The sequence below is a fragment of the Staphylococcus sp. 11007852 genome, from assembly GCF_011394325.1.
GTDB classification, from domain to species: Bacteria; Bacillota; Bacilli; order Staphylococcales; family Staphylococcaceae; genus Staphylococcus; species Staphylococcus agnetis.
The window spans coordinates 1-57,671 of sequence record NZ_JAANBJ010000032.1 but is presented as its reverse complement, the minus strand read 5'-3'; the positions used below and the strand labels follow the sequence as shown (position 1 = coordinate 57,671).

Genomic DNA, 57,671 nt, shown 5'->3' with positions numbered 1-57,671 from the left:
GATATATGAAATGGGATGTAATTTTTGTGGATTATACATCATCCTCACCCCTTTCTAAAACAGTCATACAGTGTATTGCGATATCATTCGCTTGAGTCTCTAATAAATAAGGTAAAGCGATTTCATGTCCTGCAGTCGTTATTTTTAATTTTTTTAATTTATAATATGTAGCTAATGGATTGGTCACATTTTCTATATATTGAATCCGTTCAATTTTAATTGCTTGGTAGTGTTGAAACCAAACATTTTTACGAATTTCAACGACCTTAGTGTGAATGCGGTATGTATAAAAATGATAGGAAACAATCGGATAAACAGTACGCATGATGATATTTAATACGAGACATATCACGAGTACATACGTCCATACGATATGCCAAGCAAATAGGTGAGCGCAATACAACAGAACGGATAAAACACAAATCTCAACTAGCAATTGAAGGACATTGCTTGTGATACTATAAGAAAGTGTAGCTTTGGATGGTTTTAACATCGATCCTTTCAACATACATATCTCCTTTACCAAATATTATTATGATTATAGCATACGTTAATATTTAAATTGTATCGAATATATCATAGAATTTAATATCAATCTCACATCGTCATTATCATCGCGATATCATTAAACTTAAACAAAAACGGCTGAGACATAAATCATTAAACCTATGATTGTCCCTAACGCCTCGCTTTTCTAGACGCCTTACTTCCACTAGGGAGCAAAAATCTCTTAGATTTTGCTCTCAAAATGGATTTTCGGTTGCGGCTAAATGCCTCAGAAGTCTCGGCTAAGGGATCAATCACAATTCATCATAGTGTCCATCACTAAGACTAAATTAATTTATATAGATAAATAATAGCCAGCAAAGTTCATGTACAAAATGAATTTTGCTGGCTTATTTTAATTAACAGGTCTGCTTTGTCTCAGCCCTTCTTTATGTTAAATCATGCTCTTTTATCCATTGAGGTGGTTCTAGCAAAGAAACAATCTCACACACTATTTTTGATGATCTGCGAATGTGCGTCCCTTTTTCACTTTAGATTCACGTTTTTCTTTGTGATTGTTACCTTTTTTATTGAAACCTGATTTGTTGCCACGTCTTGACTTCGCATGACGTTTGCCACTACCGCCTTTACGATTACCTTTTGGTTGACGGTTTTTACGTGCAAGAGGCTTTTCAAAGGTAAGTTGTACTTCAACTTCATCATTTGACTCCACTAGTTCTTGTAATAGTGCTGTCACTAAATCAGAGTGATCGTACACTTCAAGTAATTGCTGTGCGATACTTTCAACACGTGGTTCTTTCGTTGCAGCCATCCAATTCTCAACTTTTGATTTAATTTCTTCTTCACGTGCACGTAACACTTCTTTACGGTGTGGCGGACGTAATGCACGCATTTGACGACGGTTCGCTTGTTCGATTTGACGAATGTAATCCATTTCGATTGGATTTACAAATGTTACCGCCATACCTTGTTTTCCTGCACGTCCTGTACGACCAATACGGTGTGTGTAACTTTCAGTATCTTGAGGAATATCAAAGTTATAGACATGGCTCACACCAGAAATATCTAGTCCACGTGCTGCAACATCTGTTGCCACAAGGATATCGATTTGATCATTTTTAAATTTTTTCAAAACTTCTAATCGTTTTGCTTGCGTAATATCCCCATGTAAACCTTCTGCTTTATATCCCTTCGATAAAAGCGCACTTGTTAATTCATCAACGCGACGCTTTGTACGGCCAAAAACGATAGCAAGTTCTGGTTGATGCACATCTAAGAAGTTTGTGAAAGTGTCAAATTTTTCTAGTTCTTTCACAATTGTATAAAACTCATCAATTTGAGGATCAGATAATTCATTGTTCATGGTTTTAATGATTTGCGGTGATTTCATGAACTTCTGAACAAGTTCTTGAATTGCTCTAGGCATTGTTGCTGAGAACAACATTGTTTGACGATTCTCGGCTGGTAATTTATCCATTATGTAGCGCATATCATCAATAAAGCCCATGTTCATCATTTCGTCTGCTTCATCTAAAATTAACGTTTCTACATCTTGTGTTTTAAGCGTACGACGATTTAAATGATCAATCACACGTCCAGGTGTACCTACGACAATTTGAGGCCCACGCTTTAATGATTTAATTTGTCGATCGATTGGCATGCCACCAAATACCGTTACAACTTGTACATTTTGCCCACGGCTAAATTCACGTAATTGTTCTGCTACTTGCATTGCAAGTTCACGTGTCGGTGCTAAAATCAGAGCGCGCACACCTTCTTGGCCCACTACTTTCTCTATTAATGGGATACCAAATGCACCTGTTTTACCTGTTCCTGTTTGTGCTTGGCCCAAAATATCTAAATTTTTAAGAGCAGATGGAATGCTATCCTTTTGTATCGGTGTAGGTTCCGTAAATCCCATCGACTCTAATGTTTCAGCTGTACGTTCTGAAACACCTAAGCTTGTAAAATTTTGCAAAGTCATTCTCCTTTTTTGGAATGTTTATTCTCATAATTTATCTCAATAATGATTTTTCCAACTTCTCCATATTAACACCTGTAAACCAAATGCGCAATAAACCAATCTTAACTCATATCGCTTAGATGCGTATTTATTTCACTTTAAAAATACTAACTGCAAGCCTCATCATTTCTTCATTACTGTCGTTGATGTTTTCTATCAATTGCCTTTTTGCACACGATTATAGACATATTCAAAGTACGATATAAAAAACATGACATCTATAGTCATTTAAGACGTTATGATGTCATGTTTTGTTTAATTTTTATTTTGCATCAATAGTGATTAAACCATCGACGACTTCTTCCAATTTCATACCACGCGATCCTTTAACCAATACTTTATCCTGTGAATTTAATATCGATTTAACGTATTTAATCATTTGCGATTTATCACTAAAATGTATGGCTTCTTGTACGTGACGCTTCCCTTTTTCGTGAATATCGCGCGCCGCTTCTCCATACGTATAGAGCATGTCGATATTTTTGTCTTCTAAGTAATGTCCAACACTCATGTGGAGTGCTTTTGATTGTTCACCTAGTTCAAGTACATCGCCAAAAATTAAAACTTTACGTCCGTTCATTTGACTTAACGTATCAATTGCAGCTTTCATACTTGTAGGACTTGCATTATAAGCATCGTTAATAACGGTAGAACCATTAGGCGCTTCAAATTTTTGCATGCGCATACCTGTGAGTTTTAAATCATTCAATTGAGTTTGAATTGTTTGATGATCTACGCCGAGTAATGACGCAATCGTGATTGCGATGGCTGCATTACGCATATTATGCGCTCCAATAATTGGTAATTGATAGTCGACCTCATTATTGATTGAAAACGAAATGCCATGCTCGTCATGAGATAAAATTTTACAACGCATTTGATTATCCCGATTTAACCCGACACTCATGCATTGTGCCTCATTTAAAGTCTCAATATGTGGCTTTAGTAAAGGCTCATCGCCATCATAAATTAATTTACCATGAGGTTTCATTCCAGAAACGATTTCAAATTTAGCTTTGGCAATACCTTCTCTAGAGCCTAAATCTTGCATATGAGATTCACCGATGTTTGTGATAACAGCAAAATCAGGTTGAGCGATATGAGACAATAACTCTATTTCATGAAAGCCTGACATACCCATTTCTAAAATAGACACTTCTGTATCGTTATCTAACTCTAAAATGGTTAAAGGTAAGCCAATTTCATTATTATAATTACCTATCGTTTTTTTTACACGATAATTTGCTTTCAATGTATGCTCAATCATATCTTTCGTTGTTGTTTTACCATTTGACCCTGTTACAGCAATAACTGTAGGGTTTACGGCTAGGATATAGGCTTTTGCCAATTGCTGTAGTGCGTCTAAAGCATCTTTAACAAAAATAACGGGCCCATTTTGAGGCACCTCAATCTCACTGTCTGATTGGAAGAATGTTGCACCTGCCCCTTTATTCAATGCTTGTTCACAATATTGGTGACCATCTACATTTTCGCCCTTAAATGGTATGAAAAGTTGGCCTGGTTGGACGTTACGCGAATCAATAGTCACACCTTTAATCGTATGCGTTAAATATTGTTCATCGATTTCACAATCAATCCACGTTTTGAGTTGTTGTAAGCTTATGTCAATCATCGTGTCACCTTCTAATCAATTTTGTGCTTATTTTTTTGTTTATCTTGGTGACGTTCTTTCGCTAATGTAATCAGTTTTGTAATTAATTCTGGATAAGAAACGCCCATATTTTCCCATAATTTCGGATACATACTATACGCAGTGAATCCAGGCATTGCATTGGTTTCATTAATATAAATTTGATCATCCTCTGTAACGAAGAAGTCTGCGCGGAGGATACCTGAACAATCTGTTGCTTTAAACGCTTCAACTGCCATATTACGTAATGTCATTTGTACATCCTCATCTAAATCAGCAGGAATAGACAGTTGTACTTTACCATCTTTATATTTCGACTTGTAATCATAGAACGCGACATCTTTTATGACTTCTCCTGGCCATGTCGTTTCGGGGTAATCATTACCAAGTACAGCAACTTCAATTTCTCTTGCATTAACGCCTTGTTCAATAACAAGTTTACGGTCAAAAAGAAATGCTTCTTCAATCCCTTGGATTAACTCTGCTTCATTTGAACATTTACTAATCCCTACACTTGATCCTAAATTCGCAGGTTTTACAAATACTGGAAATTCTAATTTATCCTGTACCAGTTTCAAAATGTTATGTTGGTATTTTTCATATTCGCTACGTAAAAAACTCACATATGGCAGCTGTGGTAAACCACGTTGTGCAAATAATTGTTTCATTACAAGTTTATCCATTGAACTTGAAGCTGCAAGCACCCCATTACCAACATATGGCAAGTCGAGCACTTCAAATAATCCCTGAATCGTACCATCTTCTCCATTCGGGCCATGTAATAACGGAAAAACAACATCATAGCGTCCACCTAGACTACTACGTGTTAACATTGAAGAAATTTCACCCTCAAGTGAAGCATCTAAATGTAGTCCGTTAATGTCAGTAATTTCATTAGTAATATTCTCTTTCTTTCTCCAAATACCTTCATTTGTAATGTAAATAATGTCAATTTGATACTGCTCTTTATCAATTGCATTTAAAACATTTTGTGCTGTTAAAATAGACACATCATGTTCGGCACTTTTTCCGCCGTATATAATACATAAAGCTTCTTTTGACATAAGTCCGCCTCCAAATCGTATTCTAAACTCAATATTACCATGAGAAAGATCAGAAATGCATGTATTTTCAAATGAATCATAACTCTTGTTAGCAAATTAATGCGAAGTTCTGTACAATCGTTATATAATTATTACATGATATTCTTTTCGTAAAGGAGATAACTATGGCTTCCTCACGTCAACAAACTCAAAAATCTTTACGACATCGCTTAGATTGGAAACTTATCACACTCATTTTAGTGCTGTGTTTGATTAGTGTTATGACTATTCAATCTGCTATGGGTGGCGGACAATATAGTATGGATTTTGGCATCAGACAAATTTTTTATTACATATTAGGGGGTATACTTGCATTTTTGATAATGATTGTCTCCCCTAAAAAAATCCGAAAATATACCTTCATTATCTATTCTATATTTATCTTTTTATTGATAGGATTAATTCTTTTACCTGAAACATCGATAACACCTATTATCAACGGTGCCAAAAGTTGGTATCGCTTTGGCCCTATCAGTATTCAACCATCTGAGTTCATGAAAATTGTATTGATTCTTGCAATTTCCAAAGTCGTCGCTCAACATAATCGTTTTACGTTTAACAGGTCCCTTGAAACAGACATGATTCTTATACTGAAAATTATGGGTGTCACGTTTATTCCACTACTTTTAATATTGCTACAAAACGATCTAGGTACAACACTTGTAGTCATGGCGATAATCGCTGGTATCGTAGTAGTGAGTGGTATTTCTTGGAAAATACTTGCGCCCTTATTCGGCGTCGTCATTGTATTTGGTGGAAGCCTTATTCTTTCTATATTATATAAACCGAGTTTAATCGAAAATATTGCTGGTATTAAAACCTATCAGTTAGGACGCATTAACTCTTGGCTAGATCCATACACATATAGTTCTGGAGATGGTTTTCACCTCACAGAATCTATGAAAGCAATTGGATCCGGACAATTAATAGGTAAAGGATTCAACCAAGGTGAAGTATATATTCCAGAGAACCATACAGATTTTATATTCTCTGTTATTGGTGAGGAGTTTGGTTTCATAGGTGCTGTCGTATTACTTGTGATTTATTTATTGTTATTAATGCATCTTTTAAAAAGCGCATCTCAAACTACAGACTTATTTAATAAATCATTCATCGTGGGGTATGTGAGTTTATTACTTTTTCATATCGTTCAAAATATCGGAATGACGATACAACTCTTGCCGATTACAGGTATTCCATTACCATTCATCAGTTATGGAGGAAGTGCTTTATGGAGTTTAATGGCGGGTGTAGGTGTACTTCTCAGCATGCGTTATCACGCACCGAAAAAATACAATGCGCCTACTGACAAAACACCTTTATAATCGCCTTTAACATTTTAATCAGAACATAAAAACAGACTAGGATAGTACATCCTAGTCTGTTTTTTTAACGCTTTTAAACAAAATTGTGATATGATCCTCGCTATATCCGTGATCTACACCAAGATAATCACAATGATTTAATGTCGTGCTTTGACTACTTTAGTTTCTCAGTTGCAGGTTTTGCATTGGGAAGTGATCGCATAATATCCAATCGTGATTTTGTTTTTTTAACTTTAACCCCAATTGATGATAACATATGGACCACATTTTGAATTCTTTCATTCTGTTTTGCCATATTATCACCCCGCATATGTCTAACTTCTCTTACATCATACCCTACTTTATTACATATGACTACAATAAATTGAAATTTTTTAATTTATTTTTGAATACGTTTTAGACGTAATGCGTTTAATACGACTGAGACAGAACTAAAAGCCATCGCAGTTCCTGCAACCCAAGGCGCTAGAAATCCTGCGGCTGCAATAGGAATGCCAATGATATTATAACAAAAAGCAAAAAATAAATTTTGTTTAATATTCTTAATAGTTAATTCACTTAATTTTAATACTTCAGGTATTTGTGAAATGTGGTTGTATACTAACGCAACATCTGATGATTCAATCGCGATGTCTGTTCCTGATCCCATCGCAATACCAATATCACTTTGAATTAATGATGGGGCATCATTAATTCCATCTCCAACCATCATCACTTTATGATTGTCTTCTTGCAATGTTTCGATGATTTTTGCTTTTTCGTTAGGTTTTACATTTGCAAAAGTACGTTGAATACCTAATTCTCTTGCAATGGCCTCAACTGTCATTTGACTATCGCCGCTTAGCATAACCACTTCATAATGTTGACGTAATTGGCGTATCGTCTCTTTTACTTTTGGTTTAGGTTCATCTCTTAAAGCAATCATCATTGCCAATTTTTGTTTAATTTGTACACCTATGACCGTTGCACCTTTACTTTCTAACTGATGTTGTTGTTGCTTCATGTCCTCTGTCAATGTTATTTCTGATGCAATAAAAGATAGTGATCCTATACGAATTGAACTGCCATCTATCATTCCAGAAATACCATTTCCAATATGCGTTTCATAATTTTTTATTGCTACATTTTTGGCATCTTTAAAGTGCGAAACAAGTGCATGAGACAGAGGATGTTCAGATTGAGATTCTAAACTTTTAATATAATCATCGATATGTGGCACACGTTCAAATTCAATAGTGTCTACAACTTCAGGAGCGCCCTTTGTAAGGGTTCCGGTTTTATCGAAAACAATTGTATCAATTTGACGTGTTTGTTCTAAACTTTCTGCTGATTTAAATAAAATACCTGATTCAGCAGCACGCCCAGATCCAACCATAATGGATGTAGGTGTCGCTAAACCTAATGCACAAGGACAAGCAATGACAATCACCGCGATAAAAATTTCAAGTGATCGCGTAAAATCAAATGAAGTTAAAATGAAAAACCATAACAGAAACGCAAATAGCGCGATGCCCACTACTGTTGGAACAAAAATGTTAGATATTTTATCTGCTAAACGTTGGATTTGAGGTTTTTTCGTTTGTGCCTCTTCAACAACTTTAATAATTTGATTGAGTACTAAATCATCTCCAACATGTGTCACTCTCGCTTTGATAAAGTTGGCCTGATTTAATGTACTTCCAATAATAGAATCACCTATCGTTTTATCTACAGGTATGCTTTCACCAGTAATCATAGATTCATTAATTGACGTGGAGCCTTCAATGATTTCTGCATCTAGCGGTATATAGGTACCACTTTTAATATGAATAATATCTCCGACTTGTATTTGGTCAATAGATAAATTGACAACTTCCCCATGTTTTTCAACCAATGCATCTTTCACTTGCAATGCAGCTAGTTTTTTTATGGCATCACTTGCATGTCCTTTGGCTCTCTTTTCAAAATATTTTCCAAGGAGAATGAGTGTAATGAGGACCGCACTCGTCTCAAAGTAAAGCGGTACATGCCCTGGATGACCTTGGTGTAAAATCATCATGTAAAAACTATAAAAATAAGCTGCTGATGTACCCATTGCCACCAAAACATCCATATTTGCGCTTTTATTTTTTAAAGCTCGCCATGCACCGAAATAAAATTGACCACCTAATATAAATTGAATGGGCGTAGCCAATGCAAGTTGAAATAAAGGATGCATCAACAATTCTGGCACAGGTATAAAGTCTAGGAATGTAAAATGTGCAAACATTGTGTATAACAGAGGTAAAGCTAACAACGCTGACAACAGAAATTTATTTCGTTGTTTTTTTAATTCTTGATGTTCCCGTTTTGAAATGTGATTATCTTTTTCAATTTCATGTGCTTCAAATCCTATATTTGAAATTTTTTCAAAGATTGCTGCTCTATCAATTTGTTTAGGGTTATATTTAACTGTCGCTTTCTCCATAACAAGGTTAACTGTTGCTTCTTCAATAGCCGCTTCTCGATTCAGTACACGTTCTATGCGTGTCGCACACGCAGCACAATGCATCCCTGAAATTTGATATGTTTCTTCTTTCATTATGACAACCTCCTATACCTATATAGGGTATATGAATCCTTAAAATGATAGAGGGCAGACCAATCATTTGCCTACCCCCCTTCTAAATAGGAACTGAATTCATTTCAGTACATTCAACATAAATTTTATTTCACTTCATAACCTGCATCATAAATACGTTGTTTCACATCATGAAGCGCACCATCATCAGTAAGTTCCACTTCCACTTGATTCTCGTCTGGTGATGCAATGACAGACAATACTTCTTTGTTACCTTTAACTGCATCCTCAACAGCCGCCTTACAATGATTACATGTCATACCTTCAACATTAATAGTGTGTTTACCCATGTTCTCTCTCTCCTTTTTTCGTTCGTAATACTTTAAAACCTGAGTCATAAATCTCTTTTTCTAACGTATTCAAATTAATAGGCGTTTCATATCGAAGTGTGATGCACTTTAAATCACTATCGATACTTACTTCTTTAACCCCAATCATTTCATTCAAACGTTGTACAAGATGTGTTTGATATTGCTCATTTCTTAAATCTTCTACATACACACGATCGACTTGCATAGTATCCTCCAACTAGTCTTTCATTAATTTTTGAAATGTGACAAGCAACTCTTCCATTGCTTCTGCTTCATGGCCATCCTCAATTTTCTTTGTAATACAGCCTTTCATGTGATAGTCAAGCAACCTCGTCGCAACGCTATTCAAAGCTGAACGTGTCGCTCTAATTTGAGTCAAGACATCATCACAATAAACATCTTCATCAATCATGCGATTAATTGCACGAACTTGTCCTTCAATACGATTCAATCGTGAAGTTAAGTTCTTTTTAATCTCATCAGAATGATGTGCGTGTTCATTCATAGGCAGCACCTCCATGCTTACTTTCAGAACCATTATATACCCCTGTGCAGTATATGTCAAATGCGTAAATTTTCCGTGATTTCATGAATAAATGATATAATTATTTAAAATCATACATCCAAAGGAGGGTTAAAAATGGAGGATTTAAACAATGCATACGTCATAGATGGCAGTATGGTATTTACCTATATATTTATCGCTTTATTCCTATTAAATATTTCTTTTGTTTTCACAATTATTTTTATGGAACGTCGAAGCGCAGGCTCAATATGGGCTTGGATTTTAGTCTTATCTTTATTTCCTATTTTAGGGTTCATACTCTATTTACTATTTGGACGTCAAATTCAGCGTAAATCCATTTTTAAAGTGTCAGAAAAAGACCAAAAAGGATTAACTCAGCTTGTCAATCAACAACTCAAAGCTTTAAAAAATGATCATTTTGATCCTGAAAACCCACATGTAAAAAAATACAAATCAATGATACGTGGATTGCTTTATAACAATGCTGCCTTTTACACGAATCAAAATAAAATTGATGTGCTGCTCGATGGAGAACAAAAATTCAACCAACTTAAAGAAGATATACGCAATGCAAAATCGTATATACATATACAATATTACATCTTTCGTAAAGATGCTTTAGGTAAGAGCATTATTGATTTACTTGAAGAGAAGTTGGAAGAAGGTTTAGAAGTCAAAATGCTATATGATGATATTGGCTCGAAAGGCTTATCTTTAAGAGATTTGAAGTCATTTAAGAAAAAAGGTGGTCTAGTTGAAGCTTTCTTCCCTTCTAAATTACCAGTTATTAATTTTCGTATGAACAATCGAAATCATCGAAAAATCGTTGTTATAGATGGCAAAATAGGTTATGTTGGTGGATTTAATGTTGGGAATGAGTATTTGGGTTTATCAAAAAAATTTGGTAATTGGAGAGATACCCATTTAAGAATTGAAGGTGAAGCTGTACACGCCTTACAATTGCGTTTTATTTTAGATTGGAATTCTCAATCATCGCGTCATGATATTGAACATCATGAAAAATACTTTCCAAAAGTACACCTCCAAAATAATGACAACATAGGTGTTCAAATTGCATCTAGTGGACCGGATGAATTTTGGGAGCAGATTAAATATGGATACTTAAAAATGATAAATATGGCAAAAAAAGATATATACATTCAAACACCCTATTTCGTCCCTGACCAATCGTTTATAGATGCGTTACAAATCGCCGCTTTAGGTGGCGTGAACGTACATTTAATGATACCGAACAAACCCGATCATCCGTTTGTATATTGGGCGACTTATAAGAATGCTGCTTCATTATTAGAGGTCGGTGCGAAAGTTTATCTGTATGAAGATGGTTTCTTACATGCAAAAACATTAACCATCGATGATGAAATCACAAGTGTGGGTACGACCAATATGGATAATCGCAGTTTCGTCTTAAATTTTGAAGTGAATGCATTTGTATATAACGAAAGTGTCGCAACACAATTACGGGAGAGTTTTGAGCAAGATTTAAAAAAATGTTCTGTACTTACCCCAGAGCGGTATGCACAACGTAGTCTTGTTATAAAATTTAAAGAGTCAATCAGTCAATTACTTTCACCAATTTTATAAGGAGGATTACCTATGACGGCAAAGCAATGTGAACAAGCCTATCATTATATGGTTCACATACACGGTCAAGATACGACTGGTCATGATATTGCGCATGTACGACGTGTCGTTTCACTTGCAAAATGTATAGCTCATGATTATGACAATATCAATCATTTTGTTATTGAAATGGCAGCACTACTTCATGACACAGTTGATGATAAATTACCACATTCTGAAGCGTGTTCGACACTTTCGTCATTTTTAAAACAAATAGGTGTTTCACCTGAAGAACAACAACATATTATGTATATTATCAATCACATGAGTTTTCGCAAATCCAGAGAAGGTCATTCCTTAAAAACGTTAGAAGCTCAGATTGTTCAAGATGCCGATCGTCTAGATGCCATTGGTGCTATTGGGATAGCCCGTACGTTTCAATTTGCTGGGCATTTCAATGAACCGATGTGGACCGATGAAATCCCGCATTCAGATTTATCACGCATTGATTTAACTACCATTCAACCTTCTGCAATCAAACATTTCTATGAAAAATTATTGAAACTTAAAGATTTAATGAATACGCCTAAAGGTAAAGAAATAGCACTTGAACGACATAAATTTTTAGAATTGTTTTTAAAACAATTCTTTGATGAATGGGTCTAAAAAAATAACCATCTCACCGTAAAAGGTAAGATGGTTATTTTTTGTAATTATTTTTTCTTCTTTTTAGATACGACTTGCGTATTTTTACCTGTTTTCTTATTCGCTTTTTTTTCTTCTTCGAATTTGCGAATCATCGGTGCAACTTCTTCTAGCGCTTTTTTACCGTAAATCTTGTTTGCAACGTATGTTTGTACCACTAGGAATGCCGCAGAAACAGACCAATATAAGCCCAATGCTGCTGCAGAACTAAATGAGATCCAAACAATCATTATTGGTGAGATAATCATCATCATGATTGCCATTTGACGTTGCTCTGGTGGCATATGCATACTTGAAACATAGGCTTGAATGAAGTATAACACACCGGCAATAATCGTAATCCAAATATCAGGTTTATCCAATTGGAACCATAAGAAGTCAGAGAATTTAGTAATACCGCCACCTGAAGGATATTTTAAAACAAAGAATAAAGCCATGACAATCGGCATTTGCAAAATAAGTGGAAGACATCCTAACATACTTGCAACTGGGTTCATGTCATATTTTTTATATACTTTCGATACTTCTTGTTGAGCAGCAATTCTATCTTCTGCTGTGCGTGCACGTTTCATTTTTTCTTGCGCAGCAGTCATCTCTGGTTTTGCTATTTTCATTTTTTCACGCATCATGTGCATGTTTTTATAGTTTGATAACATGAATGGGAGTAATACGATACGTACTACAAGAACGATAATAACGATGGCTAAACCATAGTTATTATTTAAATGATCACCTAGCCAATGGATAAGTTGATCCATTGGGGAAACAAACGTGTTGTAAAAGAAGCCAGTACGATTTTCAGGCTTGCTATAATCACATCCAGCTAATAACAGAACGACCCCTAATAGTGTCGCCAATAGCGCTTTGTTCTTCATTTTTCCACCTCTAAAGATATATTCACATAAATGATATTTTATCACACATCTGAGTTGTGTGGAAACATAAACAAAAATAAAAATGATTTTAGTTGAAATACTGTAAATATCGTGACACAGTATTTTCAATATTTGCGCTATGTGTGATGGACGAAATCGTAGCAATGCCATCTGCACCATTCTTTTTCAATGATGCAACGTTTTCTTCGGTTATGCCACCAATGGCGACGATTGGTATCGATTCATCATAATTACGCATACGACGAATCATTTCTACGCCTCCAGGTTGTTTGGCATCTCTCTTGGTTGACGTTTGATATACGGGGCCGACACCTATATAATCAACGTGCGTTAAATCAGATTGATCATACTCTTGAAAATTACTGATACTTAATCCAATAATTTTATTATGACTTCTACTAATAAAGGATTCAATTTTGGCATCATCTTGGCCTACATGAATACCATCAGCACCAATTTTTAAAGCTAGTTCTACATCATCGTTAACTATAAACGGTACATGATACGCATTACAAAGTTTCATTAAAGCAATTGCTTCTTGTTCCTTATCCTCCCCTTTTAAAGATGAAGGTCCTTTTTCTCGAAATTGAAACATTGTAATCCCCGCTTCAAGCGCTACCTTTAGTATCTCTTGTAAAGTCCCTTTTTTTACATCTTGCGTACCAGCTATAAAATAAACACGTAATTGTTCCCTTTCAAACTTCATGTTTCTTTCACTTCTCTCTTTTTAATTTCCTGGTGATAGGATGCATCATCTACTTGATTTAAAGCATTAATAAATGACACTAAGAATGTTCCTGGTAAATCTGCCCCTAAACTTAGCTCTGCATGTTCAGCCGCTATGTTATATATTGAGACTGCTTCAATTAAAGCTTCAATATTAGGATGTTTTTGTCGTAATAAAAATGATGCAACTACGGCACCTAATAAACACCCTGCGCCAGTGATTTTAGTTAATAAAGGTGAACCGTTAGTGAGTTCAATGATTTGATGGTCTTGCACAATGACATCATTTTTTCCAGTAACGATAATGGCTGCATTGTATTTTTCATACGCTTTTAAAGCAATCTGAACATGATCTATATTTGCAGCGCTATCCGTCCCCTTCATCGTCGTTTCCGCATCAACTAATGTAAGTATTTCTGAGGCATTACCTTTAATCACATCGACATCAACTTGATTTAAAAATTGTTGGCAGTAGTCTTTACGAAATTGTGAGGCACCCACAGCAACAGGATCAAACACTATAGGAACCCCTAAATCATTCGCTTGTTTTGCTATTTCTAACATATCAGTCCCAGTTTGACGTGTCAGCGTTCCAATGTTGATTAATAATCCTTCTGTGACTTTAAAAAAATCTTTTGCTTCTTCAGGTGCCTCACTCATTGCAGGACTTGCACCTATAGATAGTAAGCCGTTAGCCGTAAAATTTTTAACAACATCATTCGTATAACAGACGATGAGTGGGTTTGTCTCTCTCAATTTAGATAAATAACTCAATTTAATCCCAACCTTTCTCCCGTTGATAAGCAAAATGATTTACAGGGCCTCTTCCTTTACCTATTTCTGGTGTATATTGAATGGCTTTAGAAATAAAATTTTTCGCTTTAGCTACTGCATCAATTATGGATTTACCTTTAGCTAATTCTGCCGTTATCACAGCTGAAAATGTACACCCAGTTCCATGCGTGTGTCGTGTAGGGAAACGTTCACTTGTAAATTGTGTTACCCCATCTTTAGTCACGAGATAATCTGTAGCATTACCCTTTAAATGCCCCCCTTTTAAAACGACACCTTTAGCACCAATATCTTTAATAAAAAACTGGCCAGCTTTAAACAAAGCCGTTTCCGTATCTAACGTCATTTGCGTTATTTCTTCGGCTTCGGGTATGTTGGGTGTGGCAACATCTGCTAATGGTAAAAGTGTTGATTTTAAATCTCGACGGACCTGTTCAGACATTAAGGCATCGCCACTTTTTGCCACCATCACAGGATCTATGACGTATGGTATCGTACTTTTTTTAACATACGATGCTATTAACGCCATCATTTCAGGTGTTGGAATCATACCTGTTTTCATCGCATGTGGTGGCGCGTCCATAAAAATACTCTCGAGTTGTTCTTCAAGCCACGACGTATCTAAGTTGTGTATATGTTGTACACCTAAGGAATTTTGAGCAACAATACTCGTGATTGCTGCCATGCCATAAACCCCACATGCATGAAATGATTTTAAATCAGCCATGACGCCTGCGCCCCCTGATGGATCCGTGCCAGCGATGGTTAACGCAATATTCAGCTTATTCATATGTCTCTCCTCCAAATGCCCAATGTTCTTGTGTATATGCCATATTAAAGAAATTACGTTCATGGACAGTACTTTCTAAAAAATTTCTCTTTAATTGTTGTTGTGCGTTATTTGATGTATTCTCTGCACAATGATTTAACCAATGATCAATATGATTCATTAAATCATCCATACCTTTTGCATAAAATTCAAACCACGCTTTAAGTGGATGGTTAGAGGAAAAATGATGTTCACGCATCGCGCGTTGACCAATTTGTTGGTAAACATATGGGCATGGTGCCATTGCAGCAATTGTATATGCGACATCATCAAAATGATATGCATTAAAATACATATGTTTAATATAATGATCTGCTGTTGGATACCATTCGCCTTCTTGAATAATTTCATTATATGATAAATTTACATAATCTGCGAGAATACGATGTGCGTCAACTTCACCTGACGATGCAAAAATAATTTGTTCTGTAAGAAATTGAATCTCTTCTTTTGAATCTACCTTAGGTATTAACAAAGCATAAATTTTAGCAAACTCAAATAAATAGCGTGCGTCTGCCTTTAGATAATGTTGAATTGCATTTTTAGAGATATCCCCCTTTAACATACCTTGAATAAAGCCATCATGGTAAATCGCATCAATGATAGGTTGTGCCTCTTGCTTAAGATTTTCAGAAAATGACATAATAATCTCCTTTCTCAATAAAAAAAGACTACTAAAAATAGTAGCCTAGTCATTATTAAAAGGATTTAATGCCTACGCTACTTCCCTACGTTAGTGTTAACTATATCAGGTTCAAAGGGTCCGAATGTAATTCATCTCAGCCATATGGCTCCCCTAGTAGTCTTTGTATTATTTAATAACAACGTAACAAAACACTTTACAAATAGCAATAAAAAAAGCACCGACATATGTCGATGCGTTTGATGTTGTTTACCACCATCCGTTAGCTAAACGGAATTGAATTGCACGGTCTACAGAACCATAGCGTGAATTTGCATAATTAATCATACCTTGCGTTTGAGTAGCTACACTACCTGTACCCCAAGCTTCTTTCGTTTGACCTAATCCTCTGTAACCATAAGGGCTTACAATGTTAGGGTTACCACCTGATTCTGGCATAACGATAGAATTCCACATCGCTGCTGTACCACCAGCATTAATAAATTGTTGATATACAGATCCTGAACCGGCTGTAGTTCTTGGTGCTTGATAGCTAGAAGTTGTTTGTGTTTGAACATTTGAATATGAAGACGCTGAATATTGTGCTACAGGTGCAGCGTACGTTTCATAAGATTGTGTTGATGTGTATTGAGTAGGAGCTGTATAGTAAGCAGCTGCATTGTATGATGACGTGTTATATGTAGTCGTATGATATGCAGTTGGTAAAATAAAATCTTGTGTCGCATGGTTACCATGTGCTGCAGCCGCAGCTTCAGTCACGTATAATTTCTCTCCTGCAATAATTAAATCAGACTCTAAGTTATTCCATGTTTTTAATTGTTCTACAGTAACATCATATTTTTTTGCAATTTTATTTAAAGTGTCACCCCATTGAATCACATGGACACCTTCTTGAATTTGTAATTGATCTTGATTTGCTGCTTCAGCATTAGTAGCAAATTGTGCTGCCGCTAATAAACCTACTGTTGATGTTGCTAAAAGTAATTTTTTCATTTAGTAATCCTCCAGTAATTGGTATAAAAATTTGTTATGTTCACAAATAATATAGCACCAGTCTTTTTCAATCACATGACAAAAATATTAAATTAACGCCCATTTATATTACAAAACCATTACAATTAGGTTGTTGCATGTAACGATTCAACTCATAAATGATTACAAAAAATAAAATTCTCATTAAATAAATCCGTTTAATCACTTAAATGGCAAACAGCTACTTAAGATGTAATGATATAGAAATAAGATCAAGATTAACATCGTATTTGTATCTTAAAAGCCTCCAATACTTATAATCATAAATATTGGAGACTTGATAGGGTTAGTTCACAGTGGCAACACATTTAAAATATTGAGTAATAAATATACGTTGTTTTGAAAAAGTAAATATATGAAATAACATAAACGAGGGGTTATCATCTGTGACTTATATACGAATAATTCATATACGTCAACTTGATATAACAGTGATTGTAAGGATGTAGCTGTGTTGAGAAAATATCTTATTGGATACATTGGGTGGAAGATAAAAACTAAATTTAATTGGAGTTATTATAAGTTAGATAAAATAAATATGGAGTGTGTGATTGGATTTCAGACAAATTGAATATTAATCATTGGACAAATTTGAATTTAGGGATGGTTTTAATAACGGATGAGATGAAAGGTTCTGAATGTGTGCAATCACCAATTCTGTAGTGTACCGCCATTCGCCTTCTTTTTCGTATCTCCTTGATTGGATATGTCCGTTGAGAGCGATGAGATCGTCATGTTGGTAAAAATCATGAATCGATTGAGCGATAGCACCAAAAGCTTTACAATTTAGAAAATCATAAATTGGCTTATCTTGCTTACTTTTGTAGTCACGTTCAATTTTAATTGTAAAAGTAACAAATGGAGTATCATGCGTATCATAATAATTAGGAGATTTTATAATGATACCGATTGCTTGAAACTGGTTGATCGTTGTCACCTCCTCTCTTGATGTATATAGCATACGCGTTGCACCGAATCTAAGGCAAGCCTAATAATATTAAATTTATACCTGTTACACCCTCAATTTTTATAAAGATTTTGGAATTTCCATAAAGAATTAAGTTATAATAAACTATAAATGAACATATTTCGTAAAGTTGAAAAAAGTTTTGAGGGGGTTGCATCAATGAAGACATTTAAAGCAGTACGCTTTCAAATTGTTACGGAAAATGGCACAGTGACAGAATACGAATTAAAAGACGGCGTGATAATAAATAAAGAAAACAGTGGTACGGGATGGTTATTAGAAGTGGTTATCTCTGATATTCACCTTGAAGAAATGGAAGCTTATATGGCATCAGAAACATTATTAGATATTAGAGTTGTCATTACGAGACCATCAAATGATCCAGCCTTATTCGATGCAACGATTAAACATATTACCCCACTTAAAGATACCATTTCAATTGTATTTGAATGTCATATTTACACATTACGTCAAGTTTATGCTGAAAATTTATTAGAACAACTCGTTGGTGAAGGCCTTGAAGGTGAAGCGCTCATTAAAACGTTTAACCGAATGATGCAATCCAAACCAAGACTTAAAGATGAACGCCAAGAAGATTAAAGAAGACATTATCCATTTGCAATATCCTATATAGCCACACATGATTGAATTTCATGTGTGGCTTTTAATTAATGCTCATTTGATGTACATGATATTCTAGACTTGTTGTTTTTTACTCTTATTAAATTTTTAATATTAATGACTTTTACGATTTAACATCATTATTATCTTAATTTTAGAAAAAACTATAAAAAAGCGGAACTGTAGTCCACACAGTCTCCGCTTTACAAATTATTGAGGGTCTTGTAATGCAAACGTTAATTCACATTGACAAGCCACTTGCCCATTTACGGTAGCCTTAGCTGTCCCTTTACCGATTGGCCCTTTAATTTTCGTAATTTCTACTTCTAATTTTAGAGTATCTCCTGGCACCACTTGTTTTTTAAAGCGACATTTATCGATACCTGCAAATAAAGCTAATTTACCTTTATTCTCTTCACTATTTAACATAGCTACAGCACCAGTTTGTGCAAGTGCCTCTGTAATCAATACGCCTGGCATCACAGCATAATTCGGAAAATGACCTTGGAAAAAAGGTTCATTACCGGAAACCTGCTTAATTCCTACACAACGTTGACCTGGCTCATACTCAACCACTTTATCAATAAGCAAAAATGGCTGACGATGTGGAATAATTTGTTTGATTTCATTGTAGTCGAAAATAGTTTCCATTATGAATTGCCTCCAATTAACGCTCGAAAATTTTCCCAAAAATGAGGATTAAGCGCATTCAATATATTATCTTGATTTATTAAAAATCCTATCATTAATCCAATAAAAAATAAAACAACTGCAATTAAAATAAATAAGGTAAGCTGAATACTTACAGATTTTTGGATATTGATCCAAACTGATGACAAGTTATTTTTTCGCATTGATACGTTGAATATCTGCGCCCAAAGCTTTTAATTTACCATGGAAATTAACATAGCCACGATCTAAATGTTTGAGTTCTGTTACAGTTGTTTCACCTTCCGCAACTAATCCAGCTAATATTAACGCAGCAGCAGCTCTTAAATCTGTTGCTTTTACTTGTGCCCCTTGAAGTTCACTTTTCCCTTCAATTTTTGCACTGCGACCTTCTACTGAAATTTGAGCGTTCATACGTTTAAATTCACCCACGTGCATAAAACGGTTTTCGAATACTGTTTCTGTAATCACTTTATGCCCTTCAGCAGTCAATAATAAAGCCATCATTTGTGATTGCATATCAGTTGGAAATCCTGGATGTGGTAATGTTTTAATGTCTACTGGATTAAGCTGTTCAGGCGCTGTCACACGAATACCATCCTCTTGATATTCAAGATTGACACCCATTTCTTCTAGCTTATAAACTAAGCTTGTCATATGCTCTTGTATAGCACCCTTAACAAATATGTCTCCACGCGTAATTGCCGCAGCTATCATAAACGTACCTGCTTCAATTCGGTCAGGAATAATAGCATGTTGAACCCCGGTTAGTGCATCTACACCATTAATAATAATGGTGTCCGTACCAGCACCTTTAACATCGCCACCCATTTCATTTATGTAGTTGGCTAAATCTACAATTTCAGGCTCTCTAGCGACATTCTCAATAACCGTACGCCCTTGAGCTAATGATGCAGCCATCACAATGTTTTGCGTTGCTCCAACACTTGGAAAATCTAGGTGAATATCACTTCCGATTAATCCATGTGGACATTCAGCATAAATATAACCAGCCTCTTGATGAATTTCAGCACCTAATGCTTCAAAACCTTTGAGGTGTTGTTCAATCGGTCTAGAACCAATAGCACAACCACCAGGCAATGCTACTTTAGCTTTACCAAGGCGTGCTAATAATGGTCCCATCACTAAAATGCTTGCTCGCATTTTGCTTACATATTCATATGGTGCTTCTTCTTTTAATTCTTTCGAAGCATCGACTGTAACTGATTGTTTCTTTTCATTATATTTTACTTTCGCATTGAGCACATTTATGACATTGTTAATCGTTTCAACATCACTTAAAGCAGGCACATTGATAAGCTCACTTTTACCTTTACTTGCTAATAACGATGCTGTAATGATAGGTAAAACTGCATTTTTAGCTCCTTCAACTTGAACTTCCCCTTTTAGGGTATTGCCGCCTTTTACAATAATTTTATCCATGTTATTTACATCCTCCACTATTTACACACTTACATAATTAATTATAAACTTCTTGCAATACGCTTAAACTTATCTCATTCATTTATTTGATTAAATATTGAATTTGAGTTGAAAATTGTAATAAATCAATTATAAAGTTACTCATACTCGTCCCTAGTAAAATTGCGATAAATATGAGGGCAACTTGAACTTGTTTTGGGTAACCTTTTTTAAACAATTGGTCTAACCGTAGCGCATTGATGCTCCAATACGCAATACATATACAGATGACATGTAGTATGAGATGTACAATTGCAAATTGTCCTAAATATTCCATTTTAAGATGCTACCCCTTTAAAGTTAATCTTATTCAATTTTACATGATTTACGTATGAATTCCCAATGTAATCCTTCCAATATATGGTTTCAACTTCCCTCTTATTTAAGACTCGCATAGATAATATCATACGACTTTTCCAAAGATTTGTATATACAATTAATCAAAATAGCATGATATTTGTTTATAGATGAACAGTATGTAAATATGTTAAAACCCACTAGTACATACCAGTGGGTTTTATAATAAATTATTTAAATTTAGCAACTTCGATACGATTTTCTGCACGTTTTAACGCACGTTCTGCACGTTTTAGGTCTGTATCTTCTTTATCTCCATCAAGATAAAACGTTGCACGTTGTTTTGCTGATTTCGCACGCTCTAAGTCTATATCTTCAGCTGATTCAGCTGATTGTACAAGGATATTAACTTTTTCTTGACGTATTTCTGCAAAACCTTCAGTTACAGCTATATAGTCGGATTGACCATTGCACTTAACTTTAATATGTCCAATGCGTAATGGCGCAACCGTCGGAATGTGACCATGCATCACACCCATTTCGCCTGCTGTTGTTTGTAAGACAACAATTTCCACATTGTCTTGTTTATAAACAGAACCATTAGGAGTGACGATATCTAAGGTTAATGTATTCATTATCCAAGCCTCCTAATCGTATTAAACTTCAACACCCATGTCTTTTGCTTTTGCAAGCACATCATCAATACCACCAACAAGACGGAATGCATCTTCAGGAATGTGGTCATATTTACCATCTAAAATTGCTTTAAAGTCTTGAACCGTATTTTTAACTGGTACATAAGATCCTTTTTGACCTGTAAATTGTTCCGCTACGTGGAAGTTTTGAGATAAGAAGAATTGAATTCGACGCGCGCGTTCAACCGTTTTCTTATCTTCATCAGAAAGTTCATCCATACCTAGAATTGCGATAATATCTTGTAATTCACGGTATTTTTGTAATGTAGATTGAACTTGACGTGCTACTTCATAGTGCTCTTGACCGACAATTGTTGGCTCTAATGCGCGTGATGTAGAAGCTAATGGGTCAACCGCTGGATAGATACCCATTTCACTTAATTTACGCTCTAAGTTCGTTGTTGCATCTAAGTGCGCAAACGCTGTTGCTGGAGCTGGGTCAGTATAGTCATCGGCTGGTACGAATACCGCTTGAATTGATGTAACTGAACCTTTATTCGTTGACGTGATACGTTCTTGTAATTGACCCATTTCTGTAGCTAATGTTGGTTGGTAACCAACGGCAGATGGCATACGTCCAAGAAGTGCTGATACCTCAGAACCTGCTTGTGTAAAACGGAAAATGTTGTCAATGAAAAGTAATACGTCTTGACCTTGCTCATCACGGAAATATTCAGCCATTGTCAATCCAGAAAGTGCAACACGCATACGTGCACCAGGTGGTTCATTCATTTGACCGAATACCATCGCTGTTTTCGCAATTACGCCACTATCTTTCATTTCATAATATAAATCGTTACCTTCACGTGTACGTTCACCTACACCGGCAAATACAGAAATACCACCGTGTTCTTGCGCGATGTTATTGATTAATTCTTGAATTAATACTGTTTTACCTACACCGGCACCACCGAATAATCCGATTTTACCACCTTTAATATAAGGTGCAAGTAAATCTACTACTTTAATACCTGTTTCTAAAATTTCAACTTCAGTTGATAATTCGTCAAATTGAGGCGCTTGACGGTGAATTGGATCACGACGCACAGAGGCATCGATTTCTGGATCAAGGTCAATTTTATCTCCTAATACGTTGAATACACGTCCTAAAGTCGCATCACCAACTGGAACACTAATCGGTGCACCAGTGTCTTTAACTTCAGCACCACGTTGAACTCCATCTGTTGAGTCCATCGCAATAGAACGGACAACATCGTCACCTAAATGTAACGCTACTTCTAAAGTAAGTTGTTCTGTCTTACCATCTCTCGTCACATCAATAACTAGTGCGTTGTTAATGTTTGGAATTTCATTATGGTCAAAACGCACGTCAATGACTGGCCCCATGACCTGAGTTACACGGCCTAATCCCATGTTAGTTCCTCCTTATTATTAAACTTATTCTAATGCTGCTGCGCCACCAACAATCTCAGTGATTTGTTGCGTAATCGCTGCTTGTCGCGCACGGTTGTATTGTAATGATAAATCGTCAATTAAATCTGTTGCGTTGTCTGTAGCATTCTTCATCGCATTCATACGAGACGCATGTTCACTTGCTTTGGCATCTAAAATCGTTCCATAAATTAAACTTTCAATATATTGCGGTAACAGCACTTTTAATATTGATTCTTTATCTGGCTCAAATTCGTAAGATGACATTGCACCATGTCCTAAAGAAGAATCTTCTGGTGATAATGGCAACAGTTTTTTACTTTTTGGTGTGTTTTCAATCACACTGACATAATGGCTATAATAGACGTTTAATTCATCAATTTCCTCTTCACTGTATAAATCAACGGCACGTGTCGCAATGGATTGAATTGCTTTGAAAGAAGGTTGATCTGGAATATCAGTGAGTCCATTCTCAACCGTATAACCGCGATTCTCTAAAAATGAAATACCAATTTTACCAAGTACAATTAAACGATATTCGTCTTTACTGTTATGACGTTTCTCGATATCACGAATCATTTTCTTCAGTACATTAGCACTATATGCACCTGCTAATCCACTATCACTTGTAATGACCATATATCCTACACGCTTAACTTCACGCTGATTTAACATAGGATGGTTGGTTGTTGCATTTGAACCAGCTATAGCTGTGATTGCATCTTCCATTTTTTCCATGTACGGTCGGAATTGTTTCGTGTTACGTTCTGCCTTACGAAGCTTAGAGTTAGAAACCATGTTCATCGCACTTGTGATTTGTTTCATCTTTTTAGTTGATTTTATTCGTGAATCTATTTCTTTTAAAGAAGCCACTATCTCACCACCTTATCTCATCATATATTTGACATTATTCGGATTTTTTAAAGCTTTGTTTAAAAGCATTAATTGCTTTTTCAAATTTCTCATCTGCAGGTAAGCCACCTGTTTCACGAATTTCTGTGAAAATGTCATTCGCATTACCTTTTGTCCATTCGATAATTTCAGCTTCAAAACGTGTAATGTCTTCTACTGGAATATCATCTAAGTAACCTCGAGTTAATGCGTAAATGATTAAAACTTGGTGTTCAACAGGAAGCGGTTTGTTTTGGTCTTGTTTTAATACTTCAACCGTACGCTTACCTCTTTCAAGTTTTTTAGCAGTTGCTTCATCTAGATCAGAACCAAATTGTGCGAATGACTCAAGCTCACGATAAGATGCTAAGTCTAGACGTAATGTACCTGCTACTTTTTTCATTGCTTTGATTTGTGCTGAGCCCCCAACACGTGATACTGAAAGACCCGCATTAATCGCTGGACGCACACCTGAGAAGAACAAGTCTGATTGTAAGAAGATTTGTCCATCAGTAATTGAGATAACGTTTGTTGGTACGTATGCAGAAATGTCACCTGCTTGTGTTTCAACGAATGGTAAAGCAGTAATAGAACCGCCACCTAAATCGTCATTTAATTTAGCAGCACGCTCTAATAAACGGCTATGTAGGTAGAATACATCACCTGGGTAAGCTTCACGACCTGGCGGACGACGTAATAATAATGATAATTCACGGTAAGCAGCGGCTTGTTTCGTTAAATCATCATATACTACTAATACGTGTTTGCCATTAAACATAAACTCTTCTGCCATAGAAACACCTGCGTATGGCGCGATATATAACATTGGTGATGGTTGAGCTGCAGAAGCTGAAACAACAATTGTATAATCTAATGCGCCTGCTTGACGTAACTTCTCAACTGAAGCACGTACTGTAGACTCTTTTTGACCAATTGCGACATAAACGCAAATCATATCTTGATCTTTTTGGTTTAGAATTGTATCAATTGCTACAGTTGTTTTACCCGTTTGACGGTCTCCGATAATTAACTCACGTTGACCACGACCGATTGGAACTAATGCGTCGATGGCTTTAATTCCAGTTTGTAATGGCTCATCAACTGATTTACGAGCCATAACGCCTGTCGCTTTTTTCTCGATAGGGCGTGTTTTAGTCGTATTTAATGGACCTTGTCCATCGATAGGTTGGCCGAGTGGGTTAACAACACGACCGATTAATTCTTCACCTACAGGCACTTCCATAATACGCCCTGTACGTTTAACTTCAGCACCTTCAGTAATATCATCGTAAGGTCCTAAAATAACAACACCTACGTTTGTTTCTTCTAAGTTTTGTGCTAATCCAAGAACGCCGTTATGGAATTCTAATAATTCGCCAGCCATAACATCGTTAAGTCCATGAACCAATGCGATACCGTCACCAATTTGGATAACTGTCCCTACATCAGTTACAGACATTTCAGACTCATAATTCTCAATTTGAGAGCGAAGTAATGCACTAATTTCCTCAGCTTTTATGGCCATCTATGTCACTCCTCTTTCATTTCGTATTTAATGTGCGCTACTGAATCTTCTAGCTAATTGTTCGAGATCATTTTGTACACTTCCATCGTATACTTTTGTACCGATTTTAACTTTAACACCGCCGATGAGTGATGTGTCTACTGAAGTATGCACTTTTAGATCTTTTAAACCTGTACGTTTTACTAACGCTTCTTTTATATGTTCTACTTCTGCATCAGATAATGGGCGTGCAGAAACGAGATATGCATCATCTAACCCATGAAATTCATTATAATGATTTTCAAATGCCTTAAACACATCACCTAATAATGATAAGTTACGATGGCTTGCCATAACCTTTAATGTGTTCATTAAGTATGGATGTACGCCATTAAATACATTTGAAACTAATGTTTGTCTTTCATCTAAAGTGAATTTAGGTTCTAAATCAATGAAATGTAATCTTGAACCTTCACTTTGAATACTTGTATTAATCTCAGTGAAATCTTTATAAATCTCTGAAAGCACTTCAGCCTTAATAGCAACGTCAAAAAGGGCTTGGGCATATTTTTGAGCAACTTGCGCCATTATTTATCCCCTACCTCTTTAATGTACTTGTCAATAAGGTCTTTTTGATCTTGCTCAGAAATTTCTTTACGTAACACTTTAGAAGCAATTAACACAGAAAGTTCAGAGACTTGACTATTAATTTCAGCTAATGCACGTTCTTTTTCACTCTTGATTTCACTTTGAGCCGTTTCGATCATACCATTCGCACGTTGGTTCGCTTCATGAAGAATTTCTTCTTGTTGGCGTTGCGCTTGTACTTTAGCTTCTTCAAGCATTTTATGTACTTGATCTTGTGTTTCTTTTAACGTTTTTCTATTTTCTTCTTCTAGACGTTGCGCATTCATTTTTGCACGTTCTGCATCATCAATATCTTGATTGATTGAATGCTCACGATCGTCCATAACCTTTTTAAGTGGGCCCCATGCAAACTTTTTAAGTAGGAAAAGTAAGATGACGAACGTAAAAATCGTTACAAGAATGTCACCAATATTTACACCACCGGCACTAGCTGCAAAGGTTAACATGTTGGTTGTCAATTTGCTGTACACTCCTTTCAATCATTTCATCCATAAATTACAAAACTACCACATCACGATTGTAAATGTGTTCTATCCATCGTATAAAGATGAATGTTAAACAATTTGTAATTCAATAATATGCAAGCCTCACCTTGCACTTACGTATCACTATATTGCTTTATCGAATAAGGTTTACCACCATTTAAATAACAAATGAGATTTATAAACCATAAAATTTAGGGCGGGGAATAATAATATGATTTAACCCCGCTCAGGAAACCTTAATGATTATGAAAATGAAATCCATTCAATAGATTAGCTAAATAATACGATGAATGTAATAACTACACCAATGATTGGAAGTGCCTCAACTAAACCGATACCGATGAACATGATTGACATTAATTGTGTACGTGCCTCTGGTTGACGTGCTACACCTTCTACTGTTCTTGAAACGATTAAACCGTTACCAATACCTGCACCAAGTGCTGATAAACCAATTGCGATTGCTGCTGCGATTAAACTCATTATATAAATCCTCCTAATTTGTTAAGTTATAGTTTTATTTTAATGGTTATCTGCCACTTTGTGTGACATATATACCATTGTTAACATGATAAAGATATAAGCCTGGATTGCACCTACGAAGATTGAAAAACCTTGCCATACAATTAAGCCTGGAATACCGATAATCCAACCAAATGCGCTAAACGTCACTCCTGCAAGTAATCCTAATAAAATCTCACCTGCAAAAATGTTACCGTAAAGACGAAGTCCTAATGTTAATGTAGAAGCAAATTCTTCAAATACATTAATAATAACTAATGCTGGATATGGTTGGACATAGTTATGAAGGTAAGCTTTTGTACCTCGCATTTTAACACCGTAGTAATGTGTAAGAATGACCATCATCGTAGCAAGTGTTAAAGTAACATGAGGGTCTGCTGTTGGTGATTTCCACCATAAATAGTGGTTTGCCAACAATTGAAATGGTAGACCTAGCATATTCGCTACAAAAATAAATAAAATTAATGTAACTGCTAAGAAGTGAAAGTGTCCTCCCTTAGACCATGCCATGTTACTTTCAATGATGCCTCGAACAAAATCGAATACCCATTCGATAAAGTTTTGTGCACCTTTAGGTCTTTTCTGAAGATTTCGTGTACATAAGACTGCAATCGTAAACACGATAATTGCTGTGATGATTAACATCATTACCGTCGATAAGTTAAAGTTAATATCTAATCCTAGAAAATGCCAAGTTACTATTGGACTTTTATGACCCATCTAAAATTTCACCTCTTTTCAATTAGAGTTACGTGTGTCCTTCTTAATCAAAGGACGAAAAATCATAAAAACATATGAAACCATTAGCCCTACAAGCACACCGATGATATGTATCTGTTCTTGAAACGCAACCCAAGTTGCACAAGCGAGAATTGCTATGAAATAACGCCAATTTCCACCTGTTGAAATGGACCCTACTCGTGTTTGTTTCGCACGATGCAAGTAATATTCAAAGATGATTGTATTAAACGTTGAAGCAAGTAAGCCCACCATTAATCCAAGAACAAAAGCGTGGTGTACCCAAAAATAAAGCATAATGAGGCCTACCCAGAGGCAAATGTAATATGTCAAAAACGGCTGTGTACAATTATAAAAACGTACCATAATGAACCTCTTTTCCACTTTTAGGAACATATATGAAAGCCGTTCCATGCATACAACTTTCATAATAATATAGGGGCAAAAGCGTGTCAATTATGCATTTAACAGGACTGACATCTATGAATCGAGTTGTCACAAAATTGACACATTTGATTTTACCTCTATGCTTCAGGTTGGAATGGTTCCGGCTTAGAATCCGATAAACCAAAATAGTATTGAATATGGTCACAAATTCTTTTAGATGCGCGACCGTCACCATAAGGGTTTTGAGCAATGCTCATTTTTTTATAGAGCGCTTCATCAGTTAATAGTGCTTTCGTATATTGATAAACATCTTCCTCATGAGTCCCAGCTAATTTTAATGTGCCAGCTTCAACACCTTCAGGACGTTCTGTCGTATCCCTTAAGACTAATACAGGCTTACCTAACGAAGGAGCTTCTTCTTGAACACCACCAGAATCCGTTAAAATCAAGTGAGATTGATGTGCAAAATTATGAAAATCAACAACCTCAAGCGGCTCAATCAGTTCAATACGATCATGATTGCTAAGATACTTGTATGCAATATCTCTCACTTTAGGGTTTTTATGCATAGGATAGACGATAACCGCATCTTCAATATCTTCAACGATTCGTCTTGCCGCTTTGAATATATTTTCCATCGGCTCTCCAATATTTTCTCGACGATGAGATGTTAATAATATAATGCGTTTATCTTGATGACGTTGGATTATGTCTGATTCATACTGTTCGTTAATTGTGGTATGCATTGCATCAATCGCTGTATTACCTGTAACGACTACAGATTTCGGATCTTTATTTTCGTTTAATAAATTCATCTCCGCTTGATGCGTCGGAGCAAAATGTAGATCTGCCATGATACCTGTCATTTGTCGGTTCATTTCTTCAGGAAATGGCGAATATTTTTGCCAAGTTCTTAATCCCGCTTCGACATGACCTATACTGATTTCGTTATAAAAGGCAGCTAAACTACCTGCAAACGTCGTTGTCGTATCACCGTGTACTAAAATCATATCAGGCTTCACTTCTTTAATAACGCCTTCAAGCCCCGTTAAAACGCGTGAAGTTACTTCAGACAAGGTTTGTCCAGGTTTCATCACATTTAAATCGTAATCAGGTTCAATATTAAATGTTTCTAAAACAGAATCTAACATTTCACGGTGCTGTGCCGTTACAACTACAATAGGTTCTAAATGAGGCTCTTGTTTAAGTTGTAGTACTAGCGGTGCCATTTTTATTGCTTCTGGACGCGTTCCAAAAATCGTCATAATCCTTTTCATTGAATAAGCGCTCCTTAATTAAAACATTATTTTGTACCGAATAATCGATCACCAGCATCCCCTAAACCAGGAATGATATAAGCATTTTCATCTAACTTTTCATCAAGTGCAGCTATGAAAATATCAACATCTTCATGCGCTTCTTGAAGTTTTTGTACACCCTCAGGTGCTGCGATTAGACACATAAAACGAATGTGTTTCGCACCACGTTTTTTCAACGAATTAATTGCTTCTATCGCTGATGCGCCAGTGGCAAGCATCGGATCCACAACAATAATTTCACGTTCTTCGATATCTTGTGGTAACTTCACAAAATACTCAACCGCTTCTAATGTTTCTGGATCTCGGTATAAACCTACATGTCCAATTCTAGCTGCAGGAACAAGGTTTAAAATCCCTTGTGTCATACCTAACCCAGCACGAAGAATCGGTACAAACGCTAATTTTTTACCAGATAAACGTTTGGCTTTCGCTTTAGTCACTGGTGTTTCAATTTCAACTTCTTGTAATTCTAAATTACGTGTAACTTCATACGCCATCAGCATTCCGACTTCGTCTACAAGTTCACGAAATGCTTTTGTGCCTGTGTTAACATCGCGAATAAAACTCAGTTTGTGTTGAATTAAAGGATGATCAAATACATGTACTTTACCCATTGGTTTTTTGCCTCCAATATTTTTATTTATTGTATAATGGGAATTTTTCAGTCAATGCACTAACGCGTTTCTTAGCGTTTTCTAATACTTGACTGTCTTTGTGATTTTTTAGCACATCGCTAATAATGTGAGCGACTTCTTCAAATGCAGCCTCATCAAAACCACGTGTTGTAGCAGCAGGCGTTCCTAATCGGATACCGCTCGTTACAAATGGCTTTTCTTGATCAAAAGGAATTGTATTTTTATTACATGTAATACCTACACTATCAAGTGCTTCTTCAGCATCTTTACCTGTAATCCCTACAGATCCTTTCACATCGACTGAAATAAGGTGATTGTCCGTACCACCTGAAACAATTCTGAAGCCATTTTCTTGTAACGTAGATGCTAATGTTTTCGCATTCTTTATCACTTGGGCTTGGTATGTTTTAAATTCAGGTTGCAATGCTTCACCAAATGCAACGGCTTTGGCTGCGATTACATGCTCAAGTGGCCCCCCTTGAATGCCAGGGAAAATAGTTTTGTCTATGTCTTTTTTGTATTGGGCTTTACATAAAATCATACCACCACGAGGACCTCGTAATGTTTTGTGCGTAGTCGTTGTCACAAAATCAGCAAATTCTACTGGATTTTGATGTAAACCTGCCGCAACTAACCCAGCAATATGCGCCATATCTACCATTAATTTTGCATTGACTTCATCTGCAATTTCTTTGAACTTTTTAAAATCAATTTCACGCGAATATGCTGATGCGCCAGCAACGATTAATTTAGGTTTATTTTCTTTAGCAAGGCGACGAATTTCTTCGTAATCGATACGCTCTTCCTCTTTTGTCACTTGGTATTCAACAAAGTTATAAAATTTACCACTAAAGTTAACAGGTGAACCGTGCGTCAAATGACCACCGTGACTTAAGTTCATACCTAAAACAGTATCACCGTGTTCTAAAGCAACAAGGTAAACCGCCATATTCGCTTGTGAACCAGAATGTGGTTGAACATTGACATGTTCAGCATTAAATAATTGTTTCGCTCTATCGATAGCAAGTTGCTCAGTCACATCGACGAACTCACAACCGCCATAATAACGACGATTAGGATAACCTTCTGCATATTTGTTCGTCATAACTGAACCTTGTGCTTCCATGACAGCTTCAGAAACAAAGTTTTCAGACGCAATTAATTCGATGTTGTTGTTTTGACGGTTAAATTCTTTCCTAATGGCATCAGCGACGGCTTTGTCTTGTTTAAAAATAAATGACATAAACGTTTTCCCTCTTTCCCTATTAAAGTTGATATTTCGCACGTTCACTACCAATTTTCTTCGGTCGTGTCGTTGCCACAGTTACAATCGCCTCACCTATTTGACTAATTGAAGTACGCACAGGTACCGCAACATGTTTGAGATGCATGCCGATTAAAGTTTGGCCAATATCAATCCCTTTGTTTGCTGTGATATATTCAACAACCATTGGTTCATTCATGTGACGGTAGGCATATGTAGCAAGTGAACCCCCTGCATGCACATCAGGCACTACGCTTACTTCTTCCATAGTATACGGATCAAAGTTTTTACGTTCTATCGTAAGTGCACGGTTAATGTGTTCACACCCTTGATATGCAAATGAAACACCCGTTTCTTCTGAAATATCGACGAGTGCTTCATATATATCTTTAGCGATGTCTATGGATCCTGTAGTACCTATTTTGTCACCTAATACCTCTGAAGTTGAACAACCAATAACACAGATTTCTCCGTCAACAAAAAATGATTGAGACTTGAGTTCTTCTAATAACTGTTTCAAACCTTTCATGAACAAAACCTCCTAGGACTTATGTATGAACACAAAACGAATTATCCAAAGAACATAGAAACGTGCTATATGCCATATATTATAACGTATTTTCGAATGAACTTATACTGATTATATAACTGATTTTCAATCAAATTGTTCTTTAAGTTTAAAAATATCCCTTTCAAGTTGCTCAAAAAGCATTTGATACATTTCAAGCGGACCTCCAAAGGGATCTGCAATATCCGCAGTTTGATTGATATATGCTTTTAATGTGTAAACATGTTGTTGTGGGCCGTATAATTGTTCGATATGTCTTTGATGTTCTTGTGTCATCGTTAAAATTAAATCCGCTTGCAAATCTTCACGTTGGAATTGCTGGGCATTTGACGGCATTGGATAGTTTTGAGTAAGTAAAACTGTACGTGTATGTGATGCTACTGGTTGCCCTTCTACTGCCATTAAACCACGAGATTCGATGTGATATTGCGGTAACAACTTTGAGGCAATACTTTCTGCCATCGGACTTCTACAAGTGTTACCAGTACACACAAATATGATTCTCATAGAAATTCATCCTTTACCACTTGATGGTTAACAGCTTTCATCATTCTATTGCGCAACGCTTCTGTTTCTTCATTCACGGGATAGCCATATATATATGCATTTGAGACTTCTTTAAGTTCATCTAATTTGTGCAGCGCTGCATATAAATTTCGATTTGCTGTCTTAATATCAAACTCATCTTGACTCAATATAATCACTTTCGCGTCTTTCGGAATATATTGTGATAAGCTCTCTGGCACAATAAATGCCACTTCATCCCATTTATTATAGGCGTCTAGAGGAATATCATTTCCTATATGCTCAATTAATTTAAGGGGCGTATCTGGAGCATAGTGCTTATATTTCATACCAGGTGCTATCGGTTTCTCAGTCATATCAATCACTGTATCATCGATAGAATTAGGTAATATTTCGTTTAACATTTGGCGTGTAATCGTACCTGGACGCGCGATGCGGTAAGGAAAAGATGTACAATCAATCACCGTACTTTCCAAACCTGCATCGCTAGATGTTGACTGAATAATCCCTTCAACTCTACCATTTAAATCCTCATACGCATGTTCAAACGTTGTCGGAGAAGGTCTCCCACTAATGTTGGCACTTGGTGCAGCAATAGGTATATTGGCTTTCTTTAAAATATACCTTGCTACGGGATGGCTAGGCATTCTCACCGCTACAGAATTCAAACCACCTGTAACACGTTCACATAAAAATCCTTTTTTGAGTGGTAATATAAATGTTATCGGTCCAGGCCAAAATGCTTCCATTAATTTTAATGTTGTTTCGGATATCGATGTCACGAAATCATCTAATTGTTCAGTATCGTAAATATGAATAATGAGTGGGTTGTCTGAGGGACGGCCTTTCGCTTCATAAATACCCTTCACCGTTTCTTCATTTAAGGCATTACCTCCAAGACCATAAACGGTTTCTGTCGGTAAAACTATCCGTTGCCCTTCACGATACATACGAATAATCTCATCGAATTGTGGATACGCATTAAGATTATACGTATACTCTCGAACGTCCCATATTTTAGTGTCTAACACGTAAAAACACCTCTTTCTTACTTTTATTTTACTCCATAATAAAAAGTTATGCACTCTTATCAAATACATAACTTTTTATACATTTATTTTGAAACACGCCATCTAAAACTGATTATACGATCATGACCGTTTATATCAGCAATGACATCGATTTTAAGATGTGGGTACATCGATGTTACTAATTTTTTAATTGCTGGTCCTTGTTGGTACCCTATTTCAAATACAATTGGTGCGCCATCTTTCATTACGCATGGGAGTTGTTTTAAAATCATGCGGTATATACCTAAACCATTATCTTCTGCAAATAGTGCGATATGGGGTTCAAAGTTCAGTGTACTTTCACTCATGACATCTTGTTCTGATCGACATATATAAGGTGGATTAGAGATTAATCCATCTAATAATAGTCCTTTTTCAATTAAAGGTACCAATGTATCACCTAAAACAAATTGAATGTCAGCTTGATTTTTTTCTGCATTATACTTCGCTATATCTAATGCATTTTCAGAAATATCCGTAGCCCAAACATTCAACTGAGGCATTTCTTTTTTTAATGTGATTGCAATGATACCACTACCCGTACCGATGTCTGCAACTTGCCCACTTGACATCATTTCCATTAGCTTCATGACAACCTCTTCAGTTTCAGGTCGCGGTATGAGCACATCTTGTGTTACTTTGAAATCTCGATTAAAAAAGGATGCTTTCTCAACAATATATTGAACCGGTTCTCCTTTTAAAAGTCGCAACAAACCTTGCTTTAATATCTGATGCACTCGGTCAGTCATATCGTCATGTTGATGCATCACATAATCTGTACGCGACCAATCCATCATATCCATAACGAGCCAATCTACTTGTGCAGCTTCATATTCATGTGCCACTAATTGGTTGCGCGCATCTCGAACCCATGTATTAAATTTCACCGTTATTAAGCTCTTTTAATTTTTCAGTTTGTTCATGCATTGTTAAAGCATCAATGACTTCATCGAGTTTACCTTCCATAATTTGGTCTAACTTTTGTAACGTTAAGCCAATTCGATGATCGGTAACACGACTTTGAGGATAATTATACGTTCTAATGCGTTCCGAACGGTCACCTGTACCTACAGCCGACTTACGTTGTGCAGCATATTTTTGCTGTTCTTCTTGAACTTTCATATCATACAAACGTGCTTTTAACACTTTCATCGCTTTTTCACGGTTTTGAATTTGAGATTTTTCTGATGATGTAGCAATCACACCTGTTGGCAAGTGAGTAATACGAACAGCTGAATCTGTTGTATTCACGTGCTGACCCCCAGCACCACTTGAACGGTACGTATCTATCTTCAAGTCTTCATTACGAATTTCAATCTCAACATCTTCAACCTCAGGCAATACTGCTACAGTTGCCGTTGATGTATGAATACGTCCACCAGATTCAGTTTCAGGAACACGTTGCACACGATGTGCACCATTTTCAAATTTTAATTTACTGTATGCACCTTCACCCGAAACAGAAAAACTAATTTCTTTATATCCACCGTGGTCACTTTCAGTTGCTTCGACTATTTCAGTTTTAAAGCGATTGGCTTCCGCATATTTTGTATACATTCTAAACAGGTCTCCAGCAAAAATTGCTGCTTCGTCACCACCTGCTGCAGCTCTAACCTCTACAATAACATCTTTGTCATCATTAGGGTCTTTCGGAATTAGTAATAATTTCAGTTCATCTTCAAACTGCGGAATTTGTGGTTTAAGCGTTGTCGCTTCTTCTTTTAACATTTCTATTTCATCCGCATCTGACGTTTCATTTAACATGATTTCAATATCATTTAATTCTTCTTTAACTTGCTTATAATTACGGTAGACTTCTACGGTTTTTTGAAGTTCAGATTGCTCTTTAGAATATTTTCTTAATTTATCAGAATCACTTACAACCTCTGGATCACTTAGCAACTCATTTAGTTGTTCATATCTTTCTTCAACAATATCTAATTGATCAAACATTACTCATTTTCCTCCTCTTTTGACTCGCTCGGTAGAATTACATGATGCGCACGACAACGTGGTTCATAACTTTCATTAGCACCCACTAATATGATTGGATCATCAACTTTCGCTGGTTTTCCATTGATGAGTCTTTGTGTACGACTTGAAGAAGCGCCACAAACTGCACATACAGCTTGAAGTTTTGTAATATGTTCACTTACGGCTAACATCTCTGGAACGGGATGAAATGGCTCTCCTTTAAAATCCATGTCTAGACCTGCTGTAATGACACGATATCCTTTTTGTGCAAGTGTTTGAGCAATATCTACAACAGTACGATCAAAAAATTGAATTTCATCAATACCTATGATATCAACCCCTGTTAAATCATGTTGCCAAATCTCGCTTGCTTCAGTGATGTTAATCGCTTCTATCGCATTACCATTATGTGAAACGATTTTTTCTTTATGATAACGGTCATCAATCGTTGGTTTGAAAACTATTACCTTTTGTTTCGCATAAACACCACGTCGTAAACGGCGAATAAGTTCTTCAGATTTACCGCTAAACATACTTCCTGTGATGCATTCAATCCATCCTGAATGATACGCTTCGTACATTTTTTATGCCACCTTTTCCAAAACATAATCGCTTCATTATATCATATTTTAATAACGTTTTTGATGATTTCATTAAAAAAAGCATCCTCTTAAATGAGGATGCTTAAAATAGAAAGAAAGCATATAAAGATTGTTTTCTTTACTGTTTTCCAATAACTCGTTATAACGAAGATTAGTTGTTTGATTTGAGACCGAATTTCTTGTTGAAACGTTCCACACGACCATCTGCAGCAGCAAATTTTTGACGTCCTGTGTAGAATGGGTGAGAGTCAGAAGAAATATCTAAACGGATAACTGGATACTCGTTACCATCTTCCCATTCCATTGTTTCGCTTGAATACTTCGTAGAACCACTTAAAAACTTAAAGTTAGTAGTTGTATCTAAGAAGATTACTTTACGGTATTCTGGATGAATGCCTTGTTTCATTATTTTCAGCTCCTTTGCCCTGAACCATCTGGAACAGAGTTATTTGTGAGTTTTACCCAATACTTGTACATTATAAAGGTTGCCTTTTTAAAAAGCAACCCCACGAAAACATTTCTTTAAATTAAATAATAGGTTTCCCTGTTTTAGTACTTTCAACTGCACTTTTTTTCAACTCTTCAAAAAAGTCTGCATTAGTTTTAGTTTTCTTTAATCGTCGGATAAAACGTTCTGCAAAGTCTGGCGAATTGGAGAACATGTTGCGTAATTGCCATAAACTTTCGAGTTCATTTTTAGGAATCAGTAGTTCTTCTTTACGCGTTGAACTTCTAGAAATATCAATAGCTGGGAAGATTCTACGTTCAGACAAACGACGATCTAAATGTAATTCCATATTCCCTGTCCCTTTGAACTCCTCATAAATCATATCATCCATACGAGAGCCAGTATCAACGAGTGCTGTAGCTAATATTGTAAGGCTCCCACCAGCTTCAATATTACGTGCAGCACCGAAAAACGTTTTAGGTCCATGTAATGAAGCAGGGTCTAAACCGCCTGATAATGTACGACCGCTTGGGGGTACCACTAAATTATACGCACGTGCTAATCGCGTGATTGAATCCATAAGCACAATTACATCTTCACCGATTTCAACGAGACGTTTTGCTCTTTCAAGTAATAACTCTGCAACTTTAACATGATGTTTCGGATGTTCATCAAATGTGGAATGTACAACTTCAGCTTCTTCAACTGAACGCTCAATATCAGTAACTTCCTCAGGTCTTTCACCCACAAGTAAAATAAATAATTTAGCATTAGGTTTGTTTTTTACAATAGCATTTGCGATTTCTTTTAATAAAGAGGTTTTACCTGCTTTAGGTGGTGCAACGATTAAACCACGTTGTCCTAATCCGATTGGTGTTACTAAATCCATAACACGTGTGGAGTATTTGTCGGGGTCTGTTTCTAATTTGATACGTTCTTCAGGATAAAGAGGTGTTAACGCTTGGAAATGTGGTCGTTTTTTGACTTCTTCTGCATTATGGTCATTTACAAAATCAACTTGTAGCAAGCCGTAATACTTCTCGTTTTCTTTAGGTTGTCTGACTTTACCAGTAACTTTATCACCTAATTTGATTTCAAATCGTCTGATTTGTGATGCAGAAATATATATATCTTTTTCACCTTTAGAATAATTAACTGTACGTAGAAAACCGTAACCATCTGGTTGAATATCGTCTAGAATGCCTTCCATATAATAGTTACCGTCTTTTTCCATTTGTGCTTCCATTATGGCAAGAACAAGTTCTTTTTTGTTTAACTTACTATAGTTCGATAGTTTTAAAGATTTGGCTTTTTCGGTCAAAGCTTTAGTCGTGTAGTTTTTGTACAATTCATGAAAAGACTCATATTGAGGTGAGGTTCTTTCCCTAGTCGCCATATTTAACACTCATTTCATAATAAATTCTTTAATCGCATTTTTGATACGATAACATCAATACTATAGCAAATTTTAAAGGTAAATACAAAACATGATATAAATTGAAACATAAATGAACCACGTGATTAAATATCGCTTTTTTAACAATAAGCGTTATTTAACACGTGGTTGTGTTCAATTATTTAAAATAACCTGCAATGGATTTTACTTCTAAAAATTCTTCAATACCATAGTCGCCCCATTCACGTCCAATACCAGATTGTTTGTAACCTCCAAATGGTAAGTCTGGTGTGCGACCAGCTTCATTAATCTCAACTGTACCCGCTTCAATCGCGCGCGCTACTTTTTTCAATGTATCTTTATCTTGACCGTATACGTAACCTGCCAAGCCATACTTTGTATCATTGGCAATGCGAATAGCATCATCAATATCTGTGTACGTGATGACCGACATAACTGGTCCAAAAATTTCTTCCTGAGCAATGGTCATCTTATTATCTACGTCAGAGAAAATTGTGGGTTTCGCAAAATAACCTTGGTCTAAGCCATCAGGATGACCTGTGCCGCCGAAGTAAAGTTGTGCCCCTTCATCTATACCTTTTTGGATATAATCTTGAACTTGATCATATTGTTTTTTGTTAATAATTGGTCCCATATCCGTGTCTTTATTTTGGGGATCTCCAACCTTAACATTCGCCATGTGCATTTTAGCTTTTTCTAAGAAATCTGCTTTCATGGATTCAGGGATAAGCGTTCGTGTACCAGCCGTACACACTTGTCCTGTATTATTAACCACTTTATTAACAGCGGCCTGTGCAGCACCATCAACATCAGCATCATCTAAAATGATATATGGTGATTTACCACCTAATTCTAATGACACTTTTTTGAAGTCTTTACTAGCCTTTTCCATAATTTTTGAGCCTGTGCCGCCAGAACCTGTAAAGGACATCATGCGCACATCAGGGTGTTCGCTCAACGGATTACCTACACCTTCACCATCTCCATTGACGAGATTGAAGACACCTTTAGGTACACCTGCAGCTTCGAAAATTTCAGCTAAAATAATAGCAGCAAAAGGTGTTTCTTCAGAAGGTTTTAAAACAACTGGTGCACCAGCAGCAAAGGCGGCAGCTAATTTTAATGACGTTTGGTTTGTCGGGAAATTCCATGGTGTAATTAAACCAGCAACACCAATCGCTTCTTTAACCACTAAATGATCGCCACGTTGTTCTTCAAATTGAAAATCATCTAAAGCATCATATGCAGCTTGAAAATGATTCAATCCCATTTGGTAATGTACCTTTTCAGATTTTGTCACCGGTGCACCTAATTCAAGTGTCATTGCTTCAATTAAATCGTCTTTACGTTTTTTATATTCATCTACAATACGCCCTAATAATGCTTGACGTTCTTTTACTGGTGTCTGTCTAAACTCTATATATACATCATGCGCAGCTTGTACCGCTTGTTTGACATCTGTTTCATCCCCTTTGGCAATACGGCCAAAAACTTCTTCAGTTGCAGGATTTATCACATCAATCGTCTCACCACTGTGACTGTCTACCCATTCACCGTTTATATATTGTTTCGTTTGGTTTCTCATACTATGACACTCCTTTTCCGAACGTTTCGTCCTATATCAAGTATTTCCAAAAAAGGACTTAGTTAAACTATACGCCTTGCGTACTTCTCTTGCATGAATTTTGCTTAAACATAAAAAGCCAAATAGACAAGCAAGTGCTCGTCCTATTTGGCTGTTAAACATTTATAAATGAAACAAGTAAGCTTAACCTTGATCTTCTAATGTCACATGATGATGCGCCCAGTCTTCTAAAGGTTTTAATGCTTGCGCTAAATCAATCCCTTTTTGCGTCAAATGATAACACACTGATGGAGGGGTTTCTGAAATAACATGCTTTGTAATCAATCCACGATCTGCTAGTTCTGTAAGTTTTATCGATAACGCACGATTCGTGATGGGTTGTAAATCTTTTTTCAATTGAGAAAAGTGTGCTTTATGTTCCGGACAAGTGGATAAATAATGTAAAATAAGTCCATTCCAACTGCGCCCTAAAATTTTAAATGTTTCTTGTAAATATGGACAAACTTCCATGGCTCTCACCTCTTAACATTACTTGCAAGTCCAATATTTTATAGATTAAGCATCAACGGATTCTGTCCAAATATCAGCACCAAGTTTTTTTAATGTATTGACGATATCTGTATACCCTCTATAAATATGTTTGACATTATAAATTGTCGTTTCGCCTTCTGCAATTAATCCTGCAACAATTAAACAAGCGCCTGCACGTAAATCACTGGCATAGACTTCTGCCCCTGTAAGGTGTGACGGTTTAATAGTTGCTGTACCAAGGTCAGCGTCAATCGCTCCATTCATTTTTTGCAATTCTGGCACGTGTTTAAAGCGTTCAGGATAAATGGTTTCTTTTACGAAGCTTGGCCCTTCAGCTAAGAAAAGTAATGGCGTAATGGGCTGTTGTAAATCTGTGGCAAACCCTGGGTAAACTAATGTTTTAATATCAACACTATGATATGGGTGCGCACGTTGTACTACCATGAAGTCATCGCCGACATCAATGTTAACCCCTAGTTCTTTTAACTTTACTGTGAGTGGTTCCACGTGTTTTGGAATAATGTTATCAATGACAACCTGTTCACCACTCGCTGCAGCAATACACATATACGTTCCAGCTTCAATGCGGTCAGGGATTATGCTATGACGACTTCCATGTAAATGCGGTACACCTACAATTTTAATTGAACTCGTCCCTGCCCCTGTGACTCTTGCTCCCATACTATTTAAAAAGTTTGCAACATCAACAACTTCTGGTTCTTTGGCAGCATTTTCAATGATTGTTTGACCTTCAGCACGAGAGGCTGCAAGCATGATATTTATCGTCGCACCTACACTGACGATGTCTAAATAAATATTAGCACCAACAAGACGATCTGCTTCGATTTTCATTGAGGTCGCACTTGATTCATCAATTTTAGCACCTAGAGCTTTAAAGCCTTTAATATGTTGATCAATCGGTCTAGGCCCTAATGGACATCCCCCAGGAAGCCCAATAACACATTTTTTGAAGCGGCCAAGTAATGCACCCATCATATAATATGATGCACGTAAAGACTCTACTTTATTATTAGGTAGAGCAGCGTTTTGTATTTCAGTAGGATCTACATGTAACGTAGTATCATCCAACTCTGCTTTAATGTTAAGATCCTCAAGTAAACTCACTAATGTTTCCACATCTGAAATTTTAGGCAAACCATCTAATGTGACAGGTTCTTCAGCTAATATCGTAGCAGGAATGATTGCCACAGAGCTATTTTTAGCACCGCTTATTTCTACCTTCCCTTTAAGCGTTTGGCCACCTTTAATTTTAATAACTTCTTGCGCCATGTGATTGAACTCCTTTTCCATTGCTCAATTTCTCCATAAAATATCATAATATAGGCATTATAATGTAAAATTTTTCAAAATGCAAAATAGGTCTCATCGTTGTAAACACTTTAATTCGTCTTAAAAATATTGGTATTAATTCTAATTTTACCACTGGATGACAAATGATTACATACGTTTATTGAAAAAGTAGCAACTTTAAAAAATAGTGATATACATACGATTTAGCAACATTATAAAAAAGACCATTTTTACCTTTATACCCTATAAAAAAGCTGAGACACCTTATGCGTCTCAGCTTTTTTAATTTATATCTATTTAATCATTAACCTTTAATGTTATCAGCTTTGTTAGAAGTACCAAATTCTCTAATTTTACCAATTACAGTTTCTTTGATTGCTTCACGAGCTGGTCCTAAATATTTACGTGGATCGTAAACTTCTTTATCCGCATCTAAAACTTCACGCACACGTTTCGCTGAAGCAATTTGATTTTCAGTATTAACGTTGATTTTTGCAGTACCGAATGAAATTGCTTTTTTGATATCATCTGTAGGAATACCAGTTCCACCATGTAATACAAGTGGAAGGCCTGTTGATGCACCAATTTCTTCCATTTCTTTAAATCCTAAGTTTGGTAAACCTTTGTAAGGACCATGAACAGAACCAAGTGCAGGCGCCAACGTATCAATACCTGTATCTTTTACTAAATTTTGACATTCGATTGGGTCAGCATAGATTACGCCGTCAGCTACAACGTCATCTTCTTGACCACCAACTGTACCTAATTCAGCTTCTACTGATACGCCACGAGCATGTGCGTATTCAACAACTTTTGAAGTCACTTTAACGTTATCTTCGTATGGTTCGTGTGATGCATCGATCATTACAGATGTGAATCCAGCATCAATCGCCTCTTTACATTTATCGAAACTTGAACCATGGTCTAAGTGAATCGCTACAGGAATTGTAATATTGTAGTCATGCATTAACCCTTCTACCATTTTAACTACAGTATAAAAACCACCCATATAGCGTGCGGCACCTTCTGATACACCTAAAATTACAGGTGCATTCTCTTCTTGAGAAGCTTGTAAGATTGCTTGTGTGAATTCTAAGTTATTGAGGTTGTATTGACCTACCGCATAACCATTTTCTTTTGCGTCGATTAACATTTCTTTCATTGAAACTAAAGGCATGAAAGTTCCTCCTTGAGTGCGTAACGCACATAAATTTATATTCATATTATAGCAAAATTGTGCACAAAATGCATAAATAATCGTGATAAAACGGGATTATTTCACCATTTCGTCAATGAAAGCGCCACCATTTAAAACCTAAAATATTTTGTTGATATTCTTTAAATTCTTAATTAAAATTAAACCCAATGATTTAAGAAAATGGAGGCGTTTAAATGTCAAAAATGTTAGCTACACAATTAACAGGCATTTTTAATCGATTGAATGAACAGGAGTTAGACATTCAAATGGCCGCGCAATGTCTCATTCAAGCTATAGGTGGTGAAGGTCATGTGTACGTTAAAGGTTATGATGATCTCAAATGGTTTGAGCATTATGTATTATCAAGCGAAGAAAAGTTAGCATCAAGTATAGCGTTAGATGACGTACCATCGTTTTCAGACTTAGACACTACCGACCGAGTTTTTTTATTTAGCCCTTATGTCACTGATGCACTCATAAATGATTTAGAACACTTACTGGAATACCAACATGAAGTCGTATTGGTAACAAACCCTTCTAAGTCATATGACATACCTGAACATTTGATACATTTTATTAATCTATCAACGCCACGTGCCATTGTTATGACAGAAGATTATGATAAAGTGGTGACGCCGCACAACATTGCGATTAACTTTGTCTATTATGAAATCTACATTCAAATGATCGAGATGATACGTGACTTAGATTTATAATTTATAACCACCCTATAAGCAAAAGCTAACTTTATTAAAGAAGCTCAAGATGAGTCGTATAAGTTAGCGATAAAAGAATAAAACACTTTCGTTCCATTCACATTAAGAGGAATTTTAACGAAAGTGTTTTTATTATCGTTTTCTACACAAAGTATTAGTCAAAATAGCATACGTATTGTGTCGACATATTATTTTGATTGATATTGAATCGCAGCTTCGATAAATGATTTAAAAATCGGTTGCGGACGATTTGGACGTGATAAAAATTCTGGGTGGAATTGACACGCTAAGAAAAATGGGTGGTTCTCTATTTCAACCATTTCTACTAGGCGACCATCTGGGCTTGTTCCCGAGAAAATCATACCCGCTGCTTCTAATTTTTCACGGTATTCATTATTAAATTCATAACGATGACGATGGCGTTCTTGAATCTCCTTTTCTCCATAAATACGTTCAGCTAGTGTTCCCTCTTTAATTGTACATGGATATAAACCTAAACGTAACGTTCCACCTAAATCTTCTATATCTTTTTGTTCAGGTAATAAGTCAATCACAGGATATGGAGTATTAGGATCTAATTCAGCTGAATGCGCATCCGTTAAGCCTACAACGTGACGTGCATATTCAACAGTTGCTAATTGCATGCCTAAACAAATACCAAAGAATGGGATGTGATGTTCACGCGCGTATTTAATTGCAGAAATTTTACCTTCACTCGCACGGAAACCAAACCCACCTGGCACTAAAATACCATCAACATCGTGGAAGTAACTTTCAGCATTTTCATCTGTCACTTCACTTGAATCGATCCATCTAATCTCGATATCTTTCATAAATGGGTATCCTGCATGTTTTAAAGCTTCTGCAACTGATAAATAAGCGTCTTGTAGTGCCACGTATTTACCAACCAATGCAATCGTGACTTTACCTTCTAAATTATTCACAACATTGATTAAATGATTCCATTCATCTAATTGTGTTTCGTATTGCGCTTTTAATCCTAAACGATTAATTACAATGTCATCCATATCTTGACGGCTTAATTGTAAAGGAATTTCATATAATGATTCCGCATCACGGCATTCAATGACACTTTTCTTATCAATATCACAGAATAAGGCAATTTTATCTTTTAATTCTTGACTCATTTCATATTCACTACGTACGACAATTAAATCTGGTTGAATACCTAAACCACGTAGCTCTTTAACACTATGTTGTGTTGGTTTCGTTTTCATTTCACCAGCAGCTTTAATATAAGGTAGTAACGTACAATGTACGTACATTACATTTTCACGACCTAAATCACTTCGAATTTGACGGATTGCTTCAATAAACGGTAAAGATTCGATGTCACCCGTAGTTCCACCAATTTCGGTGATGACAACGTCAGCATTCGTACTTTCGCCTGCTAGAAGTAATCTAGATTTAATTTCATTTGTAATGTGTGGAATGACTTGAACAGTTCCACCAAGATAATCTCCACGACGCTCTTTCTTTAAAACATGTGAATACACTTTTCCTGCTGTCACGTTTGAATACTTGTTTAAATTAATATCGATAAAACGCTCATAATGACCTAGATCTAAATCCGTTTCTGCACCATCATCAGTTACAAAAACTTCTCCATGTTGATACGGACTCATTGTCCCTGGATCTACATTTAAATATGGATCAAATTTTTGAATCGTTACAGATAATCCACGATCTTTCAAAAGACGCCCAAGTGAAGCGGCAGTGATTCCTTTACCTAATGATGATACAACGCCACCAGTCACAAAAATAAATTTTGTCATGTGTATTTCCTCCTCATTTCATATCAGATGCATTTACTAAGGGGTAAATCCATTTCAAACAGTAAACATGTTATTACATTGATTTATAAAATAAAAAAGTCCCCTCTCACAATCATTTCATGTAAGGGGGGAACGAATGAACGTCATTTATATCATTACGTAATTACGTACGTATTTATCTCTATAGACGTATGCGTTTTTTCATTGTCCTATTTAAAGGAGCCCGAATAAAATTCTATCATGTTGTCATAAAAAGTCAATAAACTTTATGTTAAATTTACATTATCCATTGATACGAATAAAGTGGAACAATGGCCGTTTCATTAACGAACATATTTTTAAAATGAATTACTCTTCTTCTTCTAAAAGATCTTCTTCATCATCGTATGCATCATCTAAATCTTCTTCATCGTCTTCAACGACTAAATCAGATTCTTCGATTTCATCTTCTACACGCTCATCTTCAGGGTCGTTAAGTTCTTCTTGGTCATCTGTCACACTAGGGATATTGTCATCACCGTCATTGTCATCTTCACCAAGCAATTTCAAGTTCTTATCTTCTTCATCATCTTCATCAAGAATTTCAAACTTTTGAATCGTTGGTGCAATCTTTTCTTCTATATCATCAACGGAATACCAATCGCGTAATCCCCAAACGTTGTCACCGACACTTAAAAATCGACCATCAGTGTTTAAGTCTGTATAAAATTGAACGACGCGATTTTCAATTTGATCGTCTTCATAATGACCAATTTGCTTAAATTCATCAATAATATCATAAAGATTCATTGTTTCATTTTTTTCAGTTAAAAGCGTATATGCCATATCAATAAACGCTTTTTCATCAACCATTTCTTGTGTGTAATCTTGTAATTTCATTGGTACATCTTCCTTTCAAAGATTCACGTTACTCCTACATTTTAAAGACATCTCGTCTTCTTATATAACATACTATAACAAACATTGATTATAAATGAGTCTTGAATATAACGCAATGTTTAGCAATAGGTTTTTTTAAAATGCAACCAATTTATTTAGTAGTTAATATATTTTTCAAACATTGTATAATTTTCAGTGACGATTGCTTCTACAAAATTACTTTTTTGAAACAATGGTTTGAGTTTGTTACTTGCACCAAATAACATCACTTCAATGACATCAATATTGTCATATTTTTGGCGTACATACGTAGACAATTGTCGTAATGCGTTTTGAGCAATACCTGATTCACGATGCTCATCTTCTACGAGGACAGCTCTAATAATCAATCGAGATTGAAATTGTTCAATAGCTAAAAAGCCTACTTTTTCTTGATTAAGATTTAAATCAATAATGTCTACTGGCCCTAAATCAGATTGGTCACTACGACTTAATTTTAATGAGGATACATATTTAGAACTTAAATCTAAATAATAAAGTCGTTCCTTTCCAATCGGTCCCTCCTCTTTTGTTGCCGTGTGCATAAAACCTGCACGCTCATAGACATTCCATGCTGCTTCGTTTTCTGCATCAACGACAAGGTATAAATGTCCGAAATCAGGAAAAATACTTTGAACATATTCTGGAAGATTCATCATGATTTTAGTACCATAGCCATGACCTTGAAACTGTTCATTAATAGATAACGAACGAATATAAACAACTTCTTCAGGGGTATCATAACCTTCATGTTGATAATGTTGATGTAGGACAAAAAAACCAACAACATCCCCATCGTTGTTCAAGACAACGTTTGCCTTTCGATTAGGATCATTCAGTGCATCATCCAGTACTTCTTCGGGTAAGGAAGAATAGATGCGTTGACGTTCATTGAGTTTAAATTTATAAAGTGCATCACGGTATTGCTCTTCATACAAATGTATAGTAATATCATCAAAGCGTTTACTTTTTATCATTATGAAAATTCATTCCTTTATTAATTATGATTTTCGCATGTATAACTATACACTATTTTCTGATTTTTCAAACTCGAAAGGGGATATTATGAAAAAACCTAAACCTTCGCTAACAAAAAAGAAAAAAAATCGAAATTTCGTCTATATCGTCTCTTTTTCTATTATCTTATTATTTACTTTACTAGCTGCCTTATTTCCAAAAGGCTTTGGATTTTATGCACAAAATACATATAATGCAATTGCTTTAAATTTTGGCTGGCTCTTTTTAATTATCGTCTTTGTTTTAGACTTGTTTTTAATTTTTCTCGCCCTCTCTCGTTATGGTCGATTTAAACTCGGTCATGATGATGAAGAACCTGAATTTTCATTTATATCATGGATTGGCATGCTGTTTTCAGCGGGCTTAGGTGTTGGTATCGTATTCTGGGGTGTAGCTGAACCACTTACCCATTATCTACATTCTCCATTTTCCAGCACTAAAGGACAAACAGCTGAATCGGCTCGTTTGGCTATGGGATACACTTTTTTCCACTGGGGTATTTCACAATGGTCTATTTTTGCGATGAGCGGCTTAATTGTTGCCTATTTTCAATTTAGAAAGCAACGTGACGGCCTAATCTCTACTGCTATGGAACCCGTTTTTGGTGAAACATACAAACGCCCATATCGAAACATTATTGATATTTTAGCAATTATTGCTACTGTCATGGGTATCGCAACTTCAATAGGTCTCGGTATTTTACAAATTGCCGGGGGCTTAAATCATGTGTTCCATGTGCCAAATACGAATGTGACATTAATCATTATTACTTTAATTATGACCTGCATCTTTTTAGGGTCAGCGTTGTCAGGATTGAATCGTGGTGTAAAATGGTTGAGTAATTTAAACATTATTATCGGTGCAATATTACTCGTATTCATTTTTATCGTCGGAGATTTACGCTTTATCGTTGAAACTTTCACTGTTTCTATAGGCGACTATATTTCTCACTTCGTACAATATAGTTTACGTATGGATCCATACACTGGTGATAATTCATGGATTCAAAAGTGGACGGTTTTCTATTGGGCTTGGGTCATTTCATGGTCACCATTTATTGGTGGTTTTGTTGCACGCGTATCTAGAGGTAGAACCATACGTGAATTTGTCGTAGGTGTGTTAATCATTCCACCAATGATTTCATTCACATGGATTGCTGGATTTGGAGGCACTGCAATTAATTATGCGCTTCATAAAAAAGATGGCATCGAAAATGTCGTTGATAAGGATTATACGGTAGCTTTGTTTGAGTTGTTAAGCAAATTTCCTTTATATGAAGTCACGAGTGCCTTAGCCATTATCCTTATCTTTACGTTTATTGTTACGAGCGCAGATTCAACGACACATATTGTCTCTGGAATGGCAACGGGTGGCGTTGAAAATCCTAAACGTAAACATAAAATGGTTTGGGGCATACTTATTGGTGCTATTTCTGTAGCATTAACTGTCGCAGGTGGTTTAACAAGTTTACAAACAGCATCAGTGGTTACTGGGCTCCCATTTTCCATAATTTTATTACTTATGATTTTTGCACTTATGAACGCCTTAAGACGTGAACACACGAAACATTTCCAAATGACACATATAGATGACGAGAAAGACTTTTCTCGAACAATTGAAGAACGAGAAAGAGATAACGAAATGTAAATCATTTATCAATTGTAACTTGAAAAATGATATGTTGGATAAAAAATGGCCTTCAAAGTTCATTAGAAATGAATTTTGAAGGCTTTTTTCAATTTCAAGAATAAATAATGTTTATTCTTGAACAAAACAATTCATCAACCAGTTCACACCATATCGATCTTTAACTTGCCCATGAATAGCATTAAAGAAGGTTTTATTTAACGGCATGTGTGGGTTCCCCTGTACACTTAAAGCGTCGAAAATACGTTGTTGCGTACCTGGGTGATCGAACGTGAGTAAAATTTGATTGCCGTCATTTTGCACGGGTTTACCATACGTGTCTGATAAATGGATAACGACATCTTCTTGAATTTTTAATTCCGCGTGTAACACTTTACCTTGATGTTCATTTAAAATGATCTTTTCCCCACCAAACGTGTCATGATAAAAATGTAAAGCGTCATTTACATTTTCAACTAAAATATATGGACTTAACTTCATAAACGAATCCCCCTAGACATTTTAAAAATTATAATTAAAACTTGTATTTTTGTGATTATCATATAGTATATAGTGGTGATAAACAATAATTTTGAGGTGAACAAGCGATGCGAATCGGAATTGACGCAGGTGGTACGCTAATTAAAATTGTAGTTGAAAATGGTGGTCAGCGTACGTACGAAACACGTCTCACTACGGATATAGAAAACGTAGCAAATTGGTTAAATGAACAAACATGTTCCAATATTTGTATAACAGGTGGCAATGCGAAAGCACTCAATGATTTACTCCATTGTGATGCTAAACAATTTATTGAATTCGATGCTGCTGATAAAGGTGTTGAGCTTCTTTTAAAAGAACAAGGTATTGCATTAGAACGCTATATTTTTACTAATGTTGGAACAGGGACATCTATTCATTTAGCCGATGCACAAGGTCAACAACGTGTAGGTGGTATTGGTACCGGTGGCGGTATGATACGCGGATTAGGTTACTTATTAACTGAAATCAAAGATTACACACAACTCACAGACCTAGCACAAAAAGGAAATCGCGACATCATAGATTTGAAAGTGAAACATATTTATAAAAATGATACCCCACCTATTTCTGGTGAACTGACTGCGGCGAATTTTGGACATGTTTTATTAAATTTAGACAAAACATTTACGCCTGCTGATAAATTAGCTTCACTAATTGGTGTTGTAGGTGAAAGTGTTACCACCGTATCCATTCATGTCGCGAGAGAGCATGGAGCGCATGATGTTGTTTATATTGGTTCATCTTTCCATAATAATCCATTACTCCAAAAAGTAGTCACGGATTATACGATATTACGTGGTTTTACACCTCACTATTTAAATAATGGCGCATTTTCAGGCGCACTCGGTACATTATATTTATAATGAAACGTATATTAATAGCCTTCAAAATTCAATAAAAATGAATTTTGAAGGCTAAACTTTTAGATATGTTATCTCACTTTATTAAAATGTTAATTCATTCGCTAATTTTTGTGCACTTACAATGGTACCAACGACGCCTGGTTTTAAGTCTATTGCAACGTAACGATTGTCATCACGCAATTCGTCTAACCATTCTGAAAACACTTCACCTTCAACGTCAATAAGTTCAAGTGTTTCGAAGTCTTCTTCAGCAACACGCTTCGCTCGCTGGCTTAAACTCCAAACAGGCATGAAATGAGATTGTTCAAAATTATCATTTTCATCACTTACGACCATAAATTGCTTAGTACCTTTACGTGTAAGACCATATACAGTGTCGGTTTTAGAAACATCTTCAACAAATTCTCGAATGCGTAAGCGATCAATATCAGTCATAATATCATTAAAAGCCGATAAAATTTTAATTTCATGACCTTCTGCATCAATCGTCACATTCACAACCGCTTCATCCTCTTCATCAAACATATCGTCAAGTTCATAAGTTGTAAAACGATCGATATCCATCGCCTTAATTTTATCAAATTCAACATTTAGATTTTCGAGATATGCTTTTGCCAAACTTTCCCTCGTCCAAAAGCAAAATAATTGTTTCCCATTATGCAAATGCTTCACAATTTTTTTATCTTTTACTGCGATAAAAAATTGCTCATTTGTCAGAATATCTTTGTAAAAACGTTCATTTTTATACGACATCTTTTTCTCCCTCTCTAAATGAGCTCTTTACGTTGAATATAAACTACTGTCTACATTTCGTCAATGTGACAAAAATAGAAACCATCGCGTATTTTCATATCAGATAACATATACGCTAACAATTTTAGTTCGTTACAAAAACACGCTACTATTGATTATTTTAAACCTGCTTCTATAAGAAAGGCTTGCTCAAGTGCCTCGATTTGTTCAAGACTGTTCGCATGCCAAATGCCTGCAAATCGTGAACTGACATTACGCGTTTTATAATAATCACCATCATAATAAGATAATGGATAAAGGACGCCTTGTCGGACATATTTTTCAATCGCTTGAAAAAACGTTTGTCTGTCGGCTTTAGACACATAGCTATAAAATTTATGATGTTTGCCAGTTAATAAATGATCGAGTAATAACATACTTGTTGAACCATTTTGTCTAAAATTCAAATCGATCGCATAAATGTCCTCTTCTTTATCAACAAGTAAATCAAACCCCGCAACACCTATAAATCCTTTATCTACACCAATTTTCATAATTTCAAATCCTGCATCAATGACTGCTTGAGGTACATGTATAGCATTAGTATTACCATTATAAAATCCATAAGCATTCGTTAACTGTTTGGCTGCCCCTAGGTAAACAATACCTTTATCAGGGTGTACGGCATATTGCACACAGTAATTTTCTTTAGCTTCCACACATTGTTCAATAATGATAGTTTGTGTGGCTTCTTTCGCATTGTCAATACGTGCTACTGCTTCATCTAAATCTGATTGATTATAACATATCATCACGCCATACCCACCTGCAGTAGGTAAATCATCTCCAGGTTTTAAAACAAGAGGTAGTGTCCAATGTTCTAAAGCATGATGAAGCATCTCAATATCTACCACCTCTCTTTTAGGTAGATATTTACCTTCTGTCCATTCAGGAATCCTTGACTTAGTATTTAAATCAACAAACATCTGCTTATTCATCGCATAGCGTGTACGGTGTATTAAATCTTCACCATGCACATACTGTGTATAAATGCGCTTTTGATCTTGTTCAGTAAGTTGTTTTAATAACTGTTCATAACTTTCTTTATCTTTGAATGTATAAATATTGTTCGGTATCGTTTGATTCACATAATTAAACAAAATTTGTAATTTATCAGTAACACTGGCCTCATGTACAATGACTGGCATATCAGCAATCAATAATTCTCGTCCTGTTAAAAAATTCGATTGATGCTCGTCTGGTTCTAACCATGGATTAGAAATATAAGATGGACGTGATGTATATACGATATCATCAGCGTATAAGTCTCCCAATTTTAAACGTAGATGGTCAGTCATTTATAATTTCTCCCTTAATAATTGATGTTCCTTTTGAATTGTGGCTAACAAATCATAATCTTGAAGTATACTTGCTCCCATTAATGCAATAATTTTCGCACCTTTAATTAACGCCTTATCTCCCATAGGGCTTGCTGCTGCTTCTCTAAATCGATGTGTATGACCAACTAAGCTACGCGGGCCTATTTTAATATGTGGATGAATCGTAGGCACTACATGGCTCACATTACCTGTATCTGTCGAACCATAACCAAAATCATCATGACTGACTTCTTCCCCTAATTCTGTTGCATAACGTTCAAATAAAGCATCAAGTTGTGGTGATTTGATAAATTCGTTTACCCCATTTTGAATTGGTCCAAACTCATAATTACAACCTGTTTGAATGGCTGCGCCTTTTGCAATTTGATGCACGCGTTCTGTTAATATGTCGAGAGATTTCCTCGTCGTTGCACGTGTATAAAAACGTGCATGTGTATAATCAGGAATGATATTCGCCGCTTTACCACCGTCTAAAATGACGCCATGGACACGTTCTGATTTATGAATGTGTTGTCTTAATTGTGCTATACCATTAAAAAAGCTGAGCATTGCATCTAAAGCATTCTTAGCATCTTCTGCATTTTCAGATGCATGTGCACTCTTGCCATAGAACTGGATATCTAATACATCTACAGCAAGCGTATGAATCGTCGGATACGTGTCATTTCCTGGATGAATCATCAGCGCAATATCCACATCATCAAAAATCCCCTCTTTGACGTAGGATGCTTTTGCGCTACCGTTTTCGCCACCTTCTTCAGCCGGACACCCAAAAACAATGACACTGCCTCCAAGTTCATCAATCACTTGTTTGAGCGCGATACCTGCAAGTACACTAGCGGTCCCTATAATATTATGTCCACACGCATGTCCTAATCCCGGTAAGGCATCATACTCTGCTAAAAACCCTATCGTTGGTCCTGGCTCTTTTGCCTCATAAGATGCGATAAAACCTGTTGAGTGGCCTGCAATATCCTTTTCAATATTAAAACCGTGCGATGATAATTGGTCTATTAAAAGACGCGACGCAAATAATTCCTCATTCCCTAATTCTGGTCGATCATGTATTTGGTGGCTCATATCTAAATAATGTAAGCGATGATTGTCTATATAATCTAAAATGCGCTGTCTTACTGATACCAAAGTAATTTCTCCCTTCAAAAACAAAAAGTTATCATACGTGATGTAAGTCTATTAATAGACGCACATCAAACGTTGATAACCATTTGTATGTCATTTATCTATCAATAGTCAAATGCTATTGTTGGATTTAGCACCTTTATCGTTACTCGATGAGGTTGCAGGGCTTCGTAGGGCCAATTCCCTCCACCACTCTTGATAAATTGTTATTTAATTAGTACTCATTTTATCGGAAATCGACTGATTTGTCATGCTATTTTTATTATTTACACAATTTCTCACTGTTATGTCACATACCCAATTAAGGCATCATTCTCATCGTCATCCCCCTTTATAAATAGGTTCGGTCTCATTCCTTCATTCAATGAAAAGGCATCCCCCTTTGATACAATGAAAGTTATGTTAAAATGAAAATAATAAAGGAGGATGTCAATATGCCAAAAATGAACGTAGAAAGTTTTAATTTAGATCACACAAAAGTAGTTGCACCATATGTACGCCTTGCAGGTAAAATGCAAGGGGAAAATGGAGATGACATTTACAAGTATGATATTCGTTTCAAACAGCCAAATAAAGAACATATGGACATGCCAGGTTTACACAGTCTCGAACATTTAATGGCTGAAAATATTCGTAATCATTCAGACAAAGTCGTAGATTTAAGTCCAATGGGATGCCAAACAGGTTTTTATGTGTCATTTATTAACCATAAAGATTACGATGATGTATTAAATATTATTGAAAACACGATTCATGACGTTTTAAATGCTAATGAGGTCCCAGCGTGTAATGAAGTACAATGTGGTTGGGCAGCTAGCCATTCTCTTGAAGGAGCAAAAACTATTGCGCAAGCATTTTTAGATAAGCGTCATCAATGGCATGATGTATTTGGAGAAGGTAAATAATCTTATATTGATTTCACTTGTCACTTTCTTTTAAAGCCTATTTAATGATTAAGGTGCGGTGCATGGAGAATATACAAGCATCTCCCTTAGCGAAAATTCATTAAATCATATAAATAAGGGTTGAAACATCACAATCCTGTATAACAAAACAGGCAACAAAATTCATGCATACATGAGAACTTCGTTGCCTGTTATTCATTTATGTTTCTTAATTTAATCTATAAGAGCAAAAGTAAGAGCATGATAACATTACTTTGATTGCTTACTTAACCGATACTGCTGAGGCATCAATATGAAACCAAACATCCATTATGAAGTAAGACACCTAGAAAAGCAAAGTGTTGAAACAATCAAATGTGAAATGCTTGAGTTTCATCCAATTAATTATAAATGACGTATCCATTTCATTAACTGAAACTGTAACGGGATACGAAGATATAATAACGATTTTGGCAATTCGAGGCCTTCTATTTTGTCGATGTGTCGAGCCATATAAATATTAGCGGGTAGTACAGCCCATAAAAAAGCAATCATAATATGTTTAAATACATAACTCGGACGACGTATAAATAAACCAATTCCAAAAACGATTTCGCACACACCAGTAATGAGGACCGCCGCTTTACGGAATGGTAAATAATGGGGCACAATTTTGCGAAATGTCGTTTCACGCGCAAAGTGTAAAATCCCAATGAACACAAATAAAATGCCAAATACAACGCGTTGAAATCGCTTCATAATCAATCACTACTCCGTAATTACTTTATAAATCAATTTTGGCGTTTCTGCAGAATCAGAAATTGTAATATTGTCATATAATTTTTGTTTCACCGCTTCAACATCTTCTTGATTAGCATGAATTGTGAGTAAAGATTCTCCCTTTTCAACTTTATCACCAATTTTTTTATGAAGTACCAGTCCGACAGCTAAATCAATGTCATCTTCTTTAGTTTGACGCCCTGCACCTAACATCATTGATGCTATACCAATTTCATTTGCTACCATTTCAGAAACAACACCTGCCGTTTTCGCTGGTAATTCAAACGTATATTGCGCTGTTGGCAATTTTGATGGATCATCTACAACAGAGGCATCTCCACCCTGATTACTTAAGAACGTTTTGAATTTTTCAATCGCAGCACCGTTATCAATCACTTCTTGTAATTTTACGCGCGCTTCTTCTAAAGTTTCAGCTTTTTTAGCTAACACGACCATTTGTGCACCTAATGTAAGTACGAGTTCTGTTAAATCTTCAGGACCTTCTCCTTTAAGTGTATCAATGGCTTCTTTAAGTTCTAGAGCATTCCCAATGCCCAAACCTAATGGTTGGTTCATATCTGAAATAATCGCCATCGTTTGACGACCTACTTGATTTCCAATTTTAACCATTGCATGGGCGAGCGCTTCGGCATCTTCTACCGTTTGCATAAACGCACCGTTACCTGTTTTAACATCAAGTACAATCGCATCTGCACCCGCAGCAATTTTTTTACTCATTATGGATGACGCTATTAACGGAATAGAGTTGACAGTTCCAGTTACATCACGCAATGCATAAATCTTTTTATCCGCTGGTGTTAAATTACCTGTTTGGCCAATAACAGCAATTTTAGCTTCATTTACAAGTTTGATAAATTCAGCTTCAGATATTTCAACGTGGAAACCCTCAACAGCTTCTAATTTGTCAATTGTACCACCAGTATGACCTAACCCACGACCACTCATCTTCGCTACAGGAATGTCTAAAGCAGCAACAAGTGGTGCCAATACAAGTGTCGTTGTATCACCGACACCACCTGTAGAATGTTTATCAACTTTAACACCTTCAATATCAGATAAATCAATTTGATCTCCTGATTCTACCATTGCCATCGTTAATGCGGCGCGCTCTTCATCTGTCATATCTTGGAAATAAATTGCCATAGCTAAACTCGACATTTGATAATCCGGAATTTCCCCTTTTGTGTAACCGTCAATAATAAACTTAATTTCCTCAGACGTTAAGGCATGTCCATCACGTTTTTTAGAAATCATATCCACCATTCTCATGGTAAATCCCTCTTCTCTTTATTATGATATATTCCATATTTATTATACACGATATATTCCATTCTATAAATTAAAGACATGCTAAATCAAAGAAGAAAACATGGACTGTCACGGGTCTGACAAACATTGCAATCATCGACATTTAGGCTACAATCTGTTATGTTTAATAGGATAAAATTAATAAAAATAAAAGGAGTTGCTTTCAATGACTAAAGGCACACCACATATTCAACCTAATGGTAAAAAAATAGCCAAAACTGTTTTAATGCCAGGTGATCCACTACGTGCGAAATTTATAGCTGAAAATTTCTTAGAAAATGTTGAGCAATTTAACGACGTACGTAACATGTTTGGTTACACAGGAACTTATAAAGGTAAAGAAGTATCGGTTATGGGTTCTGGTATGGGTATTCCAAGTATTGGTATTTATTCTTATGAACTCTACAATTTCTTTGATGTTGATACAATTATTCGTATTGGTTCATGTGGCGCAATGCAAGAACACGTCAACCTATATGACATTATTATCGGTCAAGGGGCTTCAACAAATTCTAATTATGTAGATCAGTTCCAGTTCCCTGGTAACTTTGCCCCACTTGCTGACTTTGATTTAATTGTTAAAGCGAAAGAAGCGGCAGATAAAATTGGTGCTACGACACATGTAGGTAACATTTTATCTTCTGATACATTCTATAATGCGAATGAAAACTTCAATCAAAAATGGATTGACATGGGTATTTTAGGTGTCGAAATGGAATCAGCTGGCTTATATTTAAATGCCATTAAAGCAGGTAAAAAAGCACTTGGTATTTTCACTGTTAGTGACCACCTATTAAGAGATGAAGCCACTACTGCAGAAGAACGCCAAAATTCATTTACACAAATGATGGAAGTTGCATTAGAAATCGCAGAATAATTAAAAACTAAAGCGTATACATGAAAAAGCCTTCAAAATTCATTTTCAAATGA

Annotated in this window: 62 protein-coding genes and 2 riboswitches (1 of these 64 running past the window's edge); of the genes, 9 read left to right on the top strand and 53 right to left on the bottom strand. The window is 35.9% G+C overall.

All coding sequences use genetic code 11. From position 1 onward, the window contains the following. The 5 genes from G8Y85_RS10030 to G8Y85_RS10010 form a co-directional block, all read right to left on the bottom strand. Positions 1–39, bottom strand: partial view of a PH domain-containing protein gene (locus G8Y85_RS10030; protein WP_165805777.1) — the start only. The gene continues 1,449 nt to the left of window position 1, outside the view; the window shows 39 of its 1,488 coding nt (coding positions 1–39); it begins with the start codon at positions 37–39; the stop codon falls past the left edge of the window. Beyond that, positions 32–508 carry a PH domain-containing protein gene (locus G8Y85_RS10025; RefSeq protein WP_060551519.1) on the bottom strand — a complete coding sequence of 159 codons (477 nt, stop codon included), beginning with the start codon at positions 506–508 and terminating at the stop codon, positions 32–34. The genes G8Y85_RS10030 and G8Y85_RS10025 overlap by 8 nt, the downstream gene beginning before the upstream one ends. Positions 509–997: 489 nt before the next feature. Beyond that, positions 998–2,485 carry a degradosome RNA helicase CshA gene (gene cshA / locus G8Y85_RS10020; protein ID WP_103345557.1) on the bottom strand — a complete coding sequence of 496 codons (1,488 nt, stop codon included), beginning with the start codon at positions 2,483–2,485 and terminating at the stop codon, positions 998–1,000. 307 nt (positions 2,486–2,792) lie between these two features. Next, entirely contained in the window at positions 2,793–4,163 is a 1,371-nt protein-coding gene (locus tag G8Y85_RS10015) for a UDP-N-acetylmuramoyl-tripeptide--D-alanyl-D-alanine ligase (protein WP_165805776.1), read from the bottom strand. Between the two features lie 11 nt (positions 4,164–4,174). After that, a complete protein-coding gene (locus G8Y85_RS10010; RefSeq protein WP_107371231.1) occupies positions 4,175–5,245 on the bottom strand; it encodes a D-alanine--D-alanine ligase in 1,071 nt (356 codons plus the stop codon). A gap of 164 nt (positions 5,246–5,409) precedes the next feature. Here G8Y85_RS10010 and G8Y85_RS10005 point away from each other — a divergent pair, with 164 nt between their 5' ends. After that, the gene (locus tag G8Y85_RS10005; RefSeq protein WP_060551523.1) at positions 5,410–6,609 is read left to right on the top strand and encodes an FtsW/RodA/SpoVE family cell cycle protein; all 1,200 of its coding nucleotides are present in this window, start codon (positions 5,410–5,412) and stop codon (positions 6,607–6,609) included. A gap of 154 nt (positions 6,610–6,763) precedes the next feature. On the opposite strand, the gene G8Y85_RS12420 is transcribed toward G8Y85_RS10005, so the two are convergent. The 5 genes from G8Y85_RS12420 to csoR form a co-directional block, all read right to left on the bottom strand. Continuing rightward, a complete protein-coding gene (locus G8Y85_RS12420; protein WP_086375151.1) occupies positions 6,764–6,904 on the bottom strand; it encodes an Lmo0850 family protein in 141 nt (46 codons plus the stop codon). A gap of 84 nt (positions 6,905–6,988) precedes the next feature. Next, complete coding sequence (locus tag G8Y85_RS10000) at positions 6,989–9,169, bottom strand: heavy metal translocating P-type ATPase (protein WP_168429053.1); 2,181 nt, start codon at positions 9,167–9,169, stop codon at positions 6,989–6,991. A gap of 125 nt (positions 9,170–9,294) precedes the next feature. Further along, entirely contained in the window at positions 9,295–9,498 is a 204-nt protein-coding gene (locus G8Y85_RS09995; RefSeq protein WP_060551525.1) for a heavy-metal-associated domain-containing protein, read from the bottom strand. Further along, on the bottom strand, positions 9,491–9,724 hold the full coding sequence (csoZ, locus tag G8Y85_RS09990) for a putative copper chaperone CsoZ (protein WP_060551526.1): 234 nt from the start codon (positions 9,722–9,724) through the stop codon (positions 9,491–9,493). Before csoZ ends, G8Y85_RS09995 begins: the two co-directional genes overlap by 8 nt. 12 nt (positions 9,725–9,736) lie before the next feature. After that, positions 9,737–10,024, bottom strand: coding sequence for a copper-sensing transcriptional repressor CsoR (gene csoR / locus G8Y85_RS09985; RefSeq protein WP_037567516.1), 288 nt, complete (start codon positions 10,022–10,024; stop codon positions 9,737–9,739). A 135-nt stretch (positions 10,025–10,159) separates the two neighbouring features. On the opposite strand from csoR, the gene cls reads away from it, so the two are divergent. After that, positions 10,160–11,650 carry a cardiolipin synthase gene (cls, locus tag G8Y85_RS09980; protein ID WP_198648141.1) on the top strand — a complete coding sequence of 497 codons (1,491 nt, stop codon included), beginning with the start codon at positions 10,160–10,162 and terminating at the stop codon, positions 11,648–11,650. Between the two features lie 12 nt (positions 11,651–11,662). Further along, complete coding sequence (locus tag G8Y85_RS09975; protein ID WP_103345562.1) at positions 11,663–12,295, top strand: HD domain-containing protein; 633 nt, start codon at positions 11,663–11,665, stop codon at positions 12,293–12,295. Positions 12,296–12,342: 47 nt separating this feature from the next. Here the strand turns inward: G8Y85_RS09975 and yidC are convergent, their stop codons facing one another. From yidC to G8Y85_RS09940, 7 genes are all read right to left on the bottom strand, one after another. Next, positions 12,343–13,209, bottom strand: coding sequence for a membrane protein insertase YidC (gene yidC / locus G8Y85_RS09970; protein WP_060551529.1), 867 nt, complete (start codon positions 13,207–13,209; stop codon positions 12,343–12,345). Positions 13,210–13,297: 88 nt separating this feature from the next. Then, on the bottom strand, positions 13,298–13,936 hold the full coding sequence (gene thiE, locus G8Y85_RS09965; RefSeq protein WP_103345563.1) for a thiamine phosphate synthase: 639 nt from the start codon (positions 13,934–13,936) through the stop codon (positions 13,298–13,300). Next, positions 13,933–14,730 (bottom strand): hydroxyethylthiazole kinase, encoded by a 798-nt coding sequence (thiM, locus tag G8Y85_RS09960; protein WP_165805775.1) that lies wholly within the window; start codon positions 14,728–14,730, stop codon positions 13,933–13,935. The genes thiE and thiM overlap by 4 nt, the downstream gene beginning before the upstream one ends. Before the next feature lies 1 nt (position 14,731). Continuing rightward, a complete protein-coding gene (gene thiD, locus G8Y85_RS09955) occupies positions 14,732–15,538 on the bottom strand; it encodes a bifunctional hydroxymethylpyrimidine kinase/phosphomethylpyrimidine kinase (protein WP_103345565.1) in 807 nt (268 codons plus the stop codon). Further along, positions 15,531–16,220 (bottom strand): thiaminase II, encoded by a 690-nt coding sequence (tenA, locus tag G8Y85_RS09950; protein ID WP_103345566.1) that lies wholly within the window; start codon positions 16,218–16,220, stop codon positions 15,531–15,533. Before tenA ends, thiD begins: the two co-directional genes overlap by 8 nt. A 65-nt stretch (positions 16,221–16,285) precedes the next feature. Then, a riboswitch (TPP riboswitch) is annotated at positions 16,286–16,385 on the bottom strand. Positions 16,386–16,469: 84 nt separating this feature from the next. Continuing rightward, positions 16,470–17,213: a LysM peptidoglycan-binding domain-containing protein gene (locus tag G8Y85_RS09945; protein WP_103345567.1), complete on the bottom strand. Its 744-nt coding sequence runs from the start codon at positions 17,211–17,213 to the stop codon at positions 16,470–16,472. Positions 17,214–17,826: 613 nt separating this feature from the next. Next, a complete protein-coding gene (locus G8Y85_RS09940) occupies positions 17,827–18,189 on the bottom strand; it encodes a single-stranded DNA-binding protein (protein WP_103345579.1) in 363 nt (120 codons plus the stop codon). A gap of 189 nt (positions 18,190–18,378) precedes the next feature. On the opposite strand from G8Y85_RS09940, the gene G8Y85_RS09935 reads away from it, so the two are divergent. After that, the gene (locus G8Y85_RS09935) at positions 18,379–18,819 is read left to right on the top strand and encodes a YwpF-like family protein (RefSeq protein ID WP_060551536.1); all 441 of its coding nucleotides are present in this window, start codon (positions 18,379–18,381) and stop codon (positions 18,817–18,819) included. 231 nt (positions 18,820–19,050) lie between these two features. Here the strand turns inward: G8Y85_RS09935 and fabZ are convergent, their stop codons facing one another. The 27 genes from fabZ to fdaB all read right to left on the bottom strand — a co-directional run bounded on the left by fabZ (position 19,051) and on the right by fdaB (position 42,976). Beyond that, positions 19,051–19,491, bottom strand: a complete 441-nt coding sequence (fabZ, locus tag G8Y85_RS09930; protein WP_060551537.1) for a 3-hydroxyacyl-ACP dehydratase FabZ — start codon at positions 19,489–19,491, stop codon at positions 19,051–19,053. Between the two features lie 189 nt (positions 19,492–19,680). Further along, the gene (gene murA, locus G8Y85_RS09920) at positions 19,681–20,952 is read right to left on the bottom strand and encodes a UDP-N-acetylglucosamine 1-carboxyvinyltransferase (RefSeq protein WP_060551539.1); all 1,272 of its coding nucleotides are present in this window, start codon (positions 20,950–20,952) and stop codon (positions 19,681–19,683) included. A gap of 82 nt (positions 20,953–21,034) precedes the next feature. Then, on the bottom strand, positions 21,035–21,268 hold the full coding sequence (locus G8Y85_RS09915; RefSeq protein WP_037567490.1) for a DUF1146 family protein: 234 nt from the start codon (positions 21,266–21,268) through the stop codon (positions 21,035–21,037). Between the two features lie 250 nt (positions 21,269–21,518). Next, positions 21,519–21,923 carry a F0F1 ATP synthase subunit epsilon gene (locus G8Y85_RS09910; protein WP_037567489.1) on the bottom strand — a complete coding sequence of 135 codons (405 nt, stop codon included), beginning with the start codon at positions 21,921–21,923 and terminating at the stop codon, positions 21,519–21,521. 21 nt (positions 21,924–21,944) lie between these two features. After that, positions 21,945–23,357: a F0F1 ATP synthase subunit beta gene (gene atpD, locus G8Y85_RS09905; RefSeq protein WP_037567485.1), complete on the bottom strand. Its 1,413-nt coding sequence runs from the start codon at positions 23,355–23,357 to the stop codon at positions 21,945–21,947. Between the two features lie 24 nt (positions 23,358–23,381). Next, entirely contained in the window at positions 23,382–24,248 is an 867-nt protein-coding gene (gene atpG, locus G8Y85_RS09900) for an ATP synthase F1 subunit gamma (RefSeq protein ID WP_037567483.1), read from the bottom strand. Positions 24,249–24,282: 34 nt separating this feature from the next. Continuing rightward, positions 24,283–25,791 (bottom strand): F0F1 ATP synthase subunit alpha, encoded by a 1,509-nt coding sequence (gene atpA / locus G8Y85_RS09895; RefSeq protein ID WP_060551540.1) that lies wholly within the window; start codon positions 25,789–25,791, stop codon positions 24,283–24,285. Between the two features lie 27 nt (positions 25,792–25,818). Then, positions 25,819–26,358, bottom strand: a complete 540-nt coding sequence (locus G8Y85_RS09890; protein ID WP_037567481.1) for a F0F1 ATP synthase subunit delta — start codon at positions 26,356–26,358, stop codon at positions 25,819–25,821. Continuing rightward, positions 26,358–26,864, bottom strand: a complete 507-nt coding sequence (locus G8Y85_RS09885; RefSeq protein ID WP_037567555.1) for a F0F1 ATP synthase subunit B — start codon at positions 26,862–26,864, stop codon at positions 26,358–26,360. The genes G8Y85_RS09890 and G8Y85_RS09885 overlap by 1 nt, the downstream gene beginning before the upstream one ends. Before the next feature lie 309 nt (positions 26,865–27,173). Then, the gene (gene atpE / locus G8Y85_RS09880; RefSeq protein WP_037567480.1) at positions 27,174–27,386 is read right to left on the bottom strand and encodes a F0F1 ATP synthase subunit C; all 213 of its coding nucleotides are present in this window, start codon (positions 27,384–27,386) and stop codon (positions 27,174–27,176) included. Positions 27,387–27,425: 39 nt separating this feature from the next. Then, positions 27,426–28,145, bottom strand: coding sequence for a F0F1 ATP synthase subunit A (gene atpB, locus G8Y85_RS09875; protein WP_037567478.1), 720 nt, complete (start codon positions 28,143–28,145; stop codon positions 27,426–27,428). 18 nt (positions 28,146–28,163) lie between these two features. Then, positions 28,164–28,529, bottom strand: coding sequence for an ATP synthase subunit I (locus G8Y85_RS09870; RefSeq protein ID WP_037567476.1), 366 nt, complete (start codon positions 28,527–28,529; stop codon positions 28,164–28,166). 158 nt (positions 28,530–28,687) lie between these two features. Continuing rightward, positions 28,688–29,827: a non-hydrolyzing UDP-N-acetylglucosamine 2-epimerase gene (gene wecB, locus G8Y85_RS09865; protein ID WP_165805774.1), complete on the bottom strand. Its 1,140-nt coding sequence runs from the start codon at positions 29,825–29,827 to the stop codon at positions 28,688–28,690. A gap of 26 nt (positions 29,828–29,853) precedes the next feature. Beyond that, a complete protein-coding gene (upp, locus tag G8Y85_RS09860) occupies positions 29,854–30,483 on the bottom strand; it encodes a uracil phosphoribosyltransferase (protein ID WP_037567472.1) in 630 nt (209 codons plus the stop codon). A 22-nt stretch (positions 30,484–30,505) separates the two neighbouring features. Further along, positions 30,506–31,747 (bottom strand): serine hydroxymethyltransferase, encoded by a 1,242-nt coding sequence (glyA, locus tag G8Y85_RS09855; protein ID WP_060551543.1) that lies wholly within the window; start codon positions 31,745–31,747, stop codon positions 30,506–30,508. A gap of 22 nt (positions 31,748–31,769) precedes the next feature. Next, complete coding sequence (locus tag G8Y85_RS09850) at positions 31,770–32,297, bottom strand: TIGR01440 family protein (RefSeq protein ID WP_165805773.1); 528 nt, start codon at positions 32,295–32,297, stop codon at positions 31,770–31,772. A gap of 126 nt (positions 32,298–32,423) precedes the next feature. Next, entirely contained in the window at positions 32,424–32,843 is a 420-nt protein-coding gene (locus G8Y85_RS09845) for a low molecular weight protein arginine phosphatase (protein WP_060551545.1), read from the bottom strand. Further along, on the bottom strand, positions 32,840–33,892 hold the full coding sequence (locus tag G8Y85_RS09840) for an L-threonylcarbamoyladenylate synthase (RefSeq protein ID WP_342448011.1): 1,053 nt from the start codon (positions 33,890–33,892) through the stop codon (positions 32,840–32,842). Before G8Y85_RS09840 ends, G8Y85_RS09845 begins: the two co-directional genes overlap by 4 nt. A gap of 83 nt (positions 33,893–33,975) precedes the next feature. Beyond that, a complete protein-coding gene (gene prmC / locus G8Y85_RS09835; RefSeq protein WP_165805771.1) occupies positions 33,976–34,818 on the bottom strand; it encodes a peptide chain release factor N(5)-glutamine methyltransferase in 843 nt (280 codons plus the stop codon). After that, complete coding sequence (gene prfA / locus G8Y85_RS09830; RefSeq protein WP_105989154.1) at positions 34,808–35,884, bottom strand: peptide chain release factor 1; 1,077 nt, start codon at positions 35,882–35,884, stop codon at positions 34,808–34,810. The genes prmC and prfA overlap by 11 nt, the downstream gene beginning before the upstream one ends. Then, entirely contained in the window at positions 35,884–36,486 is a 603-nt protein-coding gene (locus G8Y85_RS09825; protein ID WP_165805770.1) for a thymidine kinase, read from the bottom strand. Before G8Y85_RS09825 ends, prfA begins: the two co-directional genes overlap by 1 nt. Positions 36,487–36,658: 172 nt before the next feature. After that, entirely contained in the window at positions 36,659–36,913 is a 255-nt protein-coding gene (locus G8Y85_RS09820; RefSeq protein ID WP_037567459.1) for a type B 50S ribosomal protein L31, read from the bottom strand. A 121-nt stretch (positions 36,914–37,034) separates the two neighbouring features. Then, positions 37,035–38,351 carry a transcription termination factor Rho gene (gene rho, locus G8Y85_RS09815; protein ID WP_037567457.1) on the bottom strand — a complete coding sequence of 439 codons (1,317 nt, stop codon included), beginning with the start codon at positions 38,349–38,351 and terminating at the stop codon, positions 37,035–37,037. A 178-nt stretch (positions 38,352–38,529) separates the two neighbouring features. Continuing rightward, positions 38,530–39,957, bottom strand: coding sequence for an aldehyde dehydrogenase family protein (locus tag G8Y85_RS09810; protein WP_165805769.1), 1,428 nt, complete (start codon positions 39,955–39,957; stop codon positions 38,530–38,532). A gap of 183 nt (positions 39,958–40,140) precedes the next feature. Further along, a complete protein-coding gene (locus tag G8Y85_RS09805; protein ID WP_037567454.1) occupies positions 40,141–40,467 on the bottom strand; it encodes a winged helix-turn-helix transcriptional regulator in 327 nt (108 codons plus the stop codon). A gap of 45 nt (positions 40,468–40,512) precedes the next feature. Further along, positions 40,513–41,778: a UDP-N-acetylglucosamine 1-carboxyvinyltransferase gene (locus G8Y85_RS09800; RefSeq protein WP_060551549.1), complete on the bottom strand. Its 1,266-nt coding sequence runs from the start codon at positions 41,776–41,778 to the stop codon at positions 40,513–40,515. A gap of 325 nt (positions 41,779–42,103) precedes the next feature. Next, a complete protein-coding gene (gene fdaB / locus G8Y85_RS09795) occupies positions 42,104–42,976 on the bottom strand; it encodes a class IIb fructose-bisphosphate aldolase FdaB (protein WP_037567452.1) in 873 nt (290 codons plus the stop codon). Between the two features lie 215 nt (positions 42,977–43,191). Here fdaB and G8Y85_RS09790 point away from each other — a divergent pair, with 215 nt between their 5' ends. Then, positions 43,192–43,713, top strand: a complete 522-nt coding sequence (locus G8Y85_RS09790) for a DUF2529 family protein (RefSeq protein WP_103345573.1) — start codon at positions 43,192–43,194, stop codon at positions 43,711–43,713. Positions 43,714–43,901: 188 nt separating this feature from the next. Here the strand turns inward: G8Y85_RS09790 and G8Y85_RS09785 are convergent, their stop codons facing one another. From G8Y85_RS09785 to G8Y85_RS09775, 3 genes are all read right to left on the bottom strand, one after another. Next, positions 43,902–45,509 carry a CTP synthase gene (locus G8Y85_RS09785; protein WP_060551551.1) on the bottom strand — a complete coding sequence of 536 codons (1,608 nt, stop codon included), beginning with the start codon at positions 45,507–45,509 and terminating at the stop codon, positions 43,902–43,904. A 348-nt stretch (positions 45,510–45,857) separates the two neighbouring features. Then, complete coding sequence (gene rpoE / locus G8Y85_RS09780; protein WP_060551552.1) at positions 45,858–46,388, bottom strand: DNA-directed RNA polymerase subunit delta; 531 nt, start codon at positions 46,386–46,388, stop codon at positions 45,858–45,860. A gap of 155 nt (positions 46,389–46,543) precedes the next feature. Continuing rightward, the gene (locus tag G8Y85_RS09775; protein ID WP_165805768.1) at positions 46,544–47,404 is read right to left on the bottom strand and encodes a GNAT family N-acetyltransferase; all 861 of its coding nucleotides are present in this window, start codon (positions 47,402–47,404) and stop codon (positions 46,544–46,546) included. Between the two features lie 88 nt (positions 47,405–47,492). Between G8Y85_RS09775 and G8Y85_RS09770 the strand changes: the two genes are divergently transcribed. Then, a complete protein-coding gene (locus G8Y85_RS09770; RefSeq protein ID WP_060551554.1) occupies positions 47,493–49,091 on the top strand; it encodes a BCCT family transporter in 1,599 nt (532 codons plus the stop codon). Between the two features lie 111 nt (positions 49,092–49,202). Here G8Y85_RS09770 and G8Y85_RS09765 read toward each other — a convergent pair whose 3' ends face one another. Continuing rightward, a complete protein-coding gene (locus G8Y85_RS09765; RefSeq protein ID WP_060551555.1) occupies positions 49,203–49,571 on the bottom strand; it encodes a VOC family protein in 369 nt (122 codons plus the stop codon). A 107-nt stretch (positions 49,572–49,678) separates the two neighbouring features. Between G8Y85_RS09765 and coaW the strand changes: the two genes are divergently transcribed. Next, entirely contained in the window at positions 49,679–50,476 is a 798-nt protein-coding gene (gene coaW, locus G8Y85_RS09760) for a type II pantothenate kinase (RefSeq protein WP_037567442.1), read from the top strand. An 81-nt stretch (positions 50,477–50,557) separates the two neighbouring features. Here coaW and G8Y85_RS09755 read toward each other — a convergent pair whose 3' ends face one another. From G8Y85_RS09755 to G8Y85_RS09745, 3 genes are all read right to left on the bottom strand, one after another. Next, positions 50,558–51,229, bottom strand: coding sequence for a DUF2750 domain-containing protein (locus tag G8Y85_RS09755; protein ID WP_085622904.1), 672 nt, complete (start codon positions 51,227–51,229; stop codon positions 50,558–50,560). A gap of 155 nt (positions 51,230–51,384) precedes the next feature. Next, positions 51,385–52,566 (bottom strand): L-aspartate--L-methionine ligase LdmS, encoded by a 1,182-nt coding sequence (gene ldmS, locus G8Y85_RS09750; RefSeq protein WP_103345575.1) that lies wholly within the window; start codon positions 52,564–52,566, stop codon positions 51,385–51,387. Beyond that, positions 52,567–53,751 carry a M20 family metallopeptidase gene (locus tag G8Y85_RS09745; protein ID WP_172616716.1) on the bottom strand — a complete coding sequence of 395 codons (1,185 nt, stop codon included), beginning with the start codon at positions 53,749–53,751 and terminating at the stop codon, positions 52,567–52,569. A gap of 91 nt (positions 53,752–53,842) precedes the next feature. After that, a riboswitch (SAM riboswitch) is annotated at positions 53,843–53,953 on the bottom strand. A 229-nt stretch (positions 53,954–54,182) separates the two neighbouring features. On the opposite strand from G8Y85_RS09745, the gene G8Y85_RS09740 reads away from it, so the two are divergent. After that, complete coding sequence (locus G8Y85_RS09740; RefSeq protein WP_060551558.1) at positions 54,183–54,653, top strand: S-ribosylhomocysteine lyase; 471 nt, start codon at positions 54,183–54,185, stop codon at positions 54,651–54,653. Between the two features lie 384 nt (positions 54,654–55,037). Here the strand turns inward: G8Y85_RS09740 and G8Y85_RS09735 are convergent, their stop codons facing one another. Further along, entirely contained in the window at positions 55,038–55,391 is a 354-nt protein-coding gene (locus G8Y85_RS09735) for a DoxX family protein (RefSeq protein WP_107371341.1), read from the bottom strand. Between the two features lie 9 nt (positions 55,392–55,400). After that, a complete protein-coding gene (locus G8Y85_RS09730; RefSeq protein WP_165805767.1) occupies positions 55,401–56,702 on the bottom strand; it encodes a pyrimidine-nucleoside phosphorylase in 1,302 nt (433 codons plus the stop codon). Between the two features lie 205 nt (positions 56,703–56,907). Between G8Y85_RS09730 and deoD the strand changes: the two genes are divergently transcribed. Further along, positions 56,908–57,618 carry a purine-nucleoside phosphorylase gene (gene deoD / locus G8Y85_RS09725; protein ID WP_037568062.1) on the top strand — a complete coding sequence of 237 codons (711 nt, stop codon included), beginning with the start codon at positions 56,908–56,910 and terminating at the stop codon, positions 57,616–57,618. Positions 57,619–57,671: the final 53 nt, after the last annotated feature.

What these genes read in the sequence shown, in the direction of transcription:
- G8Y85_RS10025 (WP_060551519.1), bottom strand. Translation starts at nt 508, where the DNA reads ATGTTGAAAGGATCGATGTTAAAACCATCCAAAGCTACACTTTCTTAT.
- G8Y85_RS10015 (WP_165805776.1), bottom strand. Translation starts at nt 4,163, where the DNA reads ATGATTGACATAAGCTTACAACAACTCAAAACGTGGATTGATTGTGAA.
- G8Y85_RS10010 (WP_107371231.1), bottom strand. Translation starts at nt 5,245, where the DNA reads ATGTCAAAAGAAGCTTTATGTATTATATACGGCGGAAAAAGTGCCGAA.
- G8Y85_RS10005 (WP_060551523.1), top strand. Translation starts at nt 5,410, where the DNA reads ATGGCTTCCTCACGTCAACAAACTCAAAAATCTTTACGACATCGCTTA.
- G8Y85_RS12420 (WP_086375151.1), bottom strand. Translation starts at nt 6,904, where the DNA reads ATGGCAAAACAGAATGAAAGAATTCAAAATGTGGTCCATATGTTATCA.
- G8Y85_RS10000 (WP_168429053.1), bottom strand. Translation starts at nt 9,169, where the DNA reads ATGAAAGAAGAAACATATCAAATTTCAGGGATGCATTGTGCTGCGTGT.
- G8Y85_RS09995 (WP_060551525.1), bottom strand. Translation starts at nt 9,498, where the DNA reads ATGGGTAAACACACTATTAATGTTGAAGGTATGACATGTAATCATTGT.
- csoZ (WP_060551526.1), bottom strand. Translation starts at nt 9,724, where the DNA reads ATGCAAGTCGATCGTGTGTATGTAGAAGATTTAAGAAATGAGCAATAT.
- csoR (WP_037567516.1), bottom strand. Translation starts at nt 10,024, where the DNA reads ATGAATGAACACGCACATCATTCTGATGAGATTAAAAAGAACTTAACT.
- cls (WP_198648141.1), top strand. Translation starts at nt 10,160, where the DNA reads ATGGAGGATTTAAACAATGCATACGTCATAGATGGCAGTATGGTATTT.
- G8Y85_RS09975 (WP_103345562.1), top strand. Translation starts at nt 11,663, where the DNA reads ATGACGGCAAAGCAATGTGAACAAGCCTATCATTATATGGTTCACATA.
- yidC (WP_060551529.1), bottom strand. Translation starts at nt 13,209, where the DNA reads ATGAAGAACAAAGCGCTATTGGCGACACTATTAGGGGTCGTTCTGTTA.
- thiE (WP_103345563.1), bottom strand. Translation starts at nt 13,936, where the DNA reads ATGAAGTTTGAAAGGGAACAATTACGTGTTTATTTTATAGCTGGTACG.
- thiD (WP_103345565.1), bottom strand. Translation starts at nt 15,538, where the DNA reads ATGAATAAGCTGAATATTGCGTTAACCATCGCTGGCACGGATCCATCA.
- tenA (WP_103345566.1), bottom strand. Translation starts at nt 16,220, where the DNA reads ATGTCATTTTCTGAAAATCTTAAGCAAGAGGCACAACCTATCATTGAT.
- G8Y85_RS09945 (WP_103345567.1), bottom strand. Translation starts at nt 17,213, where the DNA reads ATGAAAAAATTACTTTTAGCAACATCAACAGTAGGTTTATTAGCGGCA.
- G8Y85_RS09935 (WP_060551536.1), top strand. Translation starts at nt 18,379, where the DNA reads ATGAAGACATTTAAAGCAGTACGCTTTCAAATTGTTACGGAAAATGGC.
- fabZ (WP_060551537.1), bottom strand. Translation starts at nt 19,491, where the DNA reads ATGGAAACTATTTTCGACTACAATGAAATCAAACAAATTATTCCACAT.
- murA (WP_060551539.1), bottom strand. Translation starts at nt 20,952, where the DNA reads ATGGATAAAATTATTGTAAAAGGCGGCAATACCCTAAAAGGGGAAGTT.
- G8Y85_RS09915 (WP_037567490.1), bottom strand. Translation starts at nt 21,268, where the DNA reads ATGGAATATTTAGGACAATTTGCAATTGTACATCTCATACTACATGTC.
- G8Y85_RS09910 (WP_037567489.1), bottom strand. Translation starts at nt 21,923, where the DNA reads ATGAATACATTAACCTTAGATATCGTCACTCCTAATGGTTCTGTTTAT.
- atpD (WP_037567485.1), bottom strand. Translation starts at nt 23,357, where the DNA reads ATGGGATTAGGCCGTGTAACTCAGGTCATGGGGCCAGTCATTGACGTG.
- atpA (WP_060551540.1), bottom strand. Translation starts at nt 25,791, where the DNA reads ATGGCCATAAAAGCTGAGGAAATTAGTGCATTACTTCGCTCTCAAATT.
- G8Y85_RS09890 (WP_037567481.1), bottom strand. Translation starts at nt 26,358, where the DNA reads ATGGCGCAAGTTGCTCAAAAATATGCCCAAGCCCTTTTTGACGTTGCT.
- G8Y85_RS09885 (WP_037567555.1), bottom strand. Translation starts at nt 26,864, where the DNA reads ATGTTAACCTTTGCAGCTAGTGCCGGTGGTGTAAATATTGGTGACATT.
- atpE (WP_037567480.1), bottom strand. Translation starts at nt 27,386, where the DNA reads ATGAGTTTAATCGCAGCAGCAATCGCAATTGGTTTATCAGCACTTGGT.
- atpB (WP_037567478.1), bottom strand. Translation starts at nt 28,145, where the DNA reads ATGGGTCATAAAAGTCCAATAGTAACTTGGCATTTTCTAGGATTAGAT.
- G8Y85_RS09870 (WP_037567476.1), bottom strand. Translation starts at nt 28,529, where the DNA reads ATGGTACGTTTTTATAATTGTACACAGCCGTTTTTGACATATTACATT.
- wecB (WP_165805774.1), bottom strand. Translation starts at nt 29,827, where the DNA reads ATGAAAAGGATTATGACGATTTTTGGAACGCGTCCAGAAGCAATAAAA.
- upp (WP_037567472.1), bottom strand. Translation starts at nt 30,483, where the DNA reads ATGGGTAAAGTACATGTATTTGATCATCCTTTAATTCAACACAAACTG.
- glyA (WP_060551543.1), bottom strand. Translation starts at nt 31,747, where the DNA reads ATGTCATTTATTTTTAAACAAGACAAAGCCGTCGCTGATGCCATTAGG.
- G8Y85_RS09850 (WP_165805773.1), bottom strand. Translation starts at nt 32,297, where the DNA reads ATGAAAGGTTTGAAACAGTTATTAGAAGAACTCAAGTCTCAATCATTT.
- G8Y85_RS09845 (WP_060551545.1), bottom strand. Translation starts at nt 32,843, where the DNA reads ATGAGAATCATATTTGTGTGTACTGGTAACACTTGTAGAAGTCCGATG.
- prfA (WP_105989154.1), bottom strand. Translation starts at nt 35,884, where the DNA reads ATGTTTGATCAATTAGATATTGTTGAAGAAAGATATGAACAACTAAAT.
- G8Y85_RS09825 (WP_165805770.1), bottom strand. Translation starts at nt 36,486, where the DNA reads ATGTACGAAGCGTATCATTCAGGATGGATTGAATGCATCACAGGAAGT.
- G8Y85_RS09820 (WP_037567459.1), bottom strand. Translation starts at nt 36,913, where the DNA reads ATGAAACAAGGCATTCATCCAGAATACCGTAAAGTAATCTTCTTAGAT.
- rho (WP_037567457.1), bottom strand. Translation starts at nt 38,351, where the DNA reads ATGGCGACTAGGGAAAGAACCTCACCTCAATATGAGTCTTTTCATGAA.
- G8Y85_RS09810 (WP_165805769.1), bottom strand. Translation starts at nt 39,957, where the DNA reads ATGAGAAACCAAACGAAACAATATATAAACGGTGAATGGGTAGACAGT.
- G8Y85_RS09805 (WP_037567454.1), bottom strand. Translation starts at nt 40,467, where the DNA reads ATGGAAGTTTGTCCATATTTACAAGAAACATTTAAAATTTTAGGGCGC.
- G8Y85_RS09800 (WP_060551549.1), bottom strand. Translation starts at nt 41,778, where the DNA reads ATGGCGCAAGAAGTTATTAAAATTAAAGGTGGCCAAACGCTTAAAGGG.
- fdaB (WP_037567452.1), bottom strand. Translation starts at nt 42,976, where the DNA reads ATGCCTTTAGTTTCAATGAAAGAAATGTTAATCGACGCAAAAGAAAAT.
- G8Y85_RS09790 (WP_103345573.1), top strand. Translation starts at nt 43,192, where the DNA reads ATGTCAAAAATGTTAGCTACACAATTAACAGGCATTTTTAATCGATTG.
- G8Y85_RS09785 (WP_060551551.1), bottom strand. Translation starts at nt 45,509, where the DNA reads ATGACAAAATTTATTTTTGTGACTGGTGGCGTTGTATCATCATTAGGT.
- rpoE (WP_060551552.1), bottom strand. Translation starts at nt 46,388, where the DNA reads ATGAAATTACAAGATTACACACAAGAAATGGTTGATGAAAAAGCGTTT.
- G8Y85_RS09775 (WP_165805768.1), bottom strand. Translation starts at nt 47,404, where the DNA reads ATGATAAAAAGTAAACGCTTTGATGATATTACTATACATTTGTATGAA.
- G8Y85_RS09770 (WP_060551554.1), top strand. Translation starts at nt 47,493, where the DNA reads ATGAAAAAACCTAAACCTTCGCTAACAAAAAAGAAAAAAAATCGAAAT.
- G8Y85_RS09765 (WP_060551555.1), bottom strand. Translation starts at nt 49,571, where the DNA reads ATGAAGTTAAGTCCATATATTTTAGTTGAAAATGTAAATGACGCTTTA.
- coaW (WP_037567442.1), top strand. Translation starts at nt 49,679, where the DNA reads ATGCGAATCGGAATTGACGCAGGTGGTACGCTAATTAAAATTGTAGTT.
- G8Y85_RS09755 (WP_085622904.1), bottom strand. Translation starts at nt 51,229, where the DNA reads ATGTCGTATAAAAATGAACGTTTTTACAAAGATATTCTGACAAATGAG.
- ldmS (WP_103345575.1), bottom strand. Translation starts at nt 52,566, where the DNA reads ATGACTGACCATCTACGTTTAAAATTGGGAGACTTATACGCTGATGAT.
- G8Y85_RS09740 (WP_060551558.1), top strand. Translation starts at nt 54,183, where the DNA reads ATGCCAAAAATGAACGTAGAAAGTTTTAATTTAGATCACACAAAAGTA.
- G8Y85_RS09735 (WP_107371341.1), bottom strand. Translation starts at nt 55,391, where the DNA reads ATGAAGCGATTTCAACGCGTTGTATTTGGCATTTTATTTGTGTTCATT.
- G8Y85_RS09730 (WP_165805767.1), bottom strand. Translation starts at nt 56,702, where the DNA reads ATGAGAATGGTGGATATGATTTCTAAAAAACGTGATGGACATGCCTTA.
- deoD (WP_037568062.1), top strand. Translation starts at nt 56,908, where the DNA reads ATGACTAAAGGCACACCACATATTCAACCTAATGGTAAAAAAATAGCC.